Annotated in this window: 63 protein-coding genes, 6 tRNA genes and 1 riboswitch (1 of these 70 only partly in view); of the genes, 16 read left to right on the top strand and 53 right to left on the bottom strand. The window is 42.3% G+C overall.

Annotated elements, in window-relative coordinates; translation table 11 throughout:
• On the bottom strand, window positions 1–135 hold the 5' end (the start) of the coding sequence (locus ACFODW_RS07730) for a bifunctional enoyl-CoA hydratase/phosphate acetyltransferase (protein ID WP_390304949.1). Its footprint begins 771 nt before the window's first position; 135 of the gene's 906 nt are visible here — the first part of the coding sequence; the start codon lies at window positions 133–135; the stop codon falls past the left edge of the window.
• Between the two features lie 110 nt (window positions 136–245).
• Complete coding sequence (locus ACFODW_RS07725) at window positions 246–2306, bottom strand: sigma 54-interacting transcriptional regulator (RefSeq protein WP_390304947.1); 2061 nt, start codon at window positions 2304–2306, stop codon at window positions 246–248.
• 134 nt (window positions 2307–2440) lie between these two features.
• On the opposite strand from ACFODW_RS07725, the gene ACFODW_RS07720 reads away from it, so the two are divergent.
• Window positions 2441–2671: a DUF2627 family protein gene (locus ACFODW_RS07720; protein WP_390304945.1), complete on the top strand. Its 231-nt coding sequence runs from the start codon at window positions 2441–2443 to the stop codon at window positions 2669–2671.
• Between the two features lie 92 nt (window positions 2672–2763).
• Window positions 2764–4110: an aspartate kinase gene (locus ACFODW_RS07715; protein ID WP_390304943.1), complete on the top strand. Its 1347-nt coding sequence runs from the start codon at window positions 2764–2766 to the stop codon at window positions 4108–4110.
• A 76-nt stretch (window positions 4111–4186) separates the two neighbouring features.
• Here ACFODW_RS07715 and spo0A read toward each other — a convergent pair whose 3' ends face one another.
• The 25 genes from spo0A to ACFODW_RS07590 all read right to left on the bottom strand — a co-directional run bounded on the left by spo0A (window position 4187) and on the right by ACFODW_RS07590 (window position 25032).
• Window positions 4187–4966, bottom strand: a complete 780-nt coding sequence (spo0A, locus tag ACFODW_RS07710) for a sporulation transcription factor Spo0A (RefSeq protein ID WP_390305226.1) — start codon at window positions 4964–4966, stop codon at window positions 4187–4189.
• Window positions 4967–5242: 276 nt separating this feature from the next.
• Complete coding sequence (gene spoIVB / locus ACFODW_RS07705; RefSeq protein ID WP_390304941.1) at window positions 5243–6526, bottom strand: SpoIVB peptidase; 1284 nt, start codon at window positions 6524–6526, stop codon at window positions 5243–5245.
• Between the two features lie 177 nt (window positions 6527–6703).
• Window positions 6704–8419 carry a DNA repair protein RecN gene (recN, locus tag ACFODW_RS07700; RefSeq protein ID WP_390304939.1) on the bottom strand — a complete coding sequence of 572 codons (1716 nt, stop codon included), beginning with the start codon at window positions 8417–8419 and terminating at the stop codon, window positions 6704–6706.
• Window positions 8420–8446: 27 nt separating this feature from the next.
• Window positions 8447–8896 (bottom strand): transcriptional regulator AhrC/ArgR, encoded by a 450-nt coding sequence (ahrC, locus tag ACFODW_RS07695; protein WP_390304936.1) that lies wholly within the window; start codon window positions 8894–8896, stop codon window positions 8447–8449.
• 26 nt (window positions 8897–8922) lie between these two features.
• Window positions 8923–9750 carry a TlyA family RNA methyltransferase gene (locus ACFODW_RS07690; RefSeq protein WP_390304934.1) on the bottom strand — a complete coding sequence of 276 codons (828 nt, stop codon included), beginning with the start codon at window positions 9748–9750 and terminating at the stop codon, window positions 8923–8925.
• Window positions 9751–9791: 41 nt separating this feature from the next.
• Window positions 9792–10379, bottom strand: a complete 588-nt coding sequence (locus ACFODW_RS07685) for a hypothetical protein (protein ID WP_390304932.1) — start codon at window positions 10377–10379, stop codon at window positions 9792–9794.
• 676 nt (window positions 10380–11055) lie between these two features.
• On the bottom strand, window positions 11056–11940 hold the full coding sequence (locus tag ACFODW_RS07680) for a polyprenyl synthetase family protein (RefSeq protein WP_390304930.1): 885 nt from the start codon (window positions 11938–11940) through the stop codon (window positions 11056–11058).
• Between the two features lie 2 nt (window positions 11941–11942).
• Window positions 11943–12140: an exodeoxyribonuclease VII small subunit gene (gene xseB, locus ACFODW_RS07675; protein ID WP_390305224.1), complete on the bottom strand. Its 198-nt coding sequence runs from the start codon at window positions 12138–12140 to the stop codon at window positions 11943–11945.
• A gap of 7 nt (window positions 12141–12147) precedes the next feature.
• Entirely contained in the window at window positions 12148–13518 is a 1371-nt protein-coding gene (xseA, locus tag ACFODW_RS07670) for an exodeoxyribonuclease VII large subunit (RefSeq protein WP_390304928.1), read from the bottom strand.
• Window positions 13515–14369 carry a bifunctional methylenetetrahydrofolate dehydrogenase/methenyltetrahydrofolate cyclohydrolase FolD gene (folD, locus tag ACFODW_RS07665; protein WP_390304926.1) on the bottom strand — a complete coding sequence of 285 codons (855 nt, stop codon included), beginning with the start codon at window positions 14367–14369 and terminating at the stop codon, window positions 13515–13517. The genes xseA and folD overlap by 4 nt, the downstream gene beginning before the upstream one ends.
• 17 nt (window positions 14370–14386) lie before the next feature.
• On the bottom strand, window positions 14387–14767 hold the full coding sequence (gene nusB, locus ACFODW_RS07660; protein ID WP_390304924.1) for a transcription antitermination factor NusB: 381 nt from the start codon (window positions 14765–14767) through the stop codon (window positions 14387–14389).
• A gap of 149 nt (window positions 14768–14916) precedes the next feature.
• On the bottom strand, window positions 14917–15309 hold the full coding sequence (locus ACFODW_RS07655) for an Asp23/Gls24 family envelope stress response protein (protein ID WP_390304922.1): 393 nt from the start codon (window positions 15307–15309) through the stop codon (window positions 14917–14919).
• A gap of 38 nt (window positions 15310–15347) precedes the next feature.
• The gene (gene accC / locus ACFODW_RS07650; RefSeq protein ID WP_390304920.1) at window positions 15348–16709 is read right to left on the bottom strand and encodes an acetyl-CoA carboxylase biotin carboxylase subunit; all 1362 of its coding nucleotides are present in this window, start codon (window positions 16707–16709) and stop codon (window positions 15348–15350) included.
• A 13-nt stretch (window positions 16710–16722) separates the two neighbouring features.
• On the bottom strand, window positions 16723–17244 hold the full coding sequence (gene accB / locus ACFODW_RS07645) for an acetyl-CoA carboxylase biotin carboxyl carrier protein (RefSeq protein WP_390304918.1): 522 nt from the start codon (window positions 17242–17244) through the stop codon (window positions 16723–16725).
• A 258-nt stretch (window positions 17245–17502) separates the two neighbouring features.
• Window positions 17503–18054 (bottom strand): SpoIIIAH-like family protein, encoded by a 552-nt coding sequence (locus ACFODW_RS07640; RefSeq protein WP_390304916.1) that lies wholly within the window; start codon window positions 18052–18054, stop codon window positions 17503–17505.
• 12 nt (window positions 18055–18066) lie between these two features.
• Window positions 18067–18702 (bottom strand): stage III sporulation protein AG, encoded by a 636-nt coding sequence (spoIIIAG, locus tag ACFODW_RS07635; protein ID WP_390304914.1) that lies wholly within the window; start codon window positions 18700–18702, stop codon window positions 18067–18069.
• Entirely contained in the window at window positions 18699–19325 is a 627-nt protein-coding gene (spoIIIAF, locus tag ACFODW_RS07630) for a stage III sporulation protein AF (RefSeq protein ID WP_390304912.1), read from the bottom strand. Before spoIIIAF ends, spoIIIAG begins: the two co-directional genes overlap by 4 nt.
• A 9-nt stretch (window positions 19326–19334) precedes the next feature.
• A complete protein-coding gene (gene spoIIIAE, locus ACFODW_RS07625) occupies window positions 19335–20510 on the bottom strand; it encodes a stage III sporulation protein AE (protein WP_390304910.1) in 1176 nt (391 codons plus the stop codon).
• Between the two features lie 19 nt (window positions 20511–20529).
• Window positions 20530–20922: a stage III sporulation protein AD gene (gene spoIIIAD / locus ACFODW_RS07620; protein ID WP_390304908.1), complete on the bottom strand. Its 393-nt coding sequence runs from the start codon at window positions 20920–20922 to the stop codon at window positions 20530–20532.
• The gene (spoIIIAC, locus tag ACFODW_RS07615) at window positions 20901–21134 is read right to left on the bottom strand and encodes a stage III sporulation protein AC (RefSeq protein WP_390304905.1); all 234 of its coding nucleotides are present in this window, start codon (window positions 21132–21134) and stop codon (window positions 20901–20903) included. The genes spoIIIAD and spoIIIAC overlap by 22 nt, the downstream gene beginning before the upstream one ends.
• A 19-nt stretch (window positions 21135–21153) precedes the next feature.
• Window positions 21154–21666 (bottom strand): stage III sporulation protein SpoIIIAB, encoded by a 513-nt coding sequence (spoIIIAB, locus tag ACFODW_RS07610; protein WP_390304903.1) that lies wholly within the window; start codon window positions 21664–21666, stop codon window positions 21154–21156.
• Window positions 21611–22591: a stage III sporulation protein AA gene (spoIIIAA, locus tag ACFODW_RS07605; protein ID WP_390304901.1), complete on the bottom strand. Its 981-nt coding sequence runs from the start codon at window positions 22589–22591 to the stop codon at window positions 21611–21613. Before spoIIIAA ends, spoIIIAB begins: the two co-directional genes overlap by 56 nt.
• A gap of 165 nt (window positions 22592–22756) precedes the next feature.
• The gene (efp, locus tag ACFODW_RS07600) at window positions 22757–23314 is read right to left on the bottom strand and encodes an elongation factor P (protein ID WP_390304898.1); all 558 of its coding nucleotides are present in this window, start codon (window positions 23312–23314) and stop codon (window positions 22757–22759) included.
• Window positions 23315–23347: 33 nt separating this feature from the next.
• Window positions 23348–24409, bottom strand: coding sequence for a M24 family metallopeptidase (locus tag ACFODW_RS07595; protein ID WP_390304896.1), 1062 nt, complete (start codon window positions 24407–24409; stop codon window positions 23348–23350).
• 119 nt (window positions 24410–24528) lie between these two features.
• Window positions 24529–25032, bottom strand: a complete 504-nt coding sequence (locus ACFODW_RS07590; protein ID WP_390304894.1) for a YqhR family membrane protein — start codon at window positions 25030–25032, stop codon at window positions 24529–24531.
• A gap of 286 nt (window positions 25033–25318) precedes the next feature.
• Between ACFODW_RS07590 and ACFODW_RS07585 the strand changes: the two genes are divergently transcribed.
• The gene (locus ACFODW_RS07585; RefSeq protein WP_390304892.1) at window positions 25319–25693 is read left to right on the top strand and encodes an SA1362 family protein; all 375 of its coding nucleotides are present in this window, start codon (window positions 25319–25321) and stop codon (window positions 25691–25693) included.
• Between the two features lie 44 nt (window positions 25694–25737).
• Here ACFODW_RS07585 and ACFODW_RS07580 read toward each other — a convergent pair whose 3' ends face one another.
• The 3 genes from ACFODW_RS07580 to ACFODW_RS07570 all read right to left on the bottom strand — a co-directional run bounded on the left by ACFODW_RS07580 (window position 25738) and on the right by ACFODW_RS07570 (window position 29925).
• Window positions 25738–26631, bottom strand: a complete 894-nt coding sequence (locus ACFODW_RS07580; protein WP_390304889.1) for a patatin-like phospholipase family protein — start codon at window positions 26629–26631, stop codon at window positions 25738–25740.
• 90 nt (window positions 26632–26721) lie between these two features.
• Window positions 26722–27138, bottom strand: a complete 417-nt coding sequence (gene mntR / locus ACFODW_RS07575; RefSeq protein WP_390304887.1) for a transcriptional regulator MntR — start codon at window positions 27136–27138, stop codon at window positions 26722–26724.
• A gap of 222 nt (window positions 27139–27360) precedes the next feature.
• On the bottom strand, window positions 27361–29925 hold the full coding sequence (locus ACFODW_RS07570) for a vitamin B12-dependent ribonucleotide reductase (protein ID WP_390304885.1): 2565 nt from the start codon (window positions 29923–29925) through the stop codon (window positions 27361–27363).
• 335 nt (window positions 29926–30260) lie between these two features.
• On the opposite strand from ACFODW_RS07570, the gene ACFODW_RS07565 reads away from it, so the two are divergent.
• Window positions 30261–30632 carry a rhodanese-like domain-containing protein gene (locus tag ACFODW_RS07565; RefSeq protein WP_390304883.1) on the top strand — a complete coding sequence of 124 codons (372 nt, stop codon included), beginning with the start codon at window positions 30261–30263 and terminating at the stop codon, window positions 30630–30632.
• Window positions 30633–30677: 45 nt separating this feature from the next.
• Here the strand turns inward: ACFODW_RS07565 and gcvPB are convergent, their stop codons facing one another.
• From gcvPB to gcvT, 3 genes are read right to left on the bottom strand one after another with little or no spacing between them, the layout of a single operon-like run.
• Window positions 30678–32135: an aminomethyl-transferring glycine dehydrogenase subunit GcvPB gene (gcvPB, locus tag ACFODW_RS07560; protein ID WP_390304881.1), complete on the bottom strand. Its 1458-nt coding sequence runs from the start codon at window positions 32133–32135 to the stop codon at window positions 30678–30680.
• Window positions 32128–33474 (bottom strand): aminomethyl-transferring glycine dehydrogenase subunit GcvPA, encoded by a 1347-nt coding sequence (gcvPA, locus tag ACFODW_RS07555; protein ID WP_390304879.1) that lies wholly within the window; start codon window positions 33472–33474, stop codon window positions 32128–32130. Before gcvPA ends, gcvPB begins: the two co-directional genes overlap by 8 nt.
• Before the next feature lie 11 nt (window positions 33475–33485).
• The gene (gcvT, locus tag ACFODW_RS07550; protein ID WP_390304877.1) at window positions 33486–34598 is read right to left on the bottom strand and encodes a glycine cleavage system aminomethyltransferase GcvT; all 1113 of its coding nucleotides are present in this window, start codon (window positions 34596–34598) and stop codon (window positions 33486–33488) included.
• A 185-nt stretch (window positions 34599–34783) separates the two neighbouring features.
• Window positions 34784–34905: riboswitch (glycine riboswitch) on the bottom strand.
• Between the two features lie 151 nt (window positions 34906–35056).
• Between gcvT and ACFODW_RS07545 the strand changes: the two genes are divergently transcribed.
• Together ACFODW_RS07545 and ACFODW_RS07540 are read left to right on the top strand one after the other, a co-directional pair.
• A complete protein-coding gene (locus ACFODW_RS07545; RefSeq protein WP_390304875.1) occupies window positions 35057–36715 on the top strand; it encodes a DEAD/DEAH box helicase in 1659 nt (552 codons plus the stop codon).
• Window positions 36705–37499, top strand: coding sequence for a YqhG family protein (locus ACFODW_RS07540; RefSeq protein ID WP_390304873.1), 795 nt, complete (start codon window positions 36705–36707; stop codon window positions 37497–37499). Before ACFODW_RS07545 ends, ACFODW_RS07540 begins: the two co-directional genes overlap by 11 nt.
• Before the next feature lie 13 nt (window positions 37500–37512).
• On the opposite strand, the gene ACFODW_RS07535 is transcribed toward ACFODW_RS07540, so the two are convergent.
• Complete coding sequence (locus ACFODW_RS07535) at window positions 37513–37707, bottom strand: YqzE family protein (RefSeq protein ID WP_390304870.1); 195 nt, start codon at window positions 37705–37707, stop codon at window positions 37513–37515.
• 130 nt (window positions 37708–37837) lie between these two features.
• Here ACFODW_RS07535 and comGA point away from each other — a divergent pair, with 130 nt between their 5' ends.
• The 8 genes from comGA to ACFODW_RS07495 all read left to right on the top strand — a co-directional run bounded on the left by comGA (window position 37838) and on the right by ACFODW_RS07495 (window position 42052).
• Window positions 37838–38848 carry a competence type IV pilus ATPase ComGA gene (gene comGA / locus ACFODW_RS07530; RefSeq protein ID WP_390304868.1) on the top strand — a complete coding sequence of 337 codons (1011 nt, stop codon included), beginning with the start codon at window positions 37838–37840 and terminating at the stop codon, window positions 38846–38848.
• Entirely contained in the window at window positions 38811–39866 is a 1056-nt protein-coding gene (gene comGB, locus ACFODW_RS07525; RefSeq protein ID WP_390304866.1) for a competence type IV pilus assembly protein ComGB, read from the top strand. The genes comGA and comGB overlap by 38 nt, the downstream gene beginning before the upstream one ends.
• A gap of 12 nt (window positions 39867–39878) precedes the next feature.
• Complete coding sequence (gene comGC, locus ACFODW_RS07520; RefSeq protein ID WP_390304864.1) at window positions 39879–40196, top strand: competence type IV pilus major pilin ComGC; 318 nt, start codon at window positions 39879–39881, stop codon at window positions 40194–40196.
• On the top strand, window positions 40186–40608 hold the full coding sequence (gene comGD, locus ACFODW_RS07515) for a competence type IV pilus minor pilin ComGD (protein ID WP_390304862.1): 423 nt from the start codon (window positions 40186–40188) through the stop codon (window positions 40606–40608). The genes comGC and comGD overlap by 11 nt, the downstream gene beginning before the upstream one ends.
• On the top strand, window positions 40598–40936 hold the full coding sequence (locus tag ACFODW_RS07510; protein ID WP_390304860.1) for a type II secretion system protein: 339 nt from the start codon (window positions 40598–40600) through the stop codon (window positions 40934–40936). The genes comGD and ACFODW_RS07510 overlap by 11 nt, the downstream gene beginning before the upstream one ends.
• Complete coding sequence (locus ACFODW_RS07505) at window positions 40917–41333, top strand: competence type IV pilus minor pilin ComGF (protein WP_390304858.1); 417 nt, start codon at window positions 40917–40919, stop codon at window positions 41331–41333. Before ACFODW_RS07510 ends, ACFODW_RS07505 begins: the two co-directional genes overlap by 20 nt.
• Entirely contained in the window at window positions 41305–41679 is a 375-nt protein-coding gene (locus ACFODW_RS07500; protein ID WP_390304856.1) for a hypothetical protein, read from the top strand. The genes ACFODW_RS07505 and ACFODW_RS07500 overlap by 29 nt, the downstream gene beginning before the upstream one ends.
• A 130-nt stretch (window positions 41680–41809) precedes the next feature.
• A complete protein-coding gene (locus ACFODW_RS07495; protein ID WP_390304854.1) occupies window positions 41810–42052 on the top strand; it encodes a DUF2626 domain-containing protein in 243 nt (80 codons plus the stop codon).
• A 45-nt stretch (window positions 42053–42097) separates the two neighbouring features.
• Here the strand turns inward: ACFODW_RS07495 and ACFODW_RS07490 are convergent, their stop codons facing one another.
• Complete coding sequence (locus ACFODW_RS07490) at window positions 42098–42721, bottom strand: MBL fold metallo-hydrolase (protein WP_390304852.1); 624 nt, start codon at window positions 42719–42721, stop codon at window positions 42098–42100.
• A gap of 406 nt (window positions 42722–43127) precedes the next feature.
• On the opposite strand from ACFODW_RS07490, the gene ACFODW_RS07485 reads away from it, so the two are divergent.
• Window positions 43128–43301, top strand: coding sequence for a DUF2759 family protein (locus tag ACFODW_RS07485; RefSeq protein ID WP_390304850.1), 174 nt, complete (start codon window positions 43128–43130; stop codon window positions 43299–43301).
• 96 nt (window positions 43302–43397) lie between these two features.
• On the opposite strand, the gene ACFODW_RS07480 is transcribed toward ACFODW_RS07485, so the two are convergent.
• The 8 genes from ACFODW_RS07480 to rpmG form a co-directional block, all read right to left on the bottom strand.
• A complete protein-coding gene (locus ACFODW_RS07480; RefSeq protein WP_390304847.1) occupies window positions 43398–45332 on the bottom strand; it encodes an LTA synthase family protein in 1935 nt (644 codons plus the stop codon).
• Window positions 45333–45544: 212 nt separating this feature from the next.
• The gene (locus ACFODW_RS07475; protein ID WP_390304845.1) at window positions 45545–46531 is read right to left on the bottom strand and encodes an ROK family glucokinase; all 987 of its coding nucleotides are present in this window, start codon (window positions 46529–46531) and stop codon (window positions 45545–45547) included.
• Between the two features lie 13 nt (window positions 46532–46544).
• Window positions 46545–46745: a YqgQ family protein gene (locus ACFODW_RS07470; protein ID WP_390304843.1), complete on the bottom strand. Its 201-nt coding sequence runs from the start codon at window positions 46743–46745 to the stop codon at window positions 46545–46547.
• An 80-nt stretch (window positions 46746–46825) separates the two neighbouring features.
• Window positions 46826–48283 (bottom strand): spore germination protein, encoded by a 1458-nt coding sequence (locus tag ACFODW_RS07465; protein WP_390304841.1) that lies wholly within the window; start codon window positions 48281–48283, stop codon window positions 46826–46828.
• Window positions 48284–48377: 94 nt separating this feature from the next.
• Complete coding sequence (locus ACFODW_RS07460; RefSeq protein WP_390304839.1) at window positions 48378–49925, bottom strand: rhomboid family intramembrane serine protease; 1548 nt, start codon at window positions 49923–49925, stop codon at window positions 48378–48380.
• A 129-nt stretch (window positions 49926–50054) separates the two neighbouring features.
• Window positions 50055–50237, bottom strand: a complete 183-nt coding sequence (locus tag ACFODW_RS07455; RefSeq protein WP_390304837.1) for a hypothetical protein — start codon at window positions 50235–50237, stop codon at window positions 50055–50057.
• Window positions 50238–50303: 66 nt separating this feature from the next.
• Window positions 50304–50867 (bottom strand): 5-formyltetrahydrofolate cyclo-ligase, encoded by a 564-nt coding sequence (locus tag ACFODW_RS07450; RefSeq protein WP_390304835.1) that lies wholly within the window; start codon window positions 50865–50867, stop codon window positions 50304–50306.
• An 82-nt stretch (window positions 50868–50949) separates the two neighbouring features.
• Window positions 50950–51099, bottom strand: a complete 150-nt coding sequence (gene rpmG, locus ACFODW_RS07445; protein WP_042145937.1) for a 50S ribosomal protein L33 — start codon at window positions 51097–51099, stop codon at window positions 50950–50952.
• A 198-nt stretch (window positions 51100–51297) separates the two neighbouring features.
• On the opposite strand from rpmG, the gene ACFODW_RS07440 reads away from it, so the two are divergent.
• Complete coding sequence (locus ACFODW_RS07440) at window positions 51298–51519, top strand: hypothetical protein (RefSeq protein WP_390304832.1); 222 nt, start codon at window positions 51298–51300, stop codon at window positions 51517–51519.
• Between the two features lie 743 nt (window positions 51520–52262).
• Here ACFODW_RS07440 and ACFODW_RS07435 read toward each other — a convergent pair.
• The 10 genes from ACFODW_RS07435 to ACFODW_RS07390 form a co-directional block, all read right to left on the bottom strand.
• Window positions 52263–54332: a peptidoglycan D,D-transpeptidase FtsI family protein gene (locus ACFODW_RS07435; protein WP_390304830.1), complete on the bottom strand. Its 2070-nt coding sequence runs from the start codon at window positions 54330–54332 to the stop codon at window positions 52263–52265.
• A gap of 75 nt (window positions 54333–54407) precedes the next feature.
• Window positions 54408–55679 (bottom strand): MFS transporter, encoded by a 1272-nt coding sequence (locus ACFODW_RS07430; RefSeq protein ID WP_390304827.1) that lies wholly within the window; start codon window positions 55677–55679, stop codon window positions 54408–54410.
• A gap of 111 nt (window positions 55680–55790) precedes the next feature.
• Window positions 55791–56402: a superoxide dismutase gene (locus tag ACFODW_RS07425; RefSeq protein WP_390304825.1), complete on the bottom strand. Its 612-nt coding sequence runs from the start codon at window positions 56400–56402 to the stop codon at window positions 55791–55793.
• Window positions 56403–56572: 170 nt separating this feature from the next.
• Window positions 56573–56645, bottom strand: a tRNA-Phe gene (locus ACFODW_RS07420).
• 10 nt (window positions 56646–56655) lie between these two features.
• Window positions 56656–56748, bottom strand: a tRNA-Ser gene (locus ACFODW_RS07415).
• A gap of 9 nt (window positions 56749–56757) precedes the next feature.
• Window positions 56758–56834, bottom strand: a tRNA-Ile gene (locus ACFODW_RS07410).
• A gap of 9 nt (window positions 56835–56843) precedes the next feature.
• Window positions 56844–56919: transfer RNA gene (locus ACFODW_RS07405), tRNA-His, on the bottom strand.
• 25 nt (window positions 56920–56944) lie between these two features.
• A tRNA-Met gene (locus tag ACFODW_RS07400) sits at window positions 56945–57021 on the bottom strand.
• A gap of 3 nt (window positions 57022–57024) precedes the next feature.
• Window positions 57025–57099 (bottom strand) — tRNA-Asn (locus tag ACFODW_RS07395).
• A 298-nt stretch (window positions 57100–57397) separates the two neighbouring features.
• Window positions 57398–57490: an IS3 family transposase gene (locus ACFODW_RS07390; RefSeq protein WP_390305222.1), complete on the bottom strand. Its 93-nt coding sequence runs from the start codon at window positions 57488–57490 to the stop codon at window positions 57398–57400.
• Between the last annotated feature and the right edge of the window lie 5 nt (window positions 57491–57495).

Raw genomic sequence — 57495 nt, 5'->3', positions numbered from 1 at the left:
CAGGATAAAATGGCATACCTGTTGATCCATGGCTGCCTTCACTGCAGCCAACACACTTGCATCTGCGGCGTTAGCGACAGCCACTGTCTTCTTATGAGATGGTATGATACTTTTCAGAGATGATAATGCCCTCATGTTCAACCCCTTCCCACTATTAACCAAGCAAAAAGCGTGCCAATAAAAATTAACTGTAAACGCTTCATTTTAAGGCTTCCTCCACATGAACTTTTTTTCATATATGCAATTTATTGCATGCTATTTTTATCTATGTTATATTTTTCCAACTTATAATATAGGTTGCGAATAGACACATTTAACTCTTTGGCAGTTTTCGTTTTATTATAGCCATTCCTTTTATATGCAGCCCGGATAAATTCACGTTCAAACTCCTCTGTGGCTTGTTGCAGCGTTCTCTCCTTCATATCTCCAACTTCCCTTGACATCCTCATGGAGGAACCGCCTCCCAGTGAGGGGAGATGTTCTTTCTTGATTACTTCCTCGCCGATGTCCATGTAGATCATCGCCCGTCCAATTACATTCTCCAATTCCCTTATATTCCCCGGCCAATGATATCTTTTCAAATAATCTAAGGCATCGTGCTCCAACCTATTGACACTTCTCCCGTAATCCTGGTTCATTTTCCGGATAGAATGCTCTGCTAGGGCAGGCAAATCAGTTACCCTTTCCCTAAGCGCAGGGATAAAGATAGGAAGACGGTTTAACCGATAATAAAGATCTTCGCGAAATGCCTTTGCCATTACAGCTTTCTCTAAATTAACATTTGTTGCGGCTATTATCCTTACGTCTAAGGAAATTGGTTCGGCCCCACCGACACGGACTATTTCATTTTCCTGTAAGACCCGAAGAAGTTTTGCCTGCATATTTAGGGAGAGCTCTCCTATTTCATCCAGAAAAATACTTCCCATGTTTGCTTCTTCAAATAAACCTTTCTTCCCGCCATGCTTTGCCCCTGAAAAAGCTCCTTCCTCATAGCCGAACAACTCACTTTCCAGAATGGATTCGGCAAGAGCAGCACAATTCACACGGATGAATTTATTATGCCTACGGTCACTCTCATTATGGATGGCATGTGCGAAGAGCTCTTTCCCGGTCCCCGATTCTCCTCGCAGAAGGACGGTTGCCGGGGTTTTCGCTCCAACCTTTGCCTGTTCAAGAGCAAGTTTCATTTCAGGCGAATTTCCAATGATATCGTTGAAAGAATATTTGGCTTCCAGATTACGGATGATTTGTCTGGCTCGCTGTAATTCTTTGGTTAATGATTGTATTTCCGACACATCATGTAGCACACCCACACTGCCTTTAATCTTTCCATCCACAATGATGGGAGCTACATTCACAACCACATCCTTCTTCGATGGCCCCAGTTTCATCCGTACCCCTCTCACCGGTCTCCTTGTTTTGAGCACTTTCATATGCATACTTTCGCCTTCAGAAATATCCGTGGTTGCGGGTTTTCCGATAATTTCTGATTCTTTGAGACCTGTGATTCTGGTATAAGCAGGATTGATCATCAATCCGTTTCCATGTTCATCAGCAACGCTTATTGCTTCATCAGAAGATTGGATAATAGCTTCCAGCATGGTCTTAATTTCTTTCAGATCCGTATTTTCTTCCGCTAAATTCACTACCTCCGTAATATCCTTAAAAACGGAAAAAGCACCGACAAGGTTATTCTCCGAATCAGCGAAAGGTATTCTGGTGGTTATGACCTTTTTCCCATTCCCTAGCAACAGTTTCTGATTAACTTCTTTCCTTTCACTGCGCAGAACCTGGGGAAGCCTGGTATTTGGAACGACTAGCTCAATATGTTTTCCTATAAAATCTTCCTTCTTAATATCCACTATTCTCTCCGCGCTTTTATTTACGAATTGTACGATTCCTTTATTATCAATGACAATCATTCCATCGCGGATATTGTTCAAAATTCGATCCTGGTTTCTCATTTGTGCTCTCAGTTGTTGGAATAATGACTCCTTCTCCTCAAACAACTCGGAAATGATATAAGCAACCGAACCCGGAATGACGACAGCATGACGGCCTCTTTTATGAATTAATTCATCAAGTACCCTTTCATCCCCGGTAGCTTCTACAATAATATCTGCTTCATTTATCCAGTTTGACCAATCACGGCCCGCTGTAATCCCATATTCCGCTGCAAGTTTTAGACCTGGAGCTTCCTCTCTGCTATCAACAATTGCAATTATATGCATTTTATTAGCAGCATGAAGGATCTTCAGCAGAGCTGTTCCCCCTTTGCCTGCACCAACAATAAGAACACGTTTCATAGCACCCCACCTTGCATGAATTTGCATGATTTCATCATACGATAACGTGCATGTCTTAGCAAGTAAAGCATTGTTTCTATATAAAACAATTTTTGTTATACTTATAAAAGTTTATAAATTAAAGAGGGATCATTATGGTCAGAATTGTGGCAATTGCTGTGTTGCTTATTCCCGGAATTATTGCCGCCATTGGGATTAAATTGATGAGAGATACATTATTCGATAGTGTGTATCCTATCTTTTTCCTTAGTAGTATCCAGTTTGTGGCAGGGCTAATTCTTTTTATAGTGGGTATTGGCTTTATTGCTGGCTTCGTTGTCCACCGGGATCGAAAAAGGCAGCAGAAAGATAAAGGATCGAAGTAAGATCGGAACAGCTTTACCCGGTCTTACTTAACACTCATTGGAAGCTGTGTTATGATAAAAAAATAAAAATATTCATTGTAGGGGGAAATTGAATGAAAGTCGCTAAATTTGGCGGCAGTTCTGTCGCTAATGCAGTACAGTTACAAAAAGTAGGAGATATTATCCGTTCGGATGCCGATCGGAAATTTGTGGTAGTTTCAGCACCGGGTAAAAGATATTCGGGTGATGAAAAGGTTACAGATATGCTCATTCAATTGGGAGATTCTTATAGGGATGGTAAAGACTATGACCAGCATATTGTAAAGGTAATGGACCGATTCAAGGAGATTGTCGATGATCTGGGCCTTCCTCAAAATATCCTGGATGATATTGAGGGAACAATTCAAGAAGTCCTAAGAAAAGATACCTCGATCGAGTTAAAGCTGGACGCTTTGAAAGCTGTAGGAGAAGACAGCTCGGCAAAAATCCTGAGTGCTTATCTGCAATCAGTCGGAGAAAATGCATCTTACATAAATCCTCAAGAAGCAGGGATCATTGTAAGCAATGACCCGGGAAATGCACATATATTGAAGGAAAGCTTTTCAAAGATCTATTCTTTAAGGGAAAAAGACGGAATTTTTGTCATTCCCGGATTTTTCGGTTATACAAAAGAAGGAGAGCTCATTACCTTTTCAAGGGGCGGATCAGATATCACCGGCGCGATTATAGCGGCCGGAGTAAAAGCTGATATGTATGAGAATTTCACAGATGTCGACTCTGTTTTTACGGTAAACCCTACGCTTGTGGACAACCCGAAAGAAATCACTACCTTAACGTATCGGGAAATGCGGGAACTTTCCTATGCAGGCTTCTCCGTTTTCCATGATGAAGCGCTGATACCTGCGTTTGAAAAAGGGATTCCTGTCTGTATCAAGAATACTAATAATCCGCAGGCACCAGGGACAAATATCGTGGCAGAGAAAAAAGAAAGTGATAAATGCGTGGTCGGCATTGCTAGTGACACCGGCTTTTGCAGCATCTATATAAGCAAATTCCTGATGAACAGGGAAGTTGGTTTTGGACGCAAGCTGTTTCAAATTCTGGAGGATGAAGAGGTTTCATTTGAGCACGCTCCATCAGGCATTGATGATATGTCCATTATTATCCGTGAAAGCCTTTTGACACCAGAAAAGGAAAAAAGGGTAATGGAACGGATGAAAAAAGAACTGCAGCCTGAGAAAATAGACATCCATCGGGATCTTGCTATGATCATGGTTGTAGGTGAAGGCTTAGTAAGCACGATCGGCATTGCTCAGCGGGCAACGACAGCTATCTCTACCGCCAATGTCAACATTGAAATGATTAACCAAGGTTCTTCGGAGGTTTCGATGATGTTCGGAATCGAGTCGGAAGGACTGCAAAGAGCACTTCAATCTTTGTATACTGCCTTTTTCGAATAAAATAGCAAAGGACTAAAAAATATTACTGTATATAGGTGGCCCACCCATGTACAGTAATATTTTTTGATTCCTCTGTTCAACTCGCCCTGTGTTCCAGCCGCAGCCTATCTGCCACCATTGCTATAAATTCGGAGTTGGTCGGTTTTGCCTTAGATACATTTACCGTATAACCGAACAAGGCGGAAATGGAATCAATGTTCCCTCGACTCCAGGCTACTTCAATTGCATGGCGTATAGCCCTTTCCACCCGGGAAGCAGTGGTATTGAATTTCTTTGCAATGTCCGGATATAGAACTTTTGTGACAGAACCGAGTAATTCGATATCATTATAAACCATAGTGATCGCCTCACGCAGATACATGTAACCCTTAATATGGGCCGGTACGCCTATCTCATGAATAATATTGGTGATGCTTGCTTCAATGTCCTTACCTTGTTTCTCTTTTCTAATTAAATTCCTTGAATTGGAAGGAGTAGCAGAATTGCCTTCAATTTGACGGATCTGATCGGCAAGATGACCCAAATCAAAAGGTTTTAATACAAAATAAGATGCCCCTAATGCCACCGCCTTCTTCATAACTTCTTCCTGGCCGAAAGCAGTGAGCATAATAACCTGAGGGGTTTTCTCCCTGTCTGATGATTTTAGGGTATTCAATACAGCCAGTCCGTCAATATGCGGCATAATTATATCCAGAATAACAACATCAGGCTGCAGATCCTCCAGCATATTCAAACAGTCCCTGCCATTATATGCAGTTCCAATCACTTCAATGTCCGATTGTTCCTCAAAATAATCCTCCATAAGTTGTACGAGCTCTTTATTGTCGTCAACAAGACAAACAGAAATTTTTTCCACCAAAAAAGTCCTCCCTTATCTAATACTGTCTTTTACCCATAGTATATATTCAACAAAAGATTTAAATATCCTTCATATTTTGGAAAAACATTGGTTTATTTTTATTTATCTTCCTTATACTTTAATTATCGAAGAATTACGCCATGATTTGCTATAAATATTGCAGTTTTGTCGAATAATATTTCATAAATGAAGTATAGCATAATTTTCCATATAAATGTTAAAAATTTTATAAAAAAGACTTGCGATGGAACTTAATCCAAAGCAAGTCTTAACTTAGCTGGCTTTCTCCTGATTGTATATATCCACTCCAGCCTCCTGCAGCATCCATTCGATATGGACACCATAACCAGAAGTGGGATCGTTTACAAACACATGTGTAACTGCACCTATTATTTTTCCGTTCTGGATGATCGGACTACCGCTCATTCCCTGTACAATTCCGCCAGTCTTATCCAATAATCTCTCATCACTGATCTGGATGACCATTCCTTTTGTAGCTGGAAACTTTTGAGGGACACTGCTTACTACTTCTACATCAAATTCCTCTACTTTTTCCCCCTCCAGCACAGTTAATATCTTTGCCGGCCCTTCTTCCACTTCATGGGAGAGAGCTACAGGCATTGGCTCGTCATAGTTTCCATTCTCAATCGGATTATTCAGTTCGCCAAAAATGCCAAACGGACTATTTTTTGTTATAGTTCCAATCCGGTTTTCCTTTAAGGAAAATTTCGCTTGCTTTTCACCGGGAGTGCCATTATTACCTTTCTCTATAGAGGTAACAGATGATCGAACAATTGTGCCATCATTAATTTCAATCGGTTTTTGGGTATCCATATCTGATATGACATGTCCAAGGGCGCCATAGTTATGGGACTTTGGGTCATAAAAAGTCATGGTACCTATACCTGCTGCTGAATCCCTTATATAAACACCAATTTTATAATCATTTTCCTTCTTATCAAGCACCGGTTCAAGTGTTGTATCAATGGTTTCATCTCCCCTTTTTAAGGTGACCTTGAGATTCTCCTGGTTTTTACCGGCTTCTTCTACAAGTGGTTTTACCTCTTCCATTGATTTGATCGGTTCTCCATTTATTTCAACAATCATGTCTCCGACTTTAATATCAGCCTCTTCTCCTGGAGAGGCTGTTCCATTAGGACCATTTACCAAATGGTGTCCTACCACTAGAACACCAAGTGTATTTAGTTGAACTCCAATGGATTGCCCGCCCGGGATTACCTCAACATCCTCTAGAACGGAAACATTAACTTTTTTGACAGGAAAACCTGCAACTTCGTAAAAGAGTTCGCTTTCTCCCGGCTCTTTAGCATAGAAGCCGGAACTATCTATAGCCTGTATACTGTCATCGGCTGTATTGAGTGAAGCGTTACCTCCAAATTCTGGCAACTCTACGGGGGTCTGTCCTTCAAAAGTAACAATATCCGTGGGTATTGAAATATATTTTTGAATAGGGGTAATGAAAGGAATTGCCAACAAGGCAATCAAAATAAGCATACCGGAGCATATTCGTAACTTATTTTCTTTATTCCAGTCCATTAATTCACTCTCCTCGCTCCTACCCCATACCACCATTTTTATTTCTGTACTTCTAATTTGACCTATTGGATGGCTTTTTAAACTGGTGAAACATAAGAAAGATGTTAAACCTTTCCAACATACATTCTGTAAATTTTTTAGTGCATAAAATAAAACCAGGGGGATAGCCCCTGGCATCTATAAAGCACTATGTGTTTTAAAGGAGGATGCAAGTTCCAACAGCTCCTTGGCATGATCTTTTGCTGTTTCCGTCAATTTTGTACCTGTGATCATTCTGCTTAACTCCTCTATCTGCTGCTCTTCCGTCAACTCGGAGACCTTTGTAGATGTCCGGTTATTCTTTTGATTTTTTTCGATAAATTTGTGTATGTCTGCCATAGCAGCCACCTGTGGTAGATGAGTTATACACAGGACTTGCGAATCTTTGGAAATTTGAACAATCTTTTCAGCAATTGCTTGGGCTACCCGTCCGCTTACCCCTGTATCGACTTCATCAAATATCACGCTTGTTACCCCTTGGTGTTTTGCAAAAATCTTTTTTAGGATAAGCATAATTCTCGACATCTCGCCACCAGATGCAATTTTATTCAGTTCTTTTTGGGGTTCCCCCAAATTCGTCGAAATCATAAAACGCACTTGATCAAATCCATTTTTATGAAGTATATCGGACTTGCCCTCTCCTATAGGCTCCTCATTAAAAGAGATGGAGAAAGTGGCTTTTTCCAGATAAAGGCTCTTCAATTCCTGATGCACTTCATTCCCAAGCGATTCTGCTGCTTCTTTCCGAATATCATGGAGTTGTTTTGCTTCAAGGTAAGCATCCTGGGCTAACTCACTTATTTGACTGGATAAGTTGTTTAAATGGGAATCCTTATTGGTGATTTCCTCAATCTCTTCCTCTATCTGTGCCGAATACTCCAGTATTTCATTGACGGTGGATCCATACTTCTTCTTAAGTCTGTTAATTTCATCCAGCCTTGCTTCAATTTCGTTCAACCTGCCTGGGTTATATTCCAGACTGTCGATATGACTGCGTATACTATACGTCAGATCTTCCAAAATATAATAACTATTGCTTAGTTCCTCGGCCTTCTCTGCAATAAAAGGATCAAACTCCTTTGCGTCCTGGAGAGCTACCTGTGCCTGGTTCAACCAGTCAAGCCCTCTCTGCTCTCCGTAAAGGGCAGTATAAGTATCCTGCAGTCCTTGAAATATGCGCTGGTAATTTGCCAGGGATCTTCTTTCCTCTTCAAGTGCTATGTCCTCATCCGGTGAAAGGTTTGCCTGCTCCAACTCTCTCCTCTGAAACTCGAGAAGGTCCAGCCGATGTGCCATTTCCTGTTCATTATCATTAAGTTGTGTATATCTCTTTTTTAGCGTGCTCAGCTTTTCATACAGATATGTATATTCCTGTTTTGCCCTGGCAATTTTTTTTGGCTCATAAAGATCCAGCAGATCAATATGATTCTCCGGGTTCATTAACGACTGGGTTTCATGCTGGCTATGGATATCAATCAATGTTTTGCCGAATTCTTTCAGAATGGCAAGTGTAACGAGCTTACTGTTGACCCGGCAGATACTTTTACCATTCGCTGTTATAACCCGTTGAAGAACCACTTGTCCATCTTGGATGTCTATTCCGTATGCTTCAGCTTTTTCGTAGACAGGATGATCACTTCCTTCTATGGTGAACAACCCTTCAATTTCCGCCTTTTTAGCTCCATGTCTGACAAATTCGACAGATCCCCTTCCGCCGGCCAACAGTTGTATTGCATCAATGATGATTGACTTCCCTGCCCCGGTTTCACCAGTAAGAACTGTAAGCCCTTCAGTGAAAGTCATCGACACATGCTCAATAATGGCGAAATCATTGATGGACAGTTCCGTTAACATATAGCTTCACCTCTACCCCTAAAAGACTTATAGCATCTCCAGAAAACGTTCTTTGATTCTTACGCTGTCTTCTTCACTTTTGCAGATGATCAGACACGTATCATCTCCGCAAATCGTACCCATAATCTCTTCCCAATCCAGATTATCAACAAGGACACCAATCGCATGTGCATTGCCCGGCAGCGTATTTAACACGATAAAATGACTGGCATGGTCAATTTTCACAAAAGCATCCATTATCAGCCGCTTAAGTTTCTCTAAGGGGTTGAAACGCTGATCTGCAGGAAGGCTGTATTTATAATTGCCGTTCCTTGATGGAACTTTGACAAGATGAAGTTCCTTAATATCCCTGGATACAGTGGCCTGAGTGACATTATATCCAAGCTCTTTCAATAGATCGACAAGCTCGTCCTGTGTTTCAATCTCCCGCTCCGTAATCAGTTCCCGTATTTTAATATGGCGCTGAACCTTGCTCATTTTTCCACCTCCTCTACTTCCTGAACTCAATGATTTTTTTGGGGATGGAGGGCATCATGTGCTTCATCAACTGCATCAATTATATCTTGATCCGTAAACTGGCATCCCTCTTCCGTCTTTCCCCAGCCGAAATGACCCAAAAATTCTATGTTTCCATCTCCACCAGTAATAGGCGAATATGTCAATCCATACATTTGGTATCCTTCCTGTTCTGCAAAGCCGATAATTTCTCCTACCACTCGTTGGTGTACCTTCTTCTCACGGACAATCCCCTTTTCTCCTACTTCTTCACGGCGGGCTTCGAACTGAGGTTTAATTAGGGCGACTACATCGCTCTTGGCCTCCAACAGTTCCTTCAAGACAGGAAGCATTTTTTTCAGAGAAATAAAGGAAACATCAATGGTGGCAAGATCCGGTTTCCCGTGTTCCAGCATCTCCGGTGTGACATAACGGAAATTCGTCCGCTCCATTACCACAACTCGCTCATCGTTCCTTAATCTCCAGTCAAGCTGGTTATAACCTACATCAATAGCATAGCAGAGCCGAGCTCCATTCTGAAGCGCGCAATCCGTGAATCCTCCGGTGGATGACCCAATGTCCACCATTGTTCGGCCCTCAGCCGAAATCCGAAAAACATCCAGGGCTTTTTCCAGCTTTAGCCCCCCTCTTCCTACATACGGAATATGCTTTACCTTAACAGACAGCGGAATATTTTCATCCACTTTCATTCCAGGCTTATCCATCCGTATCTGATCGGAATAAACGCTACCAGCCATTACCAGGCGTTTAGCCATATCTGTTGAATCAATCAATTCCCGTTCTACTAATAATTCGTCGAGTCGTTTTTTGCTCATTTCTTTAATTCCTCTTTTCGCCCTAGCACGGACGGTTATTTCTATCTCTTCTTTGTATTATTGGACAAAATGGTTATTTTTAAATGGTCTTCCATCCAGGCGGCAATTTTCCCCACTGTAAAAATGATGGTGGTTGATGAGTGAATTGCCAATGTTTTGCCGACAGCCTTGCCGCCTACTGTAAGGGCCGCAACGAGACTTGTCAATATGGTTGACAATACAAGTTGAAGGGAAGAACCCTCTCCATCCCCGAAGATTCTGGCAATTTGAAGAACAACAATAGCGGAAGCCGTGCCACTTACAATTCCGGAAATATCGCCTATTACATCGTTGCAAAAGCTGGCGAATCTGTCTGCGTTACGGGTGATTGCTACTGCCTGTTTTGCCCCGCTCACCTTCTCGGCTGCCATTGCATGGAATGGTTTTTCATCCGCAGCGGTTGCCGCTATTCCTAGCATATCGAAAAATACACCTATCAGTACAATGATCAATACGATGATCAATCCTGCAATCCAGATTACATCATTAAGCAACGACGATGATATGACTGAAAAAATAGCCGCTAACACAAATGTGATAACGGCAATAGTAAAGCTGAATTTTAATGATTTTTTTAATTTGTTATCCATGGTCAACCCCGATTATCTATTATGTAAAGAAGGGATGGTCATCCCAAAGGTTAAAACTGCGGCTTAGGTCCAGTAGGTTTTCCCAGGTGGATACCCTATGTTGCCATGCAGGCGGTTCCCCTTTAAATCCACCTGAACTCCGTCTCCGAAAGTTCGACTGGATTACCACTTAGTCCACACTATAATCCCTTTTGGATGTCATAGGAACAGTCTAGGAGATTTCCTCAACAGCCTCTGCCCGCTCCCTAGCCTCTTTTGCAGTGTTGATTTCATAGGAAAGAAAATTACAGGACAGTGGCCATCTGACCTATAATTTAAGGTCCTAATCCCCTCAACACCACTCAAGGCAGGCTACGCTGCAAATAAGGTATCCCTTTCCTTATTACGCAGGTTCATACCCCATTCCATCATGACCGCTAGGCTTAGAAGCCACGACAGAGATGGGCCTCCGCGGTAATCGGGTCAACGCCCACATGCCTTTGCGGATCGCCCGAAAACCTTAACTCCCAGCATAGACCCAAGGCTGGGCGCCTCAAGCCTACACAAGGAACTTCATCGATGTGCCCTTTAGCGGATTTTTAGGCCCGCCTTCAGGAGAGGAAGACTGACTAGAATACTGCACCATCCCTTAGATACTCATATTATATCATAATTTATCACTTGTTGCTACAAGGTGCTAATGATCTCGTTCGCTGATATAATTAATCAGCATTTCCAGCAAAGTACCGTCCGCACCTGCATTTTTCAACGAATTTTGGGCCTTTTTGACATAGGTGGATTTCTTATTAATTGCTCCTTCCAAGCCAAGTATCTTGGGATAAGTGCTCTTTTCATTGGACTCATCGCTTCCCACTGCCTTCCCCATTCTCTCTTCGTTGCCGGTCACATCAAGTATGTCGTCCTGAACTTGAAATATTAGGCCAAGATAATAGGCAAAGCGCTGTAGATGAGCCAATTGTTCTTTATCTGCCCTCCCCAAATAAGCTCCTGCAAAGACGGCGAATTTCAAGAGTTCCCCTGTCTTTAGGTCATGAATGGTCTCCATTTCATCCAGGGTTATAGGAGTTTTTTCAGCCTGCATATCCTTGATTTGCCCCCCAACCATGCCTGCAGCACCACTGGCATGGGTCAAGGCCCTTGTCAACGTGACTTTTTCTTCACTATCCAGCAAAGGGTCATCCAAAATAATTTCAAAACTAAAAGTGAGAAGGGCATCACCTGCCAAAATAGCGGTAGCCTCATCAAAAACTTTGTGGTTGGTTGGCTTTCCTCTTCGCAGATCATCATCATCCATTGCAGGCAGATCGTCATGGATCAATGAATAGGTATGAATCATTTCAAGGGCCGCCGCTGCAGAGAGAGCTTTGTCTCCCTTTCCATTATATGCCTCATAGCTGGCCAGAAGCAGAATAGGTCTCAGCCTTTTCCCCCCTGCTTCCAGGGAATACAGCATGGACTCTTTTAGTCTCTGTGGAATTTCCAGTGTATCAAGTTTACGCTCCAATTCTACTTCTATTATTTGTTTTTTCTCTTCAATAAAGCTGCTAAGGGTCTTATTCAATGTTATTCTTCCTCCTGCAAGTCAAACTGCTCAAGGTCCCCTTGCTCGTTCATGATCTTTGTCATTTTGTCCTGGACATGCTTCAGCTTATCACTACATAATTTGCTCAGGATCATCCCTTCCTGATAATAGTTGATTGCTTTCTCAAGTGGGACATCCCCTTGTTCCAGCTCACCTACAATATTTTCCAGATTCTCCATTGCTTCTTCAAAGGATATTTCCTTCTTCTCGCTCACGGTTAGCCTCCTCTACATCCAACACCTCACAGGTTAAATTTCCATCCTTGATTTTTACCTGGATGATATCATTTGCCTGCACTTGTTTCCTTGTTTTTATAATCTCCCCTTCTTTATTGTACGGAAGGGCAAAGCCTCGCTTCATTGTTTCCAAAGGATTAAGAAGCATTAACTTTTCTACAGCTTGGTTTAATTCGGAATATCTACGTTCTACTTTCTCTTTCATGAGACGGTGCTGTTCTTTTTGGAGAGCTTCAAGTCTGCTTTTAGCTTGTTCCAACTGCTTTTCAGGGTGCTGCATAATCAGGCGTTTGTTGATATTAATATAATCATTGCGCTTTCCCTCGAGTATAATGGCGGCAGACCTTTTTAGGGCTTCAAGCCGCCGGTCTAGTTCCTGCTCTTTTGTCCTAATAAGCTGTTCGGGATAACGGAATGCGTAAGACTGGTTAACCCTCTGCAAGTGGCGCTGGGACTCTTTAATCAGCCCTCCAAGCTCCCTGTCCAGCCCGTTTCTCAATTTATTGACTCTATCTAGCAGGTCAAGTCGGGAAGGGACAGCTATTTCAGCGGCACCTGTCGGGGTGGGCGCCCGCAGATCAGCAACATAGTCGCAAATGGTATGATCCGTCTCATGCCCTACAGCTGAGATTATCGGAATGTCAGATTGAAAGATTGCCTCAGCTACAATTTCCTCATTGAAGCTCCAAAGCTCCTCTATGGAACCCCCGCCCCGGCCGACAATCAGCAAATCAAAATCCCCGCGCTGATTTGCAAGCTCAATGCCCCGTTTGATTGACTGTGCGGCGTTTTCACCTTGTACAAGAACGGGAATGACAGTTTTTTCGACGAGGGGATACCTTCTGTTCAATGTTGTTATTATGTCTCGGACGGCAGCCCCGGTTGGCGAAGTGACAATACCTATATGTCCGGGATACTCGGGTATCTTTTTTTTATAGGATGGATCGAACCAACCCTGCTTGAACAATCTTTCCTTCAGTTGCTCATATGCCAGGTACAATGCCCCTACACCATCCGGCTCCATCTGCTGAATATACATCTGATACTGCCCGTAAGGTTCAAAAACACTTACTTCTCCTTTAATGAGCACCTTCATTCCGTTTTCCGGCTTAAACTTTAGATACTTGTTGCTGCCGGCGAACATAACTGCTTGAATTCTTGCGTTATCATCCTTGATTGTCAAATACATATGTCCACGGCTGTGATGCTTAAAGTTCGATATTTCTCCTTTAAGCATCACACTTCTTAAATGGCGGTCTGTCTCAAATTTCCGCTTAATGTATTTGGTCAACGCGGTAACCGTTAAGAACTCACCTTTCAATTCCCTGACAGTCCCCGTGCAGCCTTGATCGTATTCTTAAGAAGCATGGTTATGGTCATTGGGCCGACTCCGCGTGGTACAGGTGTTATGTAGGATGTGACCTCTTTTGCACGATCAAAATCTACATCCCCTGTCAAGGAACCATCGTCCAGCCGGTTAATTCCTACATCAATTACAACCGCGCCTTCTTTAAGATGCGTATCATTGATCATTTCTGGTATGCCAAGAGCCACCACCAGAATATCAGCCTGTTTTGTGAAGGCCTTTAAATCATTTGTTCTCGAATGACAATATGTAACGGTAGCATTCTCGTTAAGAAGCAGCTGACCTACTGGTTTACCGACAATATTGCTGCGTCCCAATACGACAGCATGTTTACCAGATATCTCTATGTTTTTTGATTTCAGCATAGTAATGATACCAGCTGGAGTACAAGGTAGAAACGTATCCTCTCCTGTCATCATACGTCCAATGTTGACCGGGTGGAAACCATCTACATCCTTGGAAGGGTCAATAGATACTATTACACTTTCTTCTCTTATATGCTCCGGCAGCGGCAGTTGGACCAAAATACCGTGAACAGTAGAATCATTATTTAGTTCTGTAATGATCTGCAACAGCTCTTCCTCCGATGTCGAGGCTGGAAGTTCAATTACATCAGAAGAAATACCAACTTCATCAGAGGCCTTCTGTTTTCCCCGTACATAGGATTTGGAAGCAGGGTTGTCTCCAACAATGATGACTGTTAAATGCGGAGTCAGCCCCTTGTGTTTCAATACATTAACCTCTTCTTTCATTTCCTGTTTCAATTCATATGAGAGATCTTTTCCATTAATTACTTCAGCTGACACTGTTACCATTCCCCTTTTTAAGCAATTATTTTTGACAATACACCGTTGATGAACTTCCCGGATTTTTCATCACCAAACCGATTCCCCAGTTCTACTGCCTCGTTGATGGAAACAGTAGGAGGAATGTCATCAAGGTAGTTAATTTCATAGGCTGCGATGCGCAGGATGGTTTTTTCTACTGATGCGATACGGTCGAACGACCAGTTTTCCAGCTTATTTGCAATAATACTGTCTAATTCTTCCTTCGATTTGCGCACACCTTCTACCAGACTCCTGAGGAACTCGTCATTCCCTTCCGAAATGATCATTTCCTCCATTTCTGCCTGAGATTCATCCTCATGGATATCCATTTGAAAAAGGATTTGGAGAGCTTTTTCCCTTGCTTTATGTCGATTCATTTCCATAACTCCTCTATAAGCTTATCTGCAGTTCATCATATCATGATTAGGATTCCGACGCTAGATGATTCTTCCAGCCGGCCACACTGTCGGAGCAGCCATTTAATAAAGGAAGGAGCCAAAAGAAAACAACTCTTGGCCCCCATCAATTAATCATCTATTTCCTCTGTTCCTGCATCCATCTGCATGCCTACAACATGGACATTGATCTCTTCAATTTCCAAAGCTGTCATATTTTTGATGGTCTGCCGGATCACTGATTGGATGTTCTGGGCAACCTGTGGAATCGAGACACCGTAATTAAGAATGACAAACAAATCAATAATAATCGCGGTATCTGTCAGTTCCACCCTTACCCCTTTAGTATGAGTAGTTCTGCCAAACCTCTCTGCAACTCCCGAAGCAAAGTTCCCTCTCATGGCATACAGGCCTTCTACTTCGGATGCTGCAATACCTGCGATAACCTCGATCACTTCCGGAGCTACTTCTACAGTTCCCAGGCTCATGTCTTCACTGACATTAAGCATTGGTTGTTCACTCATCTAATCACTCCTCGTATCTGTATGATGAAAGTTCGGCTTTACTGTTCCTTTTCTTCTACGATTGGATGTTCTTCCAAGAAATTCGTGTTGAAATCGCCTTTTTTAAATACTTCGTGATCCATGATCAAACGATGAAAAGGTATAGTCGTATGGACTCCTTCCACCACAAACTCATCCAATGAGCGTTTCATCCTTTTAATCGCTTCCTCTCGCGTAGGACCATATGTAATCAATTTGGCAATCATAGAATCGTAATACGGCGGAATGCGGTAGCCTGGGTATGCTGCCGAATCAACCCTGACGCCAAGACCTCCAGGCGGTAGATACATCTGTATATCGCCGGCTGATGGCATAAAGTTTTTAAATGGGTTTTCTGCGTTGATACGGCACTCTATCGCCCATCCGTCAAACGTAACGTCTTCCTGTTTGAAAGAAAGTTCTTCATTGTCGGCAATTTTAATTTGTTCTTTTATCAGATCTATGCCTGTAACCATTTCTGTTACAGGGTGTTCCACCTGAATCCGGGTATTCATCTCCATGAAATAGAAGTTTTGACTTTTGCGGTCAAAGATGTACTCAATGGTCCCTGCGCCTTCATAACCTACAGCTTTCGCTGCCTTTACCGAGGCAGCCCCCATCTGTTCCCTGATTTCAGGTGTGAGCGCCGGGGACGGGCTCTCTTCAATCAATTTCTGAAGACGCCTCTGTATACTGCAGTCTCTTTCACCAAGATGCACCACATTTCCATGCTTATCCGCCAAAACTTGTATTTCCACATGGCGAAAATCTTCAATGAATTTCTCTATATAAACCCCTGGGTTGCCAAAGGCCGTCTCTGCTTCTTTTTGAGTTATCCTGATACCGCTGATCAGCTCTTCTTTGGAACGTGCCACACGTATTCCTTTACCGCCGCCGCCGGCAGTCGCTTTAATAATGACAGGGTAGCCTATTTCCTCTGCGATGGCCACTGCCTCGTCTTCCCCGTCCACAATTCCATCAGAACCCGGAACAATAGGCACATTTGCTTTTTTCATTGTTTCTCGCGCTACATCTTTTATGCCCATTTTCTGAATAGCTTCTGGAGTAGGGCCTACAAATGAAATATTACATGCCTTGCATATTTCCGCAAAGTCGGCATTCTCGGCAAGGAACCCATAACCAGGATGTATGGCATCTACTTCCGTCAATGTCGCTGCACTCATGATGTTAGTAAAATTCAAGTAGCTGTCTTTGCTTGAGGTAGGTCCGACGCAATAAGCTTCATCGGCAAGCTGTACATGGAGTGCCTCTTTATCAGCTTCCGAATACACTGCAACCGTCTCAATCCCCAATTCCTTACAAGCCCTGATAATGCGGACAGCTATTTCTCCTCTGTTGGCAACTAACAGTTTTTTTATCACACAATCCATCCCCTTACTGCTTCTTTACTCTGAATAACGGCTGTCCATACTCGACTAGTTCTCCATCCTCTACAAGGATCTGCACAATCTCGCCGCTTACTTCAGCCTCAATCTCATTAAACAGCTTCATTGCTTCAACTATACAGACAACAGTATCATCTGATACCTTGCTTCCTTTGGACACATATGGATCACTTTCTGGTGCGGGCTTTTCATAAAAGGTGCCGACCATAGGAGAAACAATCTCGTAATCATAGTCGATCCCTGCCCCTTTATCAGATTCTTTATCATCCGGTTTGGCAGCCGCTTGTTTTGCTTCTTCTCCCTGCTGAGAGGGCTGTGGCTGTATCGGAGCTTCCTTGCTAACCGGCTGCTGGACAAGTGGCGCTGAGCCTGCTTGTCCTGCCACATCGGTTTCTGCATTACTTGATTTTTTAAGTGAAACAGTAGCTCCCTCAGTTTCATAAGTGAACTCCGTGATTGAAGATTTGTCAATTAGCTTAATGATTTCCTGTATTTCTTGAACGTTTAACATTACTGCACCCCTTCACCTCGTTAGATATTACCATTAGGTATCAATAACTCCTCCTAACATATTACGATATATGAGATCCAAACATCAAGTAAGTATAAGCCAGCACATTAAAACCTGCTCTCCGTATAGTATTTGGATAAGTCTATTATACCCAACTCTTACCGAAATAGGCTAATCTGTAGGGTAGTTCTCCTTATGTATGGCTACACCAAAAAGTAATCGGGCGGTATTATTACCCGCCCGATGAATCATCAACAATTATTTACTGTCCGTCGGCTGGAAATTTACGTCTACTGTTACATCCCCAAATTCATCTCTTACCATTTGCATAATATTCACCACTTCCGCTTTTGAAAGCTCATCAACCTTTACATGGACATGGACTACATCATCTTCTGACCGGACAAGTACATCTTCGTAGGCAGCCCCTGCTAAAATTGACTCTTCTATAATTGTCTCTTTGGTAGAAGCTTCGTCAAGTCCGTCAATCGCCTCTAAAGCCTTATCTTTTTCTTCTGCGGTTGCATTACTGGAAGCGACAATTTCATTGAGCCTCTCTTTTTCCATGCTTCTGTTGTCTTGCAACTCCATTCTTAACGAAGTGAACAATTGATCATTGCCCAAATTATTGATATCCCCTACTTCTGCATCTCCTGCGGTCTCCTGTTCCCCGTCAGCAGATTCTTCAGTAGTATTCTGACCTGTATCAATATACGCGAGATCCTCATTGTCTGCGGTCATATAATACACACTTAATACAATCATGAGACTGAGCATAGTCAGCAACCATACGGTTTGTTTTTTTAACATAATCATTCCTCCTTAATTTTTCGGCATGACGGATACCCTATGGGACGGAACATCAAGCACCCGCGACACCGCTTCTACAATCCATTGTTTGACAGAAGCATGATCGGCTCCCTTGGCTACTACAAATACTCCCCTTACGCTTGGCTTTTCGGTTTGCGTCAACAGAGGCACTTCTTTATCTCCCTGGCGAACAAGAACTACTTGAGACTCTTCCGTCGAATCTTCCACCTTCCTATTTCCGCCGTTTTTATCGTTTTCATCTGTTGTCTGCTGGCCTTTGATCAAATTTTTCGCATATACATGAATATTGGTGGAATCCAGATTGATCATTACCTCCGCTTCTGAAACACCCTGTATCTTATTAAGCATATCTTCCATTTCTTGTTTAAAGCTTTGCTCCAGCTCGTCTACATCTGCAGTAACCGGCACATCATCTGAAGGGGGACTTTCTAAATCATTCTGCTCTAACTGAAATTCCTCCGGCGGCCCTTCAGACTGGTCCTCTTCGGAGGAAGAAAACACATTTCCCAGGATAAGAAGCATCAAGCCGGCAAGTGCAAGGATGGCGATATAACCATTTTTTTTCGAGGTCCCTTCTGTTCCATCTTTCTTGTCTATCCTAAATAGCGCCAACAATTTTCTTATCAAGTCGTCCCTCCTTCCCATATGACCGTAATTTCCTTGTTGTACAGTTCCCAGACTTCTCTGAGCAGGAGAATTACTCCCTCATCTCTATTATTCTGTTCTTCTTTGGCTGATTCTTGTTCTTCTGTATCGATGACGACTTCCTCAACAACATCCACTGCCCCCTCCCCTTCTCCATGTTCTTGCAGATAGACAATGACTTCCTCCAGGCTTTCAAAGCTGTATTCCTCTCCCTGTGAAAATGAAAAACTGATATCCATGATCTCTGCCTGGTGTTCCTCCATTAATGGATCTTTTGCCAGATTTTTTAACTGGACAGCCATTTGTTCTAAAATATATGCATCCTGGGAGGCTTGTATTTCTTTTTTCTGCAAATCTATTAAATTTTTCATGGAATCTTCCTTTCCGCCCCCCTCGTCTATTTGTGAAAATGCAGCCTTTATCTGCTGCTCCATATCCACGTTGAATAGGTAGAAGACGGGCTGCAATAATAATAAGATCAATATAAGTCCGACTGCCAATTTAATATATTTTTTCATGTTGTTTGCCGGAATCAGCAAATCGACGACAGCAGCCAACAATAGAAACAAAATGATCTGTGTTACCCACTCGAATAGAATTTCCATCAAACCACCCTATCTGAGCAGCAAGGTGATATTGCTTGCTGCTACAATAATTACAATGGCCAGCAAAAACATGAAAGACACGGCAAGTACACACGCCAGTATTAATACAATATAATTACTGATCGTATTCAAACTGGAAATTACTGGTCCGTCTCCTATCGGCTGCAAGATGGCTGCAGCAATCTTGTAGATGAGAGCAATAGCAAAGATTTTAATAACCGGAAAAAGAACTAGGAAAAGGATGATAAGAACTCCCACGATACCAACTGCATTTTTCAACAGTAATGTAGCACTCAATATGGTATCTGCAGCATCTGTAAATGTCCTTCCCACGACAGGGATGAAATTTCCTGTGATAAACTTGGTTGTCTTCATTGCGACTCCATCCTGAATGGCACTGGCGGTCCCCTGTACAGACATTACTCCAAGAAAAATGGTTAAAAAGACTCCCAGTGTACCCATTGCCAAATTCCTGAAGAAATTTGCCAGATGGGTCACCTTGTATTCTTCATTAATGCTGCTCACAATTAATAGTAGTGCTGATAATGAAAGAAGAGGCAGAATAAAATTTGAAATGAGCAGACCGCTCGCATGAATAAGGAAGACAATAACCGGGTGGAAAAAAGACACGGTCAGCATATTGCCGAACGTGGCCATCAGCCCAAGTACCAGGGGCAAAAGCGCAATCATAAAGCTTGTCATCGCTTCAATGGTATCTCTCGCATAAGAGAGAGCAAGATAGAAACTGTTCAGCGCAATAAACAAGAGCACCATATAAACAACAAAATATGCTATTTTACTTACTGCACTTTTCTCAAAAGCGTTGTGCATGGTCTGTAGAACACTTGAAAAAAGAGTCAGCATGATGAGCATGCCCAAAAGCCTGCCGTTTTGGATCAGTTCATGAAATAAAAACTCGATGAATCCCCGGATCGTGTCCTTTAACGTAATGGAGTCCTGTTCTTTAATAAATTCATATATTGATGTCTTCTCAAGCTCAGGAAGATATCCGCCATAGTCATCCACCAGTGTATTCCAATACTGTTGGACTTCCTCTAAGGAGATTTCCTGCATCAAGGCATCCTCGATTTCTTCTGTACTTGGCTCGGCGAATACATTTGCTTGTCCAATAAGGAGAAACAGCACAGTGAAAATAATAATATGGACGCTTTTTTTAAATTCCATCCACTATACTTCCTCCTTTTCAAGCGGTAGGCAGAAAGGTCAATATGGCCTCAATAAGTGCGGTGATGATTGGGACTGCCAGCAGTAATATGAAAATCTTGCCTGCCAGTTCAATCTTTGATGACACAGACCCCAGCCCCGCGTCCTTTGTAATGCCTGCCCCAAGCTCAGCAATATAAGCTATTCCGATAATCTTCAGGATTGTTTCAATATACATCCCTTCGATATTCGCTTTTTGCCCCAATGTTTCAATGAGTTGGAAGATGGTAGCTATATGCTGTACAACCATAAAAAATATGATGATTCCTGTAAGCAGGATAATCAGGAAAGCAAGTGACGAATTCATATCCTTCAAGATAATGTATAAAATGCTGGCAATCACGCCAAGTATTACAATCTGCAGAATATCCATGTGCTCGTCCCTTGGAAGAGAAATACGGCCCTGATCTGCTGAAACAGATCGGATAACCCATTGATCACAATTACAAGCACGATGATGAAACCAAGCAATGTAGCAAATTGGGCAATCTCTTCTTTTCCCATTTGTTTCAAAATGGTGTGTATTAGAGCCACGATGATCCCTATTCCGGCAATTTGAAATAATAGATTAGCATCTGTAAGCAAAAGTTATACTCCTTTCCGGCTATAAAAGCAGCAGTACAATAAATAATCCTCCTAATAAGCCGAGACTTTTAGCCATTTTGCTATATCTCCATTGAAGGTCCCTGGCTTCTTCTAATTCGCGCTGTAAGTGGCTTCCTGTTAATTGAATATGTTTTTGCTGTTGGCGGAAATCATGCTGTCCAAGGGTCCTGCCGAATTGGAGGAGTATCTCCTCTTCATTGCTGCTAAGGCAAGACCGACGTACCAACTGTTTCACATGCTTTTCCCATACTCTTATAAAATCGTTCAGCTCTCCCTGCATTTCCTGACTCATCCCATCGAAAAAACTGCTGATAGGTAAAGGGACCTGCCGAGAAATGTTCCTGAAGGCTTGCTCCAGTGATAACTGGCTGTACAGCATTTCTGCCTCCAAAATCTGCAAAGCATTCTTTAATTGCCTGATATGCCTAGGCCGGCTGCTCAATCGATTGCTCCATTCAAGGCCGACCCAGGTGGTGGCCGCTATGAAAAGAAGTGCGCCAATCCATTTCATCCCTGTACCCTCCCGGCTTGTAAAGAAGACCTTCCCCCTTCTCGTTATAGATATCCTTTATCCGTCCAGGGGTGTGCATTCTCTCTAATACTACAATCCTCTGGAATGCGCGATGGAGAATCAACTCTCTGACAGAAGGCCTGTTTTCCATTTCCTCTAGACTGCTTCCATGCATGGTACATATAACTGTTACACCCGCATATAAAGCTTCCCTTAAGGCTGCTACATCTTCATGGCTTCCTATTTCATCTACAATAAGTACTTCAGGGGACATCGAGCGGATCATCATCATCATGCCTTCAGCTTTAGGGCAAGCATCCATTACATCGGTACGTCTTCCAAGATTATGCTGGGGAATCCCATTGATGGATCCCCCTATTTCCGAGCGTTCATCAATGACAGCTACTTTTTGTGCAGCTATGTTCCCCCATCCGTCAGCTATCTGTCTGGTCAAGTCTCTTATGATTGTGGTCTTTCCGGTTTGAGGGGGTCCAATGAACAGAGTATTATAGTAATGTGAGCCATTCAGCAGATGGGGTATTATTTCCGAAGCCGCTCCTATTTTTTCTTTTGCCAGGCGGATATTTAAGAAAGTAATATATTTGAGAGCCTGGACGGATCCGTTGATGGTATTTACCTTGCCGGCTAGTCCTACCCGGTGGCCTCCTTCAATGGTGATATAACCCTTCTGCAGTTCATCGTCCATCCGATAGAGGGAGAACTCACTCAACTGATTGATAATATAGATGAGGTCCTCTTTTGCCGGCACCGCCTCGTCCATCCATTTAATTTTCTTGTCAAAAATAAGTTCGACTGGTTTTAGAAGCCGGACACGGATCTCCTGCAGAGTATCACCCTGAGCCTTCAGCCGATCCTGAAGTGCTTGTCTTATCGCAGGCGGAAACAGCCGTAATATCTCCTTCACTTTCCACCCTCCCATGTCTGGAATATCCTTTATAATAAACTGTATGACAGGATTGGCATATTATGACTGTCAGCCTTCGCTGCCCGCAGGTTCGCACTCTATGTTGAAGTCAATAAAAAGACATAAAAAAACAGCCCCGCGAAGAGGACTGCTTTAAATTACTATCTAGGCACGTGAAATGTATTTTCCATCTGAAGTATTAATAAGTAATACATCGCCTTGATTAATGAAAAATGGCACTTGTACTGTGTGCCCGGTTTCTAATGTTGCTGGTTTCGTTCCTCCGCTGGCCGTGTCACCTTTAATTCCGGGTTCTGTTTCCGTTACTTCTAGTTCCACGTTTTTGGGAAGGTCGACACCAAGCACTTCACCTTCATAGGTAATAATATTCACTTCCATATTTTCTTTCATGAATTTCAAATCATTCTCTATTTGCTTGGTAGTCAGTTCAATCTGATCATATGTGTTCGTATCCATAAACGCATGAGAATCACCTGAAGCATAAAGATACTGCATTTTTCTGTTCTCAATATGAGCACGACTGACTTTTTCACCTGCACGGAACGTCTTCTCCTGTATATTGCCATTGCGCAGGTTTCTCAGCTTAGAACGGACAAAGGCCGCACCCTTCCCCGGCTTGACGTGCTGAAAATCGATGACCTGCCAGATAGAGTTGTCGACCTCGATGGTTAATCCTGTTTTAAAATCATTTACTGAAATCATACCGTTTCCTCCCTAACCCTTAAAGTTCCTTAATTATAGTTGTATTAAATTCTTTGGTGCGTAAGTAAGCCGTTCCATTCCTGACTCCGTGATGACAATGTCATCTTCAATTCTGCACCCTCCGACACCGGGAACATAAATACCAGGCTCTACTGTAACTACCATGCCCGGCTCCAGTCGTTTCTCCGAACGGAAAGACAATGCAGGGCCTTCATGAACCTCCATACCCAGTCCATGTCCAGTTGAATGACCAAAGTATTGGCCATATCCTTTTTCGTTAATATAATCTCTTGTCAAAGCATCTGCTTCTTTGCCAGTGATACCTGGCTTAATTCCAGCCAAACCTGTTTGCTGAGCTTTCAGTACGGTGTCATAGATGTTTTCAAGCTCTTTACTTATTTCTCCAATTGCAAAGGTACGAGTAATGTCCGAGCAATACCCCTGGAAGAGAGCCCCATAATCCAATGTCACCAATTCTCCAGCCTGTATCTTCTTTTCGGACGCCACACCATGGGGTAAAGCAGAACGCTCACCGGAAGCGACAATGATATCAAAACTGGAAGAAACAGCCCCCTGTTTCCGCATGAAGAATTCCAGTTCATTGGAAATGTCGATTTCCTTTACGCCTGGTTTTATATACTGCTGGATATGTTCAAAGGCGTCATCTGCAATTTTTGCTGCTTTTTTTAGAATCTCCAGCTCCTGCTCATCCTTGACAAGCCGAAGCTCCTCGACCAGCCCGCCTACAGGGACCAGCTCAGCCTCCAATATCTGCTGGTATTTTTCGTATTGGCTGAAAGTTACATGGTTTTTCTCAAAACCTACTCTCTTCACACCCATATCTTTAATCTGGTCTCTAATCTCCATTTCTATTTGCTGTTTATGCTCAATGACATCGAAGCCTTTTGCTTGTTCATTTGCCTGCTCTGTATACCGGAAATCCGTCAGGAAACGAGCTGAATTCTCACCAATGAGAACGGCTCCTGCAGTTCCAGTAAATCCAGTGATATACTGTCTATTCACCGGACTGGTAACTAAAATGGCATCCAAGTTATTTGCTTTCAAAGTTTCCCTCAGTTTTGCAAGCTTCCCCATTTGTTCATCCCTTTCTGTATCCTAAGCTGACCTTCTGTCATATCCTGCAGTTGTAAACAGTTTATCATAAACAGCAAGCTTTGAATAACGATAAGAGCAGCCATGGCCAGCCTTACCGACTACTCGCTCTTCTTTAATCCGGTTTCATGATAGTCATAGGAAATGGAATAACCGATAAATGTTCCATATAATATATATATACAGAATGAAGATACGATCGTATCCAAATTCAGCTCCTCAACGGTAGGGATATTTGGAAAAATGGGTGTGGCGATGTAGAAGATGACCACCCACAGGACCATTCCAAAGACTACTCCTGCCCATAAAGAGTTCACTTTTTTTAATAAAATATAATACAGAAGAGCAACACCAATGGAAAGGAGTCCCACCAATAAAATAGAAACTGCCTCTCCAAGCCAGGTATCTGTCCATCCAGCACGATTCCACGACCTAAGCAGATAATGCCTTGCAGAAAGATCCATAAAGTTGAAATAATACATAAAAGCACTGATCATACTCCAAAGGATGCCTCCCACAAACCCGGTAAGAAGAGAACGCTGCAGCAGCCCCATAGGCTCTTCGGTTTTATTCTGTTCCAGCTTCTCTTTTTTATTTTTTTGCATACGAACACCTCCAGCCATTATTATGACCAAGACAGCCTCAAGCTATCAGTGCTACAGACCCATACTTATTAAAATAGAAGCTGGTGATGTCAAGTTTTTTCTGTTAAATTATAGGTAGGCATAAAAAATCACGCAAAATTGAATAATACGGCCATAGACGGAAATAATTACTAGAGAGAGATTTCAGCTGATATTTTCTTAATAAAGGGATATAAGTCTTATGTAAAAGGGTATATATTAATAAGTGAGTGCAAATTGCCAAACCCTTGAAAAGGAGGATATTGTGATGGGAAAAAGTAAGTTATCCATCTTGGTTTATGCGCTGATTGGCCTTGCAGCAGTAGGAATCGTGTCACAACTTCTGACCAATACAGCCAGTTTCTTTACAAATATATTTATTATGCTTGGTGTGGGTGCCGCACTCTTTGCAGTCTTCTATTTTTTCATGCAGAAACGGAGAGCGCCCTCCAACGATATGAAAAAATATAAGAAAGCGGTAAAACAGTCAAAAGCCAAGTATAAAAGCCATCCGGCAAAAATGCAGACAAAGGCGGCGGTTAAGCAACAGCCTGTATCTGTAAGGAAAAAAGCAAGTCGTCGTGCGGCTTCACATCTCCGTGTAATTGACGGAAGCAAATCAAAAAAGAAACGGCCAGGCTGAGTCCCATAACAGCACGGCTGTTTCTTTTTTTGCTTGTGCGCCATTCACCTCGGCCAATACTGTAAAAAAGTGTGGGCGTATTGTCGCCCATTTCTAATCAATTCCTGTTTCTTTTCTTGTGATAGATGAAAATCAGTGGCCTCCGTTCCTTTCACCGGTATAAATATTATGTTATTTTGCTGGGATTTGGAAATATATCTCGCATCATGTGCTTCCTTCATCGTTGCAAAGAGGGCATGGAACATATCAAAAGCATTATTAATAAGCCTTGGCTTCCCGAACTTATCCATGTCCCTCGTCAATTTAACCCCTAGTACCGGCCTGGTGTCCCGGATCCCCTCTGGACCGAACACCCATAACGGGAAATTGCTTAGCAAGCCCCCGTCCACGATTATACTTTTATGGCCGGAACGCCCTGCCAATTTCTTAGGCATGAAGAAGTAAGGGAAACCGGCACTCATCCTTATAGCCGTAGCAACAGGGAAGTCAGTAGGGTTGATCGCATAAATTCGTTCCAAATCATCCGGAATTACTACAAGCTTTCCGAGTGATAGGTCACTCACTATGACTTTGAGATATCCAGGTTTTAAATCACTAAAGGTATGAATATTCCTGTATGCCAGCCTTTCCCTCAGCCATCCTTCCAATTTATCACCTTTATAGATGCCCAATTGGAAATATAACAACAGCCATTTACTGACTGGTAAAATTCTGCTGATACGCGGCGGATCCAGGAAATACTTCAATTCCATTTCCTCCAACATTTCACTTATTTCCTTATAGTTATACCCCGCGGCCAGGAAAGATGCCACTATTGCACCAGCCGAGGCCCCGGCAACCCGTTCAAATTCCAATCCTCTTTCTTCGATACTTTCAAGTGCTCCCAGAAATGAAAATGCTTTTACTCCGCCACCGGAAAACACCCCATCTATCTTCATATGCTCTCCCCTTATGCTGTTTTTATATTTTTAAGCATAAGGGGAAGCAATTAGAACAAATACAGGCTAATACCGGACGGCTTTTACTATTTATTCATTACGTTTTTGAATATCCTTAAGCTCTTCGAGGCGATGTGGATGATCTTTGAAATATTCAACGACATCTCCAATACGGTCGATTGAATTCCAGCTTAGATGATGTTCAATACCTTCCACATCCTGATAGATATTATCCTTATCCACTCCAATAATATTGAGAAACTGTTCTAAAAGTTCATGACGATATACCAATCTTTCCCCAATCTTTTTTCCTTTCGGAGTAAGAGTGAAGCCCCTGTACTTTTCATAATTCAGATACTCGTCCCTATCGAGCCGCTGAATCATTTTCGTCACTGAAGAAGGATAGACCATCAAAGTTTCCGCTATGTCGGAGACTCGGACATATCCCTTTGTTTCCATAAGATTATATATGAGCTCTATATAGTCCTCCATACTGGGGGTAGGCATTTTAGAATCTCCTCATTTCTAACAAAAGATTTAGTTTAGGGAAAAACTTTTCATTATAATGAGGATAACGTAAAAGATAAAGGGAAACAAGACCCCCAACTTTCAGAAGATGGTTGATGTTTAATTTATCATACCGCTGGTCAAGCAAGCGGCTTTTTGTTTCCTTAAATATCCTTATGACCTAAAAAGGACCGGTGTTGTACACCGATCCTTCCCAATTTATTACAGCCCGCATTTCAGCTGGGCATTACAGCTTGTACAAGTATTACAGCCGCCGATATCCTCAACTTTCCCTGAACGACAGACAGGACAAGTGTTACCAACTTCTGATCCTATGGTAACATCCGTTTTTTCCAGTTCCTGTACGGTATCCATCAAGACAACTTTCGGTTTCTCGGTTTTTTCTTCATAATCAAACAGCTCTGTTTGCTCACCTTCACTGTTTTCTTCAGCTTTAAGTGTCAGTACCTGTGAGTCCCGACTGCCGTCCACATATACTGTTCCACCCTTAGCACCACCTCGATACAGCCTCTCATACACATTCTGCACCTGATCCACCCGGTAGCCGCGGGGGGCATTAACGGTTTTTGAGATGGAACTGTCGACCCAGCGTTGAATCACACATTGAGTATCTGCATGGGCTTCAGGTGATAGATCCATGGACGTAACAAACCATTCTGGCAGATTATTTTCATCAGCCTCTGGGTGTTCTTCAAGATATTCCTGTACGATTTCAGCCTTCACCTCGATAAATTTGCCAAGTCTACCGCTCCTATAATAGGAGAAAGAAAAGTATGGCTCCAACCCGGTACTTACACCCACCATTGTACCAGTGCTGCCTGTAGGCGCTACTGTCAACAGATGGGAATTCCTTATGCCATACTCCAGAATATCTTTCCTGATATCCTCCGGCATTTTTTTCATATAGCCAGTGTTGATAAAAGCTTTCCTCAACGACATTGTCTCCTTATCTGTACTGCCTACAAGGAAAGGAAAGCTGCCTTTTTCTTTCGCAAGCTCGATAGAAGCGCGGTATGCTGTGGTAGCAATCGTTTCAAATATTTGATCAACCAATTCATTCCCTTTTGAGGATCCATACTCGGTCTCACAATAAATGAGCAGATCATGCAATCCCATTACTCCCAGACCTACACGGCGCTCACCTAGTGCCTGCTTCTTGTTTTCCTCGAGAAAGTATGGAGTCGCATCGATGACATTATCCTGCATACGAACCCCAGTTTCTACTGTTTTCTTTAATTTCTCGAAGTTTACCGTCTTGTTCTGCTTATCCGCCATTTCAGCAAGATTAACAGCAGCTAGATTACAGACCGAATATGGAGCCAAAGGTTGTTCGCCGCAAGGATTTGTAGCAACCACTTGATCTCCGTAACTTCTGGCGTTTGTCATATCGTTGGCATTGTCGATGAAGAAAATGCCAGGCTCTGCAGAATAAGTGGCACAAATATTTATAAGATTCCAGAGTTCTTTCGCTCGGATACGGCGGTATACCCGCACACCATAACCCATTTCTTCCCATTTACGGACATCGCCAACCTCATGCCATTGTTCGTTGTACGCCTGCATCTCTTCCTCGGTGTAATTTTCCACATCGGGGAAACGCAATTCATAATATGCATCATTCTCCACTGCCTCCATGAATTCCTTCGTGATGCAGACAGATATGTTAGCTCCTGTCAAGAAGTCGGGATTATGGACTTCATAAGTTCCCCCTGTGTGCAGCTTTTCTTCGGCTTCCCGGATGGCAGCCTCTGTAAAACCGCCTTTCCCCGGCATATTACGGTAATTAACAATACCCTGATAGAGATCCAATTCTGTTTCTGTGAATGGGGTGAAGTTTAGTTTTTCTCTGGCAAGCTTCTTAATATGCTCATCCTCAGTATTCTCTATCAGATAACGAAGGATTCTGGGATTTTGCATTTTGGAAATGATAAATTCGATAATATCTGGATGTGAATCCACCAGCATAATCATCTGGGCGCCACGACGGGAACCTCCCTGCTCCACAAGATGAGTCAGCTTTGCAATGTCATCCAGCCATGAGACGGAACCGGAGGATTTTCCATTAACGCCTCGTGCCAATGTATTCCTGGGTCTCAAAGTGGAGCCATTCGTACCCACACCACCGCCACGGGACATTATTTCCATTACTTGCTTCCTGTGATCGGAAATTCCTTCACGGGAATCTTGAATGTAAGGCATCACATAACAATTAAAATATGTTACATCCGTATCGGCGCCTGCACCATATAACACTCGTCCGGCTGGGATAAAATGGAGATTGGATAATTCTTCATGAAATTTGGTAAACCATTCATCCTGCTTTTCTTTTGTATGTTCAACAGCGGCCAGTCCGGCTGCGTTCCTTTTAGCAATCTGCTCATAAAATAACTCAAGCGGTTTATCAATCACGTCCAGACTGCGCCGGACGATACCTGACTCCTCTTCCTTATCCAATACGGAAAGAAATTCAGAATCTACTTTGATTGCCGCCTCTTTATGATCCCAGTCAACGGATTGTATTCTTCCGATGCCACGGGCAGGAAATTTGGGGTCTGCTTTCACAGTAAGGACTACCAGGTCGCCTTTTTTCAGGGTCTTTCGCTCCGTATCTTTAAACGCATAGCGATCCAGCATGACCAGCCTGGAAACACCTTTGTGGGTTAATTTCATATCACTCGTTATTGGATGGACCTGGGGAAATTGCTCTATATCTTTATTCAGTGCTTCTACATCAATGCCCCGGTTTTCAGCCGTAATTGTCGACATTCTATCGCTCCTTTGCCACTCATTTCCTTTTGCTGCATCATTATCACTCTAGTAATACGATACCACAAAAGGAGAAAGTAAAACAATATATTGACCCATAAAAAACAAAAACACTATATATAGTGTTTTTGAGGCCGTTTTACTATCTTTGTCCATTAAATTTGCAAATCAGCCCCCGTTTAGGCAACTGATTATGTAGCACTATTTTTCGACAGTCTTAGTCATTATCTTACTCAACCTCCATCTTAAATGCAATGCTAAAGAAAAAAACTTTGAAAAAAAATAGATTCAAGCCTATAATGGTATGTAGAAAAGAGAATGACGGGGGAAATATGATGGAGTTTTTAATAATAGCTGTAGTGGTACTGCTTGGAGTCAGTATTTTCCGCTACTATAGACAGAAGTCTTATCTTAAGGTATTGACCGAAGAACAATTTAAAGAAAATTATCGGAAGGCACAGCTGATTGATGTCAGGGAGCCCCAGGAATTCGACAGGGGTCATATACTTGGTGCAAGAAATATACCAGTAACACAGCTTCGTCAAAGGCTGGTGGAGATCCGGAAAGATAAACCAGTATACTTGTACTGCCAAGGCGGTTCGCGTTCCGCCCGCGCTGCTCAGATTCTCCATAAAAAGGGCTATTCGCAACTGTATCAGCTAAAAGGCGGCTTCAAAAAATGGACAGGAAAAATAAAAACAAAATAAACGGATAGGCCCGGCAAAGAGAAATCTCTCTGCCGGGCCTATTATTTACTTATTATACTTTAAGACCGGCTTTCTGGCAGCTGTTGTTTCATCCAGCCGCTTTACCACCGTCTGATAAGGAGCTTCTTGTACCAGTTCTGGCTCTTCTTCTACTTCTCTGGCGATTTTCAACATAGCGTCAATGAAACCATCCAAGGTTTCTTTTGATTCCGTTTCAGTCGGCTCCACCATCAAAGCCTCCTCTACATTCAGCGGAAAGTAAATGGTTGGCGGATGGTAACCATAATCAAGCAGTCTTTTAGCAATATCAAGGGTACGTACTCCAAGTTTCTTTTGCTTCTTTCCTGATAGGACGAATTCATGCTTGCAATGCTGCTGATACGGGAGATGATATGCGGTTTCGAGAGAACGCATCATATAATTTGCATTGAGGACAGCATACTCGCTGACCTTCTTGAGTCCTTCAGCTCCCATGGTACGGATATAAGTATAAGCTCTTACATTTATGCCGAAGTTTCCATAATATGGCTTAATTCTTCCAATCGAATGCGGTCGATCCTCATTAAAATAATATTCATTACCTTTCTTTGTCAAAACGGGTTTCGGAAGATAGGGCTCGAGTTCTTTCGTGACGCCCACAGGGCCAGACCCAGGACCCCCACCACCATGTGGACCAGTAAAGGTTTTATGGAGATTCAAATGAACTGCATCAAATCCCATATCCCCCGGCCTAGCATATCCCATAATGGCATTAAGGTTGGCACCATCGTAATATAGCCTTCCCCCTGCTTCATGTACGATTTCCGCCATTTCTTTAATATCAGATTCAAATAAACCCAAGGTGTTCGGATTCGTCAGCATCAGTGCAGCAGTATCATTTCCAACCACTTCCTTTAAATGATCTATATCTACGAGGCTATGTGGGTTAGTCTTTACCGTAACGGCCTCCAATCCAGCTACGGCCGCGGAGGCAGGATTGGTCCCGTGGGCAGAGTCAGGAACAATCACTTTGGTGCGGTTGCTGTCCCCATTTGCTTCATGAAAAGCACGTATCATCATTAGAGCTGTCCATTCACCCTGTGCTCCTGCTGCCGACTGCAAAGATACCTCATGCATCCCGGTTATTTCTTTCAACGATTCTTGCAAGTCATACATTAATTCCATGGCACCTTGAACGGTCTCCGGCTGTTGATAAGGATGAATATGGCTGAAACCGTCAAGACGTGCTACATCTTCATTCATCTTCGGATTATACTTCATGGTACAAGAACCAAGCGGATAGAATCCTGAATCAACTCCATAATTCCTGTTGGACAAGCCGGTATAATGCCGCATAATATCCAACTCACTCACTTCCGGTAAACCCGGGGGGGTCTCTCGGATATAATCTTCCTCGAATTCAGCAGCTATATCTGCTTCTGGAACATCCATCTCTGGAAGACTATAACTGGTCCTTCCTTCTTTTCCTCGCTCAAAAATCAGCGGAAACTCTTCTCTATCCATTGATATCCCCCAATTCTTTTACAAAGCTGTCGATTTCCTCTTTTGTCCTGGTTTCTGTTACAGCAAGCAGCATATGTCCCTCAAATTCCGGGGAGACCTTTTTCAAATCATATCCACCGATAAATCCTTTTTTCAGCAACTCCCTATTTATATGTTCCACTGGATGAGTTAGTTTAATGACCATTTCATTAAAGAATAACCCCTCCAAAGCAATCGGAATTCCTGCTTGCTTCAGCTGTTGTTTCATATAGCGGGCTTTTTGCATATTCAAGATTGCCAGTTTCCTTAGCCCCTGTTTTCCGATTGCGCTCATTGCAACAGAACTGGCCAATGCGTTCAGCGCCTGGTTGGAGCAGATGTTGGAGGTTGCTTTCTCTCTTCGGATATGCTGTTCCCTTGCCTGAAGTGTCAGTACATAGCCCCTCTTACCGTCTTCATCTGTCGTCTGTCCGACAAGCCTTCCCGGTATTTTCCTCATCAATTTTTTTGAAGTGGCAAAATATCCACAATGTGGCCCGCCAAACTGAGCCGGTATACCGAATACTTGTGTATCCCCTGTGACAATGTCGGCTCCAAATTCTCCAGGTGGGGTCAAGTAACCCAGTGCCAATGGATTGCTGGAGACTATAAACATAGCATCCTGTGTTTCCAGTAGGTGTTGTACTTCTTTCAGGGGTTCAATCCTCCCGAAGAAATTAGGGTATTGAACCACGACACTTGCAGTCTGCCCATCCAATTCTCTTTCCAAGTGCTCCAAATCGGTGACCCCGTTGGTATGATCAATTTCCACAATGTCCAACCCGGGACCCTTCGCATATGTCTTGATAACTTCCCTTGATTCCGGATGCACCGCCTTGGATACCAATATCTTTTTCTTTTTTGTTTGGGCTGCACTAAGATTTACAGCTTCAGCTAAGGCCGTTCCACCATCATACATGGATGAATTGGCTATAGGCATGGCCGTCAGCTCCGAAATCATTGTTTGGAACTCAAAGATAGCTTGAAGTTCTCCCTGGGAGATTTCCGGTTGGTAAGGCGTATAAGCTGTATAGAACTCCGACCGGGAAATCACGTGATCTACCACAGAGGGAAGAAAGTGGTCGTAGACACCGGCACCGAGAAAAGAACGATTTTCTTTTAGGTTCGCATTTTTATTTGCCAACCTTGTAAGTTCTTCCTTCAATGCATATTCATTTAGTGGTTTCTTCAGGTTCATTTCTCCCTTATACCGTACATTCTCTGGAATATCGGAAAATAAATCCTCTGTAGATGCAACCCCTATTGCTGCAAGCATTTCATTTTTATCTCGTTCTGTCATTGGAAGATAACGATACTCCACGAAGATTCCTCCTATTTCTTTCTTTTGTAGAATGGAAGCGGTACTACCCGCCCTCTCAACTTACGTCGGCGTATTTGTATTTCCAGCTCTGTTCCTACGGCAGCTGCCTCCCTTATCACTAATGCATTAGCGATATTTAAATTAAGGGTAGGGGATTGTGTGCCCGATGTAATAACACCTGCATCCTCCCCGTTCAGGTAAACCTTATAGCCCGGCCGCGGAATCCCTTTATCTATCATTTCAATGCCACAAATCTGCCGTTCAGGTCCTTGACTAACCTGTTCTTTAAGTGCCTCTTTCCCTATGAAATCTGCTTCTTTCTTTGTTTTCACGGCAAAGGAAAGTCCTGCCTCCACCGGAGTAATGCTCTGAGAGAGTTCTTGCCCGTACAGAGGAAGATTTGCCTCGAATCTGAGGGTATCACGCGCTCCTAATCCTGCCGGTTCAAGCCCCTGGTCTCTTCCTTGCTCAAGGAGCAGCCTCCAAAGCTTCCTTCCATAAGACTGATTAATATATATTTCAAATCCATCCTCCCCTGTGTATCCGGTACGTGATACCAGGGCGGGAATGTCAATGGAATCAAATCGGATATACTCAAAACGGAAAAATTTTACCTTATCCAAGGGTTCACCTGTGATGCTCTGGAGAATAGATTGGGCTTTGGGCCCTTGTAATGCAAGCTGTACATATTCATGAGATACATTCTCCAAGATAAGCTCTTCCTTGTTGTAAGGGTTATTCTCCTGCAGCCATTCGAAATCTTTCTTGGTATTGGCAGCATTGACAACAAGCAGATAGTCATCTTCAGCTATCATGTATAAAAGCAGATCATCAACCGTTCCACCATCGGGGTAGCACATAAAGGTATATTGCACACGGCCCGGATAAAGTTTCCCTGGATCATTAGTGGTCATTTTTTGTAAAAATTCCAGGCTCTTTGGGCCTTTTATTGCAATCTCGCCCATGTGGGAAACATCAAATAAACCTGCATCCTTTCTGGTAGCCAAATGTTCTTGCTTGATACCTTTGAATTTTACTGGAAGTTCCCAACCGCCAAAATCTACCGTTTTGGCCCCGTCTATTTCATATTCCGGGTAGATTGGTGTTCTTTTTAATTCCGACATCTCATCACACTCCTCAACAGGATTTGTTCCAAGTGGAAAAAAACATAAAAAAACAGAGATTTCTCCAATAATATTGGGAAATCTCTGTCCTACAACCAGAAAGTTGCATATATATGAACCGCTTTGTGTTCGATATATATTTGCTTCGTGGGTGGTCTGCCTATGGCTGACACTCTCCAGAGCCGCGTCCAGCAAGAGTCTTTTTGCCTGAGAGATTCGCTGAAAAGCTTGCTCCTTCGGCGTTACCAGTGAAAAACCAGGAAGTGGGCCCCGGTTAAACCGTAGTAATCTCTCCCCTTACTTTCATCCGCTTTCATGAATTATTCCTTTTTTGGATATACTATCTAACAAGAACAGATATTGTGTTCTAATTCTCTTATAGATTATAGCATAATCATTATCTTGAACATAGTAATTTTTAAAACTTTTTAAACTTATTGTAAAAAGGAAGTATTTTAATGACATCCATCAAAGTAGAAAAAGACTACAATTTCATCGATAAACTTATTACAGCTGCCGATCAGGGGGAGCACCTATCCCCCTGGCAACTTTTTGAGATGGCCTACCAGGCTGAGAAAATGAGGATAAGCCCGGAATTTTCCGGCTTGCGTGCACTGGAATACCTCCCACATATGGATTTTCTTGAGCATCAGGTATCAACTGCTGAACAGGTAATAGAAGGTATGAATGGCAGAGCAATTCTAGCGGATGAAGTCGGACTTGGAAAAACCATAGAAGCCGGATTAATCCTTAAAGAGTATATGGTAAGAGGGATGGTTAAAAAAGCCCTTTTACTAGTCCCCGCCTCCCTTGTGAATCAATGGGTCAAGGAGTTAAATGAAAAGTTTTATATACCTGCCATTGCTTATCGGAAAAATTATGCCTGGGATCAGTATGATATTATCGTATCTTCACTGGACACTGCCAAACGACCACCTAACAGGGAGGCTATCCAGGACATTGACTACGATTTTCTTCTGGTTGACGAAGCGCATAAGTTAAAAAACCATAAAACAAGAAACTACGACTTTGTACGTGGATTGAAAAAAAAATATTGCCTCCTGTTAAGCGCAACACCTGTCCAAAATAAACTTATTGAGATATTCAATTTGGTTTCCATCCTTAAGCCCGGGCTTCTCGGTAACTATGATTCTTTTCTAGAGCAGTTCGGTAAAGACCGGAAAAACCTAAAGGATAACTATTACTTAAAGCAGTTGATAAAGAAAGTAATGATCCGCAATACTCGAAAAGAAACATCGATGGACCAGACCAGCCGTCATATTGAAACTGTATGGATGGATTTTAGTCCTGAAGAGAGAAAGGTATATGAAGATATTTATTCATCAACCAAATCACTTTCCTCTTTCTCGAATATTACTTATTTGAGGGAATTGTGTTCCTCCAGGGAAGCCTGTTTTTTATCCTTGCAGAAGATGGCTGCAGACGAGGAGAAGACAGATATGCTAAAGCCGCTGCTAGATGATATAGGCACGCTTCCCCATCATGTAAAAGCAGGAAAAGTAGTTGAGTTGATTCAAACCTTCCAAGACGAAAAGGTGATCATCTTTACAGAATACCGGGCAACACAGTTGTATCTGCAGTGGTATCTGCAACAACATGGCATTTCGTCCGTGCCATTTCGCGGCGGGTTTAAACGAGGCAAAAAGGATTGGATGCGCCAGTTGTTCAGAGACCATGCACAAGTGTTGATCGCCACAGAAGCGGGCGGTGAAGGTATCAACCTTCAATTCTGCAATAGGATGATCAATTATGACCTTCCATGGAACCCTATGCGGCTTGAACAGCGCATTGGCCGTATACATAGATATGGACAGGAAAAAGATGTTCATATCTATAACTTTGCCATCCGGGGAACCATTGAGGAACATATTATGTCACTCTTATATGAAAAGATCCATATGTTCGAACAGGTGATCGGCCATTTAGATGATATATTGGCAGAACTGAAAATAGATGATCTGGAGTCCGAGATCCAATCCATTTACAAGGAATCTTCTACGATAGGTGAGACAAAAATTAAATTGGATAATCTTGGAGAAATCATACGCCAGACACAGATGGAGAAAGACAAGGAGGAACAGCATTATGGCAATTGAGGATTTAAATTCTTTCTTACGACAATATTTCCACTCACATTACTGTGAGGTGGTTGACAATGAACAAGGAGTTTTGACCATTCAACTGACAGAGGAAATGGATAAAGCTCTGATGAACAGACCTTTTTATTGGCATTATGTCAATAATGCCGGCATGAAGGGAAATCCAATGAAATTAACCCTTATTACAAATCCCGAAAAAAGGGGGGAAAAGGGAGAATGGGTGCATTTTGGCAGTCCACGGCTGCAGCAGATTATCCGTCACTTGGTCAAGAGTGAAAAACAGACAGTGCTTTTCCAGAAAATAACGGCCACAAGGAACACTCCTTTATATCCATGGCTTGTCGTCAACATGAAAATTAGTTACACAGGAATGCAAAGAAAGGATGAGGTTCACTCAATCGGTTTACATTTAATCAGTGGAAAAATGGAAACTGAGATGATGGAAAAGCTATCCATGATATCGCTTGATCTGAAAATTTCTGATTACTGTTATACCCTCTCCCCCCTTATTATGTGGAAGAGCGGCTTTCAGCGTATACAATCGGTGCTTGATAACTATATCGAAAATCAATCTCATGAATGGGCCGAACAGTCACTGAATGCGCTGCAGGAGGAGAAAGATATGCTGGAATATTTTTATACTGGAGCGGATATGGAGGAGCAGAAGGAAAAGGAATTGCGGGAAATAGAGGAACGGTATCAACCCTCCGTATCTTTCGAAGTCATCAACGGGGGGATTTTTTACCTTAAAGAGGGTTGGTTACAACAAAATAGCAGGTAACATCCAATGCCTGCTATTCTGCCTTCCTTCTTATTGTTTTCCATGCAAAGGGAAGCATACCAAGCCATCTGTTGACATAGAAAGGATTGTCTTGGTGTATTTCCTCTTTCTTTTTTTTCCTTTCAGATGACGGCTGCTCCATATATTGGACTAGCTGCTGGGTTACAAATTTTACATAATCATTACCTGAAATCCTTCTCACCTCCATTTGCTTTTATACTATCCTTTCCTCACTACGCCCCATTTATTCCAAAAATACTTACTAAATAGGCAAGAAAAAAAAGAGGAGTTCCCCTTTTTATGTCGAATTATAGACTTGGAAAGGAGGTGAACATCGGGTGAACCACGCTGCCAACCTATCGGACAAATTACTCAACTCCGCTTTGGAAGCCCAAGCTTCAGACATCCACTTTTATCCTTTTGCCGACCACACAAATATTTACTTCAGAATTCTCGGGAAACGCCGGCTTCATCAAAAGCTCCTCAACTCTCAATATCATCTATTATTAACTTACTATAAATTCACGGCTGGTATGGACATAGGAGAAACACGCAGGCCTCAAAACGGGGCAATGGCGCATAAAGATGCCGGATCTCTTTACTTCCTCCGCTTATCCACACTTCCGGTCAATGGGACGGAAAGTTTAGCTATCCGAATACTTCCTCAACAGGATAAGCTTCCGCTTGACCAATTATTTCTATTTCCCTCCCAGTTATCGAGGATAAAAAGCTGGATTTCCAACCGTACCGGACTGATTCTTTTCACCGGACCGACAGGGAGTGGAAAGACCACCACTTTGTACGCCCTGCTGCAAACCATACTCAAAGAGAAATCTTACCAGACGATTACGTTGGAGGATCCCATTGAGAAAGACATAGATGATATTCTTCAGGTACAAATCAATGAAAAAGCGGGCATCACTTATCAGACGGGCATGAAAGCAGCTTTACGGCATGACCCCGATATTTTGATGGTAGGAGAAATACGTGATAACCAAACAGCCGAATTTGCCTTCGAAGCATCTCTTACTGGCCATCTAGTGCTCAGTACACTTCATGCCAAGAATGCAGCCGGTACGCTGCAACGGCTAAAGGAAATGGGTTTAACAGAAGGTGATTTACGTCAATCTCTTATTGCAGTGGCAGCATTGGAACTTCTTCCCCTCCAGCTTGAAAAGATTTCAAACCGAAGAGCAGCCGTGCTGGAATTATTGGAAGGCAGGCTACTGGAACAAACTATAAATGGAAAGGATATCAGCAAATTGAACAGGTTCCATTCATTTGAATACTTAAGAAAGAAGGCCTACGCCTATGGGTTTGTCTCTCAGGATATATTCCAAGGTAGGTAAAAAGGGACTTTCACAGCAACATCAACTCCGGTTCCTGGATCGGTTGAGCCGTTTACTTTCGACGGGCTATCCGCTTATAAAAGCACTAGAAGCTGTAAAATGGGATGGTGACTTAAAGCTCTCTGCTGGCGTGATCATTCAATCCTTGAAAAACGGCAGTCCATTGGATAAAGCTTTCGAGGAAGCGTATTTTCACCCCTCCATCATTTCATACTTATACTTTATCCAAGCTAACGGTGATATCCAAGGAAGTATTGCCAAATGTGCCAAAATGTTTGAAGACAGTATGAAACACAAGAAGAAAATAAGGGATACCGTCCGTTACCCTCTTATTCTCCTATTCATTTTTTCCATCCTGTTTTATTTCCTTAAAAATTCTGTACTTCCTTCCTTCGCAGATCTATTCCATACCAATTCAAAAGCAGCGGCAGCAAGTATCCACCTCTCCCTGCTTGTCATAGACATTACAACAACACTACTTATTGCTTTTATGGTTCTGCTAGCCCTCGCTGTAGTATTTAATGGATACCTGAAAAAATTTATCTCTATTGATAAACAAATCGGATGGTACCAGCTGATTCCTGTATATCGTCACTATCTAAAAATCCGGACATCTTTTTTCTTTGCCACTCATTTTGGCATGATGTTAAGGACAGGAATGCCATTCAGCAAAATTTTATCTTATATGACGAAACAGGATAAATTGCCCATCATCTCCTATTACTCCTCTTTAATGGAAGAAGAGTTAAAAAAAGGTCTGCCCATCTATTCCCTGCTCACCCAACTGTCATTTCTGGACAGGCAATTGACTTCCATTTTCAGAAGAAATGCAGACATGCAGGAATTGGAAAAAGATCTTCTGGTATATGCAGATATGATTATGGAAGAACTGGAGAGGAAAATTATCAAGGCCATTACTTTAATCCAACCTATTTTCTTTATACTGCTGGCCGGGGTTATTATCTTTATTTACATTACATTGATGTGGCCTATGTTTCAATTGATTGAATCCATTTGAGGGGGAAAGAAAATGTTAAAAAATAATAAAGGTTTTACACTGATTGAAATGCTCATTGTGCTGACAATTATATCCGTCTTAATTATATTAATCGTTCCAAACCTAACTACAAAGAGTGATAACATCCATGGGACCGGCTGTGAGGCACTTGTTTCAGTAGTCGAATCCCAAGTCGCACTATACCACTTGGAAAAAGGAAGCTATCCTGCAGACTTAGATGCGTTAGCCCAAGATGATTATATTACCCACGACCAGAAAACATGTTCAAATGGAGAAGATTTAGTATACGCTCCTTTGGGGGGAAGTGTAAGCATTCCAAGTGGAAATTAATAAGGGCTTTACACTTTTAGAGCTTTTAATTGTCTTGAGCGTTATTTCCATTGTCCTGCTTATTTCTGTTCCAATCTCTTCCGCCATGTTGGAGCAACAGCGGGAAAAAGATTTTCTTGAAACATTTGAGCATGATGTTCTCTATATTCAACACTTGGCTTCTTCCACTATGGATAGTGTGCGTATCACCTTTCAAAGTGACAATTATGCTGTTTATTATGAATCGAAGAAAGTAGCTGTCAGAAAATATCCTCCTGGTATAAGCATAACACCCGGCCCTTTCCGATATCTGTCCTTCACTAGAACAGGTTCGGTACGTCAAGCGGGGCAAATATTTATATCCACCCCTGGAAATAATTATGCAGCAGTATTCCCGCCCGGGAAAGGAAGGTATCATCTCGTTGAATACTAAAGGTTTCACTTTAATTGAAGTATTGATTGCTTTCACCATATTAATGACCATCATTACCTCAGTTCTTCCTATTGCTACCATTTTGTCTACGGAGGGGACGGTTCTCAGTGACCGAAGAGTGATTTCCAGCCGTCTCCATGATGAGCTTCAATTATTTCTCCGAGGGGAGGGACGAACGCTGCCTGCAGACTATACCTTATCAGACTCTGTTCGCACTACGAGATATTCATTCTTTATGGAAGAAGGATATATAAAAGGATGTGTGGAATGGAACAATGCAAAACAACAAAAGGAATTGTATTGTATCTATGGAATTAAGGAAGAATGATTCGGGTTTTACCTTTTTAAATATGTTTTTCACACTGGCCATCATAGCGGCTAGCCTACCTTTTTTAAGCCATTTGGTCACATATTCTCAACCCAACGATCACTTAGACGAATTATCGGTCCAACAGTTTTTCCGTTTTGTTCGGAATGACCTGATCAATTCCGTAGACTATGCTCTGACTAGCGATTCCCTCTACCTGACCCTTGTAGATGGTACCGTTGCAACCATCGAGACATATCAGGATAGTATCCGAAGACGTGTTGAGGGAAAAGGACATGAGCTTTACCTGAGAAACATGGAGACTCTTGAGTTCTCGGAAGCTGAACAGGGTATATCTGTAACAGTTCGATCTCTAGAAGGGAATACGTATGAAAAAATACTTGTATTTTATGAATAAGGAACAGGGCTTTTTCCTCCCCTATATATTAATAATAATTATGATTGTTTTAACGGGGGTAACCTCCGGGATACACGCTTATAAAAACACAATTGGAGTGACCGGCAACCATTTAGAAGAAATCCACATTGAAACGTTGTTCCAGATGGGCAGAGCAAAATTGAAGCAAGATCTCCGGAACCAGAGGGAAAGACTGGATAACAACATCCAATATAATTTTCCGGATGGCATAGTGGATATCAATCTAAACTATATGAATGAAGGAATGCTTAAACTGCAGTTTAAGATAACGACGGACCGTTCACAAACTGAAATGACTAATTATCTCATCATTAACGAACCGTAATCAGGCACTTCATCATATAATTCACTTCAGGTTGCCAGGCAAAATTCTATGTCTGCAGTTACATTCGTTTACAACTTCTAGTTCCTCGTATATAATAACAATGATAAGGTTATCAAAAGGAGGGGAAAACATGGATCGGATGTTTCGTGTTCTTGCCTTTTGGACAGGTATTTTTACCGTCATGTTTTATGTAGGTGATATGACAACAACTGCTTTATTGTTCCTTGTTCAAACGGCATTTTTCCTTACACTGAGTTACTTGAAATTATCTGAACGCATGTATATGTATATGTTCGGTGCTTATTGTACGGTATTTTTCATCGGCTTTACATGGTATTCGGAATTTATACTTGTACCGGGGTTCGGGCATTAATGCCAACCAAAGAAGACCTGTCCGCATATGGACAGGTCTTTTTTGTCAGACTGAGACGAAGGGGTTTTCCTTTTTCTCTTCCCCAATAATCGTACTTGGACCGTGGCCAGGATGTACCGTATAATCCTCTTCAAGCTTGAAAATGTTTTCCTTAATACTCTTCTCCAATTCAGAAAAGTCCCCTCCGGGTAAATCAGTTCTGCCTATGCCTCGGTGAAAAAGAACATCCCCGCTGATGACCCACCTTTGATCTGAAAACACCAAGCTGACACTACCTGGAGAATGACCAGGTGTATGTAAGACCTTAAAGGAAAAAACTCCGATATTCATTTTGCCTGGTTTCATTTCATATTCGGCATGTGAAGTAGAAATCTTATTCCCTGTAAACAACAGTGAGCCGTTCAGTTTAGGGTCTACCAACCAATCGGCTTCGTTCTTATGGAGATAAACATCTACTTGATAATGTGTTCGAAGTTCCTCAACTGCCCCGATATGATCAAAATGCGCATGTGTGAGTAAAATCGCAGCAGGCTGCAATTCCTTTCCTTCCAAAAAAGCTATGACCTTTTCGGCATCTCCGCCTGGGTCAATAATTAAAGCTTCTGTTCCTTCATGTAAGACATAACAGTTCGTCCCTAACGGACCCAACTGCATAGACGTTAATTCCATTGGAAATCCTCCCTTTATAAAATAAGGTGCCATCAAAAACATACCCATTTTCCCCATTTCCCTTCTTTGGCAACTAAGGCTGTTTCTAATAGCTGTACGAGATCATCAGATTGGAATCTTTTAATCCGAATGACAGGCTAAGCCCTTTGATGGGATCTCCGGACACTTATTCCTAAACAGATTCCAAGCCGATGTTGAATTATGGATCCAAAGGGAAAGCGGAGGTGGATGTCCTCGTTTACAAATGGGTGTCGGATTGACCTGAGTTCATAAAACCATGGTTATATCTCGACAAATGCCGTACAATAATATAAAATAAGAAACATAACCGTCTGATTACATAATAATACAACTGACATTCCTATACCAAGGAAAACCTTTAGGAAGTGTGTAAGGAGGAAAAGACATGCATTCAGTATTGGCAATTATATTTTTATTGGTGGCTCTACTAGCTGTAGTATCCGTAATCCGTCAGCTCAAGTTCAAAAATCTTTTTGCTCTTGGATTCTCGGCGATTACTGCACTCGCATTCGGTTTCTTTGCGATTGCCACCCTTATTTCAGAGATATCGGGGTCATGACCAACATAATAAAATGAACGAAGGCTGACTTGTTGTCCAAGTCAGCCTTTTCTTATGTTCAAAACAAACTGCCTCAGCTACAGCTGAGGCAGTTTGTTACTCGTCTCCATCTTCAGTTTTAAAATCAATGAAACGGAATAAGTCTCCGTAAACTAGGTTATCGGAATACGCTAGTTCCTTTTCCACTTTTTCCTGTATAGAAGTACATGGGCCTTCATTTCCTGAGGAAGATTCTGCTGATTCATCAGCATCCCCTTTATCAGTTTCAATTTCTTCGCCTGTTTCTCTATCATAACAGACTCCTGCCGTAGAAATATAATCTTCGCTGACAAAGTCGCCATTTCGTAATGCTACATAACCCTTTCTCTCTTCTGCAAATAGGTCATTGCCAAAACGAATCTCATTTGGGTCTTCCTCAATACCCAAAAGGCTCATCAACGTTGGTTTCATATCAATCTGTCCAGAGACTTTAGAGACCACCTCACCTTCCCCGTGTCCAGGGATATGAATAAACAGTGGTACACGCTGAAGCTGAACTTGATCATATGGCGTAATTGTTTCTTTATCCAAGTATTGTGCCATTGCCTTGTTGTGATTGGCACTGATTCCAATATGGTCACCCATAATCACAATAACAGAATCCTCATAAAGTCCAGTTTCCTTTAAATGCCCGAAGAACTCTTCAATCGCTTCATCCATATACCGGACAGCAGGAAAGAACTTATTCAACGTATTGGAATTGGAATCATATGGCTCCAATGTAGTTTCATCATCCGGCATATCAAATGGAAAATGATTGGTAAGTGTAATGAACTTGGAATAAAATGGCTGTTCCATTGATTCCAGATACTTCATGGACTGCTCAAAGAACGGCTTATCCAGCAGCCCCCACCCAAAAGAGTTTTCCTCAGTCACTTCATAGGACTCTTCCCCGTAGAAGTGGTCAAATTCCATGCTGTTATACATTTGCTCTCTGTTCCAAAAGCTTTTGTTGTTGGCATGCAGAACAGAGGAGGTGTACCCTTTCTCTTCAAGAATCCCAGGGAGTGCATGATAATCATTTCCTCCATGGGTGAAGAACACCGCTCCTCTGGATAGCGGATGCAGAGAATTTTCTACTAAGAATTCTGAGTCGGACGTATTCCCCTGTCCTGTCTGCTCATAAAAGTTTTCAAAGTAATACGTATCATCGTCTTTTATCAAGCTGTTTAGGAAAGGTGTGATTTCCTCCCCATGCAGTGTATTGCCAATCACGAATTCCTGAAGGGATTCTGCATTGATAAAAATCACATTTTTCCCTTCTGCAACCCCGAACAACTCAGACTTACCTTCCTCCACTTTTACATTCTCATCAATGAACTCTTGGATTTCCGGCAATTCATTGCCATCAGCGAACACCCGTTGAGACTCCGTTTTAGACTGTACGATAATATCGTAGATATGAAAGTTGAACAGGCCGATATTTTTCACTAAATATTCACGGTCAAAACCACGCGTGAACAGCTGCGGCCTTTCCATTTCAGCCAAAAAGAAGTTACCTGCCAGCAACACGAGCGACATAGCCATGGCAAAGACTTTTCCGCTTTTTGCGTAATTTACAGACATGGCATTCTCATTCTTCTTACTGAGATACCATATAAGCGCTACATCCGCAAAAAGCAGAATATCATATGGCATGATCAACGTAAAAATGCTTGAGCCAAGATCAGCCATGTTACTTCCCATGAATAATTGTGGGATGGTAATAAAATCAGTAAACTGCCTATAGAAAACAACATTCGCAAATACAACTAGGGTCGCGACAAGAGCTCCATAACGGATAAATTTCATCTGACGAGACTGTTTATTGAACCATACACTTATGGCAAAGAGTAAAAATGCCGTGACAAAGGGGTTAATCAGCAGAATGAACTCCTGCATGGAATTTTCAAGTCCGATATTGAATAAAAACCGGTACACAATATAGGTTTTTAATCCAAACAGCAATGCCGCTATAATATACAACGGAATGCTTGGTCGTTTCGATTTCATATAATTTCCTCCTCCTCAAACCTTCCTTGCCTATAGAAGTCCGTTGTCTCCATGCTATTATTGATATTATTTTGGGCATGTTTTATACCCCTAATTGGCCGAAATAAGCGACATTCACCAAAACCATTTATTTATTTACCCATTTTGCGATGAACTTAAAAACCATATATTTTAAGTTTAATAGATTGTAATCCTTGAAAGATAATATATCATTATACTGAAGGATTATCAAATTCAACGTTAAGCAGTTTCTGCTTAACAAGAAAAGCTCCCCCGATAATTCCTGCATCATTGCCAAGCCGGGCCTGTTTCACTTCGCATATATCACTTACCCGTTTCAATGCATACCGGCGGAACGCAGTTGCAATTTCACCGATGAGCAAATCCCCTGCCTTGGATACTCCACCGCCGATCAGTACTTTGGATGGATTGATAACCGTACCCAAATTGGAAATCACCCTGCCCAGTATCGCTGCATTCTGCCTGATAATACCTATGCTTGCTGTATCTCCCTCGGCAGCCAAATCAGCAATATCCTTAGCTGAAAGATTTCCATTTTCCCTTTGAAGCAGAGCCAGTTTTCCTTCTGGATCTTGACCTGCTTGTTCCACCGCCTGCCGAACCATGCCGGTTGCAGACACAATGGTTTCCAAACAACCTCTACGGCCGCAATTACATAAATGGCCATACGGGTCGATAGTATAATGACCGATTTCCCCTGCCATTCCATTCTCGCCATCAACAATTTCCCCGTTGGCAATGATACCGCCGCCGACCCCTGTCCCCAGGGTAATGGCAATTACATTTTGGGCCTGGTTTCCGGCACCTTTCCAATTCTCCCCCAATACGGCGATATTAGCGTCATTTTGCACGAAGACTGGGAGGCCTGATTCCTCTTTCAACTGTCCCGCTAGGTCAAAGTCTTCCCATCCAATATTTACAGCTTCATATACAAAACCTGTTTCGCCGTCAATGAAGCCGGGAGCTCCTACGCCGAGTCCCAGTATATCTTCCTGATTTAATTGCTCATCCGCCAATTGGCTGCGGAGGGATTGCCATATGTCACCTACAATGCGTTCACCGCCACCGGATGTATCTGTCGGGATTTCCCATTTCTTCAATATTTCTCCATCTGGACTGATCAAACCGATTTTGACAGTTGTTCCCCCGATATCAATGCCTACAATTTGCTTGGTCATCAGATACACCCCTCTAATTCTGTTCATTTATCTGCGATATTTCTCTTTTAATTACAAGCTTTGCCTGCAAATAGTCAGTTTTTGAAATAAACAGCCACTGATGCAGTTCATCCAACTCCATCTCCATCAATTGAAGATCTCCCAAACGATCGCCAGTATAGATGAATGCACCATATTTCCTTAGCAACTGTCTTACTTCCACCATTGTTTTCATTTCCGCACCAAACTCCATTATATCAAAATATATTACAATAAGGAATAAAATATTATAGCATTAAAAAACCAGACCGTCCATTAACGGTCTGGATCCTTTGGATTAAGAAAGGCAGGCCTTCTGCTCTGCAGGGGAATCGGAGTCCGGATGAATATGTCCCTGAATGCCCTGTATGAAAATGGAAGAAACGGCCAGAAGTAAGCTACTCGAAAAGTTTCCATCCGTGTAATGTACAGCAGCCATAGGGTAATACCAGCCACATAACCAACCACCCCGAAGGCCGCAGCCGAAAGCAATAGAAATATCCGCACTAATCGATTGGCCAAGCTCATTTCATAACTTGGTGTGGCGTAGGAGCCTATAGCAGCCAATGCCAAATAAAGGACAACTTCATTAGAAAACCAGCCCACTTCTACCGAAATTTGTCCGATCATTATTGCTGCAACGAGTCCTAGTGCGGTTGCCAATGAAGAAGGCGTATGAATGGCGGCCATTCTAAGCATATCAATTCCGATTTCAGCAATTAAAAATTGGAGAAGCAGGGGGATGACCCCCATCTGATTAGGACCGATAAATTCCATTCCAGTTGGCAGCAAACCCGATTCCATTGAAAACAGATAGTAGAGCGGCAGGATAAATATGGCCGCCAATACTGCCACAAATCGGACAAACCGCAAGTAAGCACCAACCAACGGCTTCTGTCTGTATTCCTCTGCATGCTGCAGATGATGCCAGTAAGTGGCTGGAGTGATCATCACACTTGGGGAGCCATCAATCATCACCAGCACATGACCCTCGTATAGATGCGCAGAAGCTGTATCCGGCCGTTCAGTATAACGGACGGTCGGATAGGGATTCCAATGCCTTCCGCTGATATACTCTTCGATGGTCTTTTCAGCCATTGGCAGTCCATCCGTGTCTATTTGCTTTAGTGTATCTTTCAGCTCCTCCACGCGCTGATTATCAGCAATATCATCTAAATAACAGATACAAATATCAGTCAACGATCTTCGACCAATCTGCATATACTCCATCCTCAAAGAGCGGTCCCGCACCCTGCGCCTTACAAGGGACGTATTAAATACAATCGTTTCGACAAAGCCGTCCCTCGGCCCCCTGACGACCCTTTCCAAGTCAGGTTCATCGACCGATCTGACCGGATAGGTGCGGGCATCAATCATAATGATTTTATCTAATCCTTCAACAACAAGAGCAGCAGGACCGCCGAGAACAAGATCACATGCTTCATTTAAATCGTCGCTTTGATCAATTTCGATATATGGCAGGTATGTCCTTAACAGCTTGGTTAGCGGATCAGGCTCAATGTCTTCAGGTTCAAGCTTGGACAAAAATTTCATTAATAAATGCAGGATATCGTCCTTGGCAAATCCATCTATCACAAATAAAGCCATCTTTCTTCCTGCGTATTCCAGGTCCAATTGGATGATGTCAAAGCTCTTATCTACTGCCAGCCGTTCCTTCATATATGCAACATTTTGCTGGAAAGAGCCGAGAATTTCCTTTTTTTCCTTCTCCATATACTCACCCGTGCCTTTTTAGAGTTATGGAATTAGTTTTTACCGCTTCATGCATTTTATACAGTTGTCAGAATGACTTCGTATATTATATTATTTACCTATGGGCATTTTCTTCTTTAAGCCTCTTATACAAATCGGCAAAATCCTCGTTGTCTGGCCGGAGTTTATATGCCTCGGCAGCCATCTCCTCCGCTTTCTCCATATTTCCCTCTTCATTATAAATTAGTGCAAGGTTATAATAGGCTTCTGGCAAAGGATCCTTCGCTTCTATACTTTTTTCCAAATCTTCCTTTGCCAGGTCTATTTGTCCCGTTTCGATGTAGGCATATGAACGTTGAAACAAAAGAAGGCCATCAAGGTCTCCGTCAATTTCCAATGCGTCAGTTGTAATATCAACAACCGCTTCATAATTTCCCTCCATCAGGGCTTCCTCTACCCGCAGAAGCTGGTATGACTGCCTATTTAAATTATGCTCGGTCCCGTAAACAACCAGCACTGTTAGCGAAAGCAGATAAACAGACAGGGCAAGAATTTGAATAATTGAATTCCCCCTTCTTGGCAGATGAACAATGCCTGCAGCAATGAAGCCCGCAACGAGTCCGCCAATATGGGCCCCGTTGTCGATCTGTGGTACCGCAAGGCCAAAAACAATATTTATACCAACTAAGATAATAATATTCATACCTATTGTTTGGAAAAAGATTCTTTTATGAACCAGACCAAAAAACAAAAGTGCTCCAAACAGGCCAAATAAAGCACCTGAAGCTCCTGCTGAAACATTTACCGTAAAGGCAAAGCTCGCTAAACCGCCACCTATTCCGGCGAGGATGTAAATAATCAGAAATCTGAAGCTTCCATAGATTTTCTCTGTCAAGGAACCAATATAATAAACTGCAAGCATGTTCATCAATAGATGAAGAAAGCCGATATGCAGGAACATAGAAGTGAGAATCCTCCACCATTCCCCTTCGATAATGGCAGGGTTATACTTTGCCCCGAACTTCACCAAATCATCTATCGAAGTAGTGTCTCCGTAATACTCCATGATCATATAAATGATAATATTTATGCTTAATAACAAATAGGTAAAAACAGGCCTTCCATAAGAGAACAATTTTTCGATCTCTTTCTGCTTTGTATTCAGTGTATCTGTCAAATAGTTGAGATAAAATTGAAGCCTCTTCACCTTTTCACTTATCGCCAGCGGATCCGAGTGGTTCAATGGATGAACTCTTGCCGCCGAGAGAAACCTCGCCTCCTCTTCCCTACTACTTGCTTGATCGAGGTAATAAACATGCATGTCCGCTAATTTTCTATCTTCCAAATTCAAGGGTCTCTTTAACTGATCCCATTCATCCGCCGGCTGGTATGTACTGATATACACATTATGTATTTCTACTTTATTACCCAAAAAGATACGTTTGAACCGCTTCATTTGTTGAGCCGTTTTTTCAATATCTTCCTTCATATGCTTATTCCATCCGAAACCTTTACGGATCAGGCGAACCACGATAGAAATATTGCCACTCGGCTTCTCAAGCCATATCTCCTCTCTACTTTCATCCATATACAAAATATTATAATCAGCCTTAAGCAGATGATATGCAATTTGATACAGCTTATATTTTTCTTCCAGTATCATTGGATTCCTCCCTCGCATTAATCATATCAAAGAAGCTATCCATATGCTTTCTTGGACATCCGATTTTTTTCTTCTCCTAGCCATAAAAAAGAAGCTGTCCAACACAGCTTCTTTTACATTTTTATTCGATTATTGGGAACGGAACATCCCAGAAATCATTTTTTCCTTCACCCCAGGGACACTCATGGATAAGGAAACTACCAGCTTGCGCAGGATACCCACGGCGAGTATCGTGTTCATAATTCGGTAGCGCCATCGAAATAACATAGCCAAGGCAGCTGCTACACTGATTATAAAAATAAGAACCCTCATAAGTAGACACCCTTTTCTGCTGAATCATACTCTTATTTTTATCGCAGAATTTAAAAATATACATGATTAGCCGGTAAAGACTATTTCCTTTTCTGTAACGAGATATTGTACAGGAATATCAAATGACTCTTTCGGCAAGTGGGAGATCATCTGTTTTTCACTTACAATGGAGACGGTACGGTTTGGATAGTCGATCAAAAACCGATCATAATAACCACCACCAAAACCAATTCGATAGCCCTCTTGATCGAAAAGTATGCCGGGAACAATCAATAATTCGATACCATCTTTCTTAATTTCCCGAGATTCATCAGGAACTGGCTCCAAAAGCCCATGTGCTCCAAGTTCTAGCTGGTCGAAATGATCCAACTGGTAAAATGTCATTACTCTTCCTGCCGGTATGCATTTCGGTACATATACCATCTTTCCCAATTGCCATGCTGCTTCGATAATCGGCTTAGTATTCCACTCAATGCCCTGGGAAACTGTCACACCGACAGTAGAAGCGTGTGACCACAACACTGACTCAAGTAGCCGGTCGACCATCTTCCTTTCTGTTTCTTTCCTTTGATGGGCAGGAATATCTTTCAGCATATCAACTGCTCTTCGTCTTAAAAGATGCTTATCCATATCAATTCACCCTTTTCGGTTTTCGATCTAAGTCATAAAAATAAAACTCCTATCATTTATATGATAAGAGTTTTGAGTCAACTTATTTAGTTTCACGGTGCAAAGTGTGTTTTTTCAAACGTGGACAATATTTCATAAGCTCGATACGCTCAGGATTAGTACGTTTGTTTTTTGTTGTAATGTAATTGCGTTCTCCTGTTTCGGTACAAGCTAAAGTAATGTTTACGCGCATGATTTTCCCTCCCGACTTTAAAAAACTGCTTCATTATGAGCGAATTTTTCATTTCAGACTTAATTATAATATCAAATGTTTGGATAAGTATCAAGTTTTTATATTAAAAAGTTGTTGTTTCTTGTCGGCCCCTTCTATGATATAACTATTATTGGGGAAAAACTTTAACAACAAAGAAAATGGATAGGAGGTATCCGAATGTTATATGCTGTTATTGCCATCATTGCAGTTGCCGTGGTCCTATTCGTAATGTCGTTTTTCATGAACGACCGTTTCAAGGAAATGGAGAGCCAACTGGAACAGCTTACACTCACCACGATGCAAGATAATTATTTAATGAAGAAAAAATTGAAAGTACTGGAAGAAGAGTTGCTTCCACAGGAACTGACCAATGAAACACAGGACAGGTTCCATTCTTAAATCAGACAGACAGGGAGATAAAAATGAAACAGCCAATACAAGCATTTGCTATCGGTTTATTCACAGCAGGATTAACAATGCTGGCAGGGATTTATTTTTTCCCTGCATCCGAGGAGCCTGTTGAATCGGCTTCCATAGACGAATTGATTTCCATCGTAGAAAAAGAAGGGTATCATGTACTTACTGAATCCGAGTACATATCTTACTCTGTTCAAAAGGATCGTACGGCACAGACTGCCGGCTCTACAGTCGATCAAAATGATTCCGATCTGAAGGAACAGGAAAAAGAGAAAGAGAAAGACGAGGCGGATAAGGAAAAGAAAAAGACGGAAGAAACCTCCGATACAAGAGAGGTCGAAAAAACATCGAATGATACATTTACCCTAGTAATAGAACCCGGCATGACATCCTCCGATATCAGCTCTAAGCTGGAAGATGAAGGCATTGTGGAGGATTCCAAGGAATTCAATCAATATTTGAACAAGCATGATTTCAGCCCTTATATTCAAATTGGCCAATTCCCACTTTNCTAAAAAAATTGCTTACATGGAGCATAGAAGAAAGTGATCATAAAAACGGCCCGGTTTAGGAATTCCCTAAACCGGGCCGTTTTTCTACTAATATGGAATCAGTCACTTCCCCCTCGATTTGGGAAGAAAGATGGAATGCAATTTAAAAAATTGGCTAGTTTAACAGTCATACATACCATGGGTTTTTTGCAAAAAAGGAACACTGGCTGCTACTTACTCTGCTGCCTCTTCATCCCTTTCCCCCTTTAACTCAAAATAAGTATCTAAAATCCGTTCCCCGATGAGGTGATTAATTGGATGTTGGTTATTAGTATCCCCTGTTCTCGGAACGATTACAGCAAAGGCAATTTCAGGCTCATCAAACGGAGCATAACCGACAAGACTTAAATTTTCCGTGTAAATCTGTTGCCCGTCCTCATAAAATTCATTTTCTGCAGTTCCTGTTTTTCCGGCAGGATTATAACTTTTATCACCAAAGTAGCTGTAACCGGTCCCTCCTGGAGATTGGAAGACCTGGCGAAACCCTTCCTGAACCCGGTCAATATAACTCTGATCCATTTCTACCCGGTTGAGCACGTCTGTATTAATGCTCTTATACAGAGGGCCAACTTTGTCCAGTGAAGGAATCGGTTCATGAATTCCTTTGACGAAGTGGGGTCTCACCCGATAGCCGTCATTGGCTATCGTTGAAACATATTGGGCCAGCTGCATTGTTGTATAGGTGTCATACTGTCCAATAGCATAGTCCATAAAGTTACCAGGTCTGTTTTCGCTGCTCCCTTGCAGCCCAGTTGCTTCATATGGGTAGTCTATACCTGTATCTGTTCCTAAGCCAAACTGACGGAAATAGTTTCTCATTTCCTGCCATGCGCCTGTATCAAATGAAGTGCTTGAACCATTTGGAAATGGGTATCGATACTCTCCTCCCATCCGTAAAGCAATATAAAACATGTAGACGTTGGAAGATCTCCGCAGAGCACCAATATCATCCAACGTCCCCAAGTTGGATGACCACGAACCTTTTGGAGGGTCGTTGCCTATTCTGATTGGTGAATCATGGATATATTCCCCCGGTTTGATCACGCCTGACTCAAGTCCAGAAAGGATCGTTGCACCTTTAACCACAGAACCTGGCACATGAGCATCGTATAAAGTTTTATGTGCAGTATTAACAAATTCATTTTCTTCCCTGTCATAAGTCTGACCGGACACAGCAAGCAGTTCCCCGGTCTGCGGGTCCATTACTACTGCCAACGCATCATCCATATGCCTATTCATGGTCGGATGCTTTTTGATGGCTGTCAACAATTCCTCCTGAACAATAGTGTCCACTTTTTCCTGGAATTCCATATCAATCGTAAGGACGAGATCTTTCCCTCTTTGTCCTTCGACAACGGTTTCCGTGTCAATTAGCCTGCCGCTTTTATCTGTAGTGTACTGTATCTGCTCTTTTCGGCCGCGAAGGACATCTTCATACTGTTCTTCCAACCCGCTCTTGCCAACCCGGTCGTTCCTGCTGTATCCTCTGGTCATATAATAGTCTTCATTTTCTGCAGGAATGCCTTGCTGTCGGGTGGTGATGGATCCAAGCAGAGAATTGAAGGTGCTGCCGTATGGGTACTGTCTTTCCCAATCTGTTGTTGCATTGATTCCGGGCAGTTTATCCAAGTTTTCGGCAACCCTCGCATATTCCTCTGCTGTGACCCCATCATTCTTAACAATCTGCGGTGTTAATGAGTAAGCTTTATCCAACTCGTTTTTAATTGCTATGACTTCCTTCTCTTGTTCAGAAAAACCGCTGATTTCCTCCTCCGTAATTCTATCCAATACGGTATTGTAGTATTCCGCGTTGCTCATATCCGCCGCTTCTTCGTCCGATACCCGGCTCTCCGCTTCTTCTTTATTCAACAAGTACCAATACTCTTTTTTATTGCGCTCGGTTAAAGTCTTGGTTTCCATACTGATCAGTTCAGCCAATGATTCTGCCACCTCTAGCCGGTCTTCTGCCTGTACACCCTTTGGAGGTGTATAGGTGATCGAATAGACGGGTTCATTATCCACCACCGGCTTGTGGTTACGGTCATAGATTTTGCCACGAGGGACAGGTATTTTGGTGGTATCCTGGATGGTGCGGTCAATCTCCTCCTGGAACTCTTCACCGTTCAGTATCTGTACAACCCCAAGCTGAAGAATCAGTACTGAGAACAATAAAAAAACAATGAAAAACAGTATATTCAATCGGACGGGAAGCTGTGCTCTCTTTCTCTTTTTCTCTCTGGCCATATATTCTCCCCCATACGAAATTTCCTGATGCTCCCACAAACATTATATCATGTTCAGCATCAAATTCTAATATGGTCAGCGGTTTTTTTCATCTGTCATTTGATCTTTAACCAATACCTCCTTCTTACCTGGTGATGTCAGATAAATATCTTTGACAAACAAATAAACAAACAGATGGCCAGTTCCGAATATAATCAATAAAACTGGGATCGCCCGGTCAGCCGGAAAGAGTGAAACACTGATGAGAAATACCACGATGGAAATTACCCTTCCCACATTCATGAAAAGTTCCCGGACTACGATATATTCTACGCGGAGATCCTTAGCTCTCCACCCCTTTCCAATGACATCGTATGTCATCGATGCATATGGTACATTGATAATCGGATATGCTATCCCGATCAATACTGCATAAAATAGCAAATGGAGATAGCTGATATTGAACAGGATGACAAAAATGGAAAAATATAAAATTAATGCCCCAGTCAATATAGCTTTCTTCCTTAAATGAGGTTTAATGAATTTAGTGGCTACAAAATAAAATACCAAGGACAGGCCAGAAAGGAACAGGTTGAATGTACCCAGGGCAAACTCGCTCTGTGTCACCACATATACCCATATGGAAATGACAAATAGGAAGATTCCTTCCCTTAATCCCTGAGCCAAGTGTGCATGCAGAATCCTTTTCCAGTTCCTATTGTGATGCCTCTCTTCCAGAATACGACGGAAGTGGAAACTTCCTTCTGCTCTTCTGCGTGCCAAGAAGAAACTCGAAGCAACCGCAAGGATAAATAAAGCAAAGGAAATGGCGAAGATTGTCGTATACCCCAGATTTTCAGGCAATTTGGCAATAATCGTACCGGCTAGAATCGGACCAATCATCCCTCCGAAAGATTGCAGCACACCAAGGAAACCATTAAAAAAGTCCCTCGTTTCCGGCTCTGTAATCTCAAACGTGAGCACATTGAATGCCAGCCAGTAAAATCCATAACCAATGCCAAGCAGGCTTCCCAGCATAAAGTTAAAAGTAGAGGCATTCTCGCCTATAATCAAAACACTTAAAAAGAAAAGGGACAAAAAAATTACCCCTAGCCGTAAGACGATCACTCTGTCTACCTTCTTAGCCATTTTGCCTGCGAGTATAAAAGTTGCAGGCTGGAATAGGACAATCCCAAGGTTATACATCGCGATGGTTATATAATCGCCGGATTGTTTCCATAAGTAAATATTTACGAAGGTGTTAGAAAGAAAAATCCCGAGCGAGTATAAGCCGCCAATTAATAGGAGAAGCAGCAAGTCTCTGGTAATATCCATTTTTTCGTGAAGGAAATTTAGTTTCTTTTGCATGGCTGAATACTCCTTTGTCATCACTATTAGTGTTGGCAAATGAGTATCAGATATGCAAAGGCTATGTAAACAAACGAAACACGGGCAAGGCCCGTGTTTCGTTTGTATCAATTATTTAGCTTCATTATAATTCTTTTCAACCTGCTCCCAGTTTACAACGTTCCAGAAGGCAGAGATGTATTCAGGACGCTTGTTCTGATATTTGAGGTAGTATGCATGCTCCCATACATCCAGACCGAGGATTGGAGTTTTCCCTTCCATAATCGGTGTGTCCTGATTAGGTGTACTTGTAACTTCCAATTCCCTATTATTTACTACCAGCCATGCCCAGCCGGAACCGAAGCGGCCTGCTGCTGCATTACCGAATTCTTCTTTAAACTTGTCGAAGCTGCCGAACTTTGAATTGATTTTCTCGGCAAGTTCTCCAGATGGCTCACCGCCGCCGTTCGGTGATAAAACTTTCCAGAACAAGCTATGGTTTGCGTGTCCGCCACCATTATTACGGACAGCCGTACGTGCACTCTCTGGTACTGCATCCAGATTGCTCAGCAGATCCTCTAAGGATTTTTCCTGGAGATCAGAATGTCCTTCCAATGCAGCGTTTAACTTAGTTACATAAGTATTATGATGCTTCGTGTGGTGAATATTCATGGTCTCTTTGTCAATTGTTGGTTCCAGTGCATCATATGCATAAGGTAGTTCTGGTAATTCGAATTTTGCCATTTCATGTTCCTCCTCTAATCGATTAGTAAAGGATTGAAAATTCACCCTTTAATTTAGAGAATATCAGAGGTACTTTTTAGATGCAAATCTTATGCATAATTCTATCTATTTATGGAGAATGAATTTTCAAGGCAAAAAAAAGCAAGCTTTCGCATGCTTTTTTTATAGGATGGCTCGGGACGGAATCGAACCGCCGACACACGGATTTTCAGTCCGTTGCTCTACCGACTGAGCTACCGAGCCGATTATGTAATGGAGGAGGAAGAGGGATTCGAACCCTCGCGGGCTTTGACACCCCTGTCGGTTTTCAAGACCGATCCCTTCAGCCAGACTTGGGTATTCCTCCGAAACAATATGGTGGACCCTGCAGGACTCGAACCTGCGACCGATCGGTTATGAGCCGATAGCTCTAACCAACTGAGCTAAGGGTCCGTCTTATAATGGGGCGACCGGTGGGAATCGAACCCACGAATGCCGGAGCCACAATCCGGTGCGTTAACCACTTCGCCACGACCGCCATATTATGTAATAGTAAATATAAATGGTAGCGGCGGAGGGGATCGAACCCCCGACCTCACGGGTATGAACCGTACGCTCTCGCCAGCTGAGCTACACCGCCACATGGCTCCACAGGCAGGATTCGAACCTGCGACCGATCGGTTAACAGCCGATAGCTCTACCACTGAGCTACTGTGGATTCATAAGAATGTCTGATTAACAGCACAAGAATCATCTTACCATAATCGTGGAAATTCGTCAATAATTTTTTGTTGTCTTTTTTTGAACAAATAATATGTATATGTTTCTCAAAACGACAATATTTAATATATCACCTATCACCCAGAATTTCAAGGTATAATTACAAAAAAATTAGTAAGAGGTTGGGACAAAATTGTTTTATTAAAATAAAAAGCCGAACTAGCTAGAAATCTTGTGTAATGGCGCTGAGGGAATATACTTCGCTTTTGGTGTGACCCCCAATAGTTGGAGTTTTATTAGGCAACGATTAGATCGGTATGAAGTCGGTATTGAAGTGGGCTCATGCCGATCAATCTTCCTTTAATACGTTGGTTATTGTAATAATAAATATATT

Source organism: Virgibacillus sediminis, from assembly GCF_042643265.1.
Classification (GTDB): domain Bacteria; phylum Bacillota; class Bacilli; order Bacillales; family Amphibacillaceae; genus Virgibacillus_O; species Virgibacillus_O sediminis.
Note: the sequence above shows the minus strand (reverse complement) of the source record. Positions and strands in the feature narration are given on the sequence as shown.

Coding starts and splice junctions, on each gene's coding strand:
- ACFODW_RS07540 (WP_390304873.1), top strand. CDS start 36,705: ATGGCAATTGAGGATTTAAATTCTTTCTTACGACAATATTTCCACTCA.
- ACFODW_RS07570 (WP_390304885.1), bottom strand. CDS start 29,925: ATGTCGACAATTACGGCTGAAAACCGGGGCATTGATGTAGAAGCACTG.
- ACFODW_RS07640 (WP_390304916.1), bottom strand. CDS start 18,054: ATGTTAAAAAAACAAACCGTATGGTTGCTGACTATGCTCAGTCTCATG.
- ACFODW_RS07685 (WP_390304932.1), bottom strand. CDS start 10,379: ATGGATAACAAATTAAAAAAATCATTAAAATTCAGCTTTACTATTGCC.
- ACFODW_RS07655 (WP_390304922.1), bottom strand. CDS start 15,309: ATGAGTGAACAACCAATGCTTAATGTCAGTGAAGACATGAGCCTGGGA.
- ACFODW_RS07495 (WP_390304854.1), top strand. CDS start 41,810: ATGGATCGGATGTTTCGTGTTCTTGCCTTTTGGACAGGTATTTTTACC.
- spoIVB (WP_390304941.1), bottom strand. CDS start 6,526: ATGGACTGGAATAAAGAAAATAAGTTACGAATATGCTCCGGTATGCTT.
- ACFODW_RS07535 (WP_390304870.1), bottom strand. CDS start 37,707: ATGGAGGTGAGAAGGATTTCAGGTAATGATTATGTAAAATTTGTAACC.
- ACFODW_RS07470 (WP_390304843.1), bottom strand. CDS start 46,745: ATGAAAACAATGGTGGAAGTAAGACAGTTGCTAAGGAAATATGGTGCA.
- ACFODW_RS07465 (WP_390304841.1), bottom strand. CDS start 48,283: ATGGAGAAGGAAAAAAAGGAAATTCTCGGCTCTTTCCAGCAAAATGTT.
- efp (WP_390304898.1), bottom strand. CDS start 23,314: ATGATTTCAGTAAATGATTTTAAAACAGGATTAACCATCGAGGTCGAC.
- gcvT (WP_390304877.1), bottom strand. CDS start 34,598: ATGTCGGAATTAAAAAGAACACCAATCTACCCGGAATATGAAATAGAC.
- ACFODW_RS07595 (WP_390304896.1), bottom strand. CDS start 24,409: ATGGGGAAGCTTGCAAAACTGAGGGAAACTTTGAAAGCAAATAACTTG.
- ahrC (WP_390304936.1), bottom strand. CDS start 8,896: ATGAGCAAGGTTCAGCGCCATATTAAAATACGGGAACTGATTACGGAG.
- ACFODW_RS07715 (WP_390304943.1), top strand. CDS start 2,764: ATGAAAGTCGCTAAATTTGGCGGCAGTTCTGTCGCTAATGCAGTACAG.
- nusB (WP_390304924.1), bottom strand. CDS start 14,767: ATGAATCGACATAAAGCAAGGGAAAAAGCTCTCCAAATCCTTTTTCAA.
- spoIIIAE (WP_390304910.1), bottom strand. CDS start 20,510: ATGGAATTTAAAAAAAGCGTCCATATTATTATTTTCACTGTGCTGTTT.
- ACFODW_RS07500 (WP_390304856.1), top strand. CDS start 41,305: ATGAAAAAATACTTGTATTTTATGAATAAGGAACAGGGCTTTTTCCTC.
- ACFODW_RS07720 (WP_390304945.1), top strand. CDS start 2,441: ATGGTCAGAATTGTGGCAATTGCTGTGTTGCTTATTCCCGGAATTATT.
- ACFODW_RS07545 (WP_390304875.1), top strand. CDS start 35,057: ATGACATCCATCAAAGTAGAAAAAGACTACAATTTCATCGATAAACTT.
- ACFODW_RS07430 (WP_390304827.1), bottom strand. CDS start 55,679: ATGCAAAAGAAACTAAATTTCCTTCACGAAAAAATGGATATTACCAGA.
- gcvPB (WP_390304881.1), bottom strand. CDS start 32,135: ATGGATAGAGAAGAGTTTCCGCTGATTTTTGAGCGAGGAAAAGAAGGA.
- rpmG (WP_042145937.1), bottom strand. CDS start 51,099: ATGCGCGTAAACATTACTTTAGCTTGTACCGAAACAGGAGAACGCAAT.
- ACFODW_RS07485 (WP_390304850.1), top strand. CDS start 43,128: ATGCATTCAGTATTGGCAATTATATTTTTATTGGTGGCTCTACTAGCT.
- ACFODW_RS07580 (WP_390304889.1), bottom strand. CDS start 26,631: ATGAAGATAGATGGGGTGTTTTCCGGTGGCGGAGTAAAAGCATTTTCA.
- recN (WP_390304939.1), bottom strand. CDS start 8,419: ATGTTAACGGAACTGTCCATCAATGATTTCGCCATTATTGAGCATGTG.
- ACFODW_RS07435 (WP_390304830.1), bottom strand. CDS start 54,332: ATGGCCAGAGAGAAAAAGAGAAAGAGAGCACAGCTTCCCGTCCGATTG.
- ACFODW_RS07425 (WP_390304825.1), bottom strand. CDS start 56,402: ATGGCAAAATTCGAATTACCAGAACTACCTTATGCATATGATGCACTG.
- ACFODW_RS07460 (WP_390304839.1), bottom strand. CDS start 49,925: ATGATACTGGAAGAAAAATATAAGCTGTATCAAATTGCATATCATCTG.
- ACFODW_RS07455 (WP_390304837.1), bottom strand. CDS start 50,237: ATGAGGGTTCTTATTTTTATAATCAGTGTAGCAGCTGCCTTGGCTATG.
- comGC (WP_390304864.1), top strand. CDS start 39,879: ATGTTAAAAAATAATAAAGGTTTTACACTGATTGAAATGCTCATTGTG.
- ACFODW_RS07585 (WP_390304892.1), top strand. CDS start 25,319: ATGGGAAAAAGTAAGTTATCCATCTTGGTTTATGCGCTGATTGGCCTT.
- accB (WP_390304918.1), bottom strand. CDS start 17,244: ATGTTAAACGTTCAAGAAATACAGGAAATCATTAAGCTAATTGACAAA.
- ACFODW_RS07480 (WP_390304847.1), bottom strand. CDS start 45,332: ATGAAATCGAAACGACCAAGCATTCCGTTGTATATTATAGCGGCATTG.
- ACFODW_RS07505 (WP_390304858.1), top strand. CDS start 40,917: ATGGAATTAAGGAAGAATGATTCGGGTTTTACCTTTTTAAATATGTTT.
- spoIIIAB (WP_390304903.1), bottom strand. CDS start 21,666: ATGAAATGGATTGGCGCACTTCTTTTCATAGCGGCCACCACCTGGGTC.
- ACFODW_RS07440 (WP_390304832.1), top strand. CDS start 51,298: ATGTTATATGCTGTTATTGCCATCATTGCAGTTGCCGTGGTCCTATTC.
- ACFODW_RS07565 (WP_390304883.1), top strand. CDS start 30,261: ATGGAGTTTTTAATAATAGCTGTAGTGGTACTGCTTGGAGTCAGTATT.
- ACFODW_RS07690 (WP_390304934.1), bottom strand. CDS start 9,750: ATGAGCAAAAAACGACTCGACGAATTATTAGTAGAACGGGAATTGATT.
- spoIIIAF (WP_390304912.1), bottom strand. CDS start 19,325: ATGGAAATTCTATTCGAGTGGGTAACACAGATCATTTTGTTTCTATTG.
- comGB (WP_390304866.1), top strand. CDS start 38,811: ATGGGTTTGTCTCTCAGGATATATTCCAAGGTAGGTAAAAAGGGACTT.
- ACFODW_RS07590 (WP_390304894.1), bottom strand. CDS start 25,032: ATGCAAAAAAATAAAAAAGAGAAGCTGGAACAGAATAAAACCGAAGAG.
- mntR (WP_390304887.1), bottom strand. CDS start 27,138: ATGCCTACCCCCAGTATGGAGGACTATATAGAGCTCATATATAATCTT.
- ACFODW_RS07725 (WP_390304947.1), bottom strand. CDS start 2,306: ATGAAACGTGTTCTTATTGTTGGTGCAGGCAAAGGGGGAACAGCTCTG.
- ACFODW_RS07450 (WP_390304835.1), bottom strand. CDS start 50,867: ATGGATAAGCATCTTTTAAGACGAAGAGCAGTTGATATGCTGAAAGAT.
- xseB (WP_390305224.1), bottom strand. CDS start 12,140: ATGGAGAATCTGGAAAATATTGTAGGTGAGCTGGAACAAGGGGATGTC.
- ACFODW_RS07490 (WP_390304852.1), bottom strand. CDS start 42,721: ATGGAATTAACGTCTATGCAGTTGGGTCCGTTAGGGACGAACTGTTAT.
- ACFODW_RS07475 (WP_390304845.1), bottom strand. CDS start 46,531: ATGACCAAGCAAATTGTAGGCATTGATATCGGGGGAACAACTGTCAAA.
- spoIIIAD (WP_390304908.1), bottom strand. CDS start 20,922: ATGGATATTCTGCAGATTGTAATACTTGGCGTGATTGCCAGCATTTTA.